The sequence below is a fragment of the Desulforhopalus singaporensis genome (genome assembly GCF_900104445.1).
GTDB classification, from domain to species: Bacteria; Desulfobacterota; Desulfobulbia; order Desulfobulbales; family Desulfocapsaceae; genus Desulforhopalus_A; species Desulforhopalus_A singaporensis.
The window spans coordinates 57,672-109,863 of sequence record NZ_FNJI01000015.1 but is presented as its reverse complement, the minus strand read 5'-3'; the positions used below and the strand labels follow the sequence as shown (position 1 = coordinate 109,863).

The following is a 52,192-nucleotide window of genomic DNA, read 5'->3' as shown; positions in this document are numbered from 1 at the left end:
ATTTCGCAATCCATTGATAGATAACGGTTCTCGTAAATCCAAGGGCCTTTATGACAGTTTCGGGGCTCTCTCCAGCTTCCACACGCTGTACAGCCCGTATGCGGATGGCTTCAAGGCCTTTGCGGTCAATTTTTCTTCCATCATCAGTTTCCATGCCCGGAGTATAACATATGTCTACTAATCAATGAATTGATTGATATTAGCTATTTTGACTGGTACAACCGATATCGACCGCATTCATGTCTTAACAGACAGACACCGGACGAGGCCTATTGCGAAAAGTTGCCAGCCATGGACTTGGCGGTGTAAATTTTGGCAGGTTTTCCACTTAAAAAAAATGAAAAAATTTTTCAAATGATCTGAACCACCTCTGGCATGGGTGACTCAGTCCAAAGAAAAGCAAAGGTGATTTATGCGTGATGTATTGCTGGATAATTTGAAATTTGTCTTGATATCGCTTGTGATAATCGGTCACGTTATAGAGCCTGTTATCGGACGATTTGACTGGGTGAAGTCCATCTATGTTTTTATATTTATCTTTCATATGCCTATGTTCGCTTATGCCTCTGGCGCAGTGTCTTCAAGAAATATTGACAATTCAGTTGTTAATAATATCGTAGCGAAATTATTAATTCCGTATCTGTCTTTGGAACTTATTTACTCATTTTTTGACTATTTCATGTTCTCTAGAGATAGCTTAACTATTTCGCCTCTGGTCCCATATTGGATACTGTGGTATTTGTTTAGTCTGGCGATATGGCGATTATTGTTGCCAATATTTAACCAATTGAAGTTTCCAGTTTTATTTGCAATCTTAGCAGGTCTTGCCTGTGGGATTAACAGGTTTGATTTCTATCTTGCTTTTTCAAGAACTTTTGTGTTTTTTCCATTTTTTATGATAGGGCACTATTATCATTTGTCAGTTATAAAAAAAATACATAATTCAGGTATTATTAAAATAATCGGCGTTGGTTTTATATTTGTATTTTTTGTCGTTATGCTAGTTATTCCTGAGAATCTTGATTTTAATCTTGGCTGGATTTATGGAAGCAGATCTTATTCTCGATTAGGTGTTGATTGGTTGAATGGTGTTTTTTATCGATTATTGGTGTATATTGCTGCAATTATGTTAGGTTTGTCTGTCTTGTCGATAATTAAAACAGTTCGTTGTGCTGGTACCCGGTACGGTGAAGATTCTTTGTATATATATGTGTTGCATGGTTTTTTCATGAAGAGTTTGATAGCTATGGGATTTTATAGGTACATTGATAAAGGATATAAAGTTGTTGTCTTGATGGTCGTATCATTGTTACTTTTACCATTATTGCGTTTACCAATTTTAAAAATTATCTGTGGTAATATTATGAATCCATTGGGATCATTATCCAATGGCGGACTTGCTCGACTAGTTTTGCATAACCAACCTGAGGGCAATTATTCCTCGGCTCGTTTAAAGAGCCGTTTGGGTATTGGGGAGTGATGGTGCAGTCTTCAGTAAGATTGTCAGTCATCGACCCAATATTGGACCGATTGTTGAAATGAAACCTGGAATAATGATAGGCAAGCAATATACCCGGTTTTCTGGTGTGTAACCCGCTGTTTTTTGTCAATTTACAGGAGGAGTGAAGATGTCGTACTATTTCAGTAAAGTAGTCGATATGACCTTTGATGATGCAATATCGAAGGTGACAGAGGAGCTTAAAAAAGAAGGATTCGGTGTTCTCACAGAGATCAATGTGACAGCAGCACTAAAAAAGAAAATCAATGTAGATTTCAGAAAATATCAGATTCTTGGTGCGTGTAATCCAGTTTTTGCTCATAAAGCGCTCCTGGCTGAAGACAAAATCGGTACGATGTTACCATGTAATGTTATTGTCCAGGAACGAGAAGATGGTAAAATTGAAGTCGCAGCCATTAATCCCGTTGCATCTATGCAGGCTGTTGAAAATGAAGGGCTTGGCGAAATCGCATTGACGGTGCAGTCGAAGTTGAAGCGGGTAATTGATAATTTATAAAGCCATAGCCCATACCGGCGCAAATGGATTTTCACTTGTGGCGGTCTGTGAACAGTAATGGTTGAGAGATGAGAAAATGGAAGAAGTGGTGATTATAGCGTTGGCTTCCTGGCTGGCTGGAATCGCCTCTTTTATAGGCGGTGTTGTTGCAATGTTTATTGGTACCGCCGAGACGGAGGGTCGGCAGGAAATCATACACGGAACTGTGGCTTTTGGTGGCGGCATCCTGGTAGCAGCAGTAGCCTTTGCCTTGGTGCCGGAAGGTCTTTCCAGTCTCTCGCCTGTCGTTCTTGGTATAACCTTCTGTGCTGGAGGCCTCACTTTTTGCGTGCTCGACATTATCATCAGCAGGAGTGGGGGGAGTAAGGCGCAGTTTATGGCGATGTTGCTTGACTTCGTTCCTGAAGCTATGGCCCTTGGAGCCTTGTTTGGCGATTCTCACAGGACGGGGATGCTGCTTGCGCTGTTCATCGGTGCACAGAATCTGCCCGAAGGATTTAATGCGTACCGTGAAAGCATCCTGGCGGGTGCCAAGGGGAAGGTTGCGCTGGTCACCCTGCTGGCGGTCAGTCTGCTGGGCCCGTTATCCGCGTGTTGCGGATATCTTTTTCTTCGTGACCAGCAGACCCTGACCGCCAGTATCATGAGTGCTGCAAGCGGCGGTATACTCTACTTGGTATTTCAGGATATCGCACCCCAGGCAAAGATGCGTTGCCACTGGACTCCGCCCCTTGGAGCCGTTTTAGGTTTCATGGTCGGCATGATCGGCAAGCAGGTGCTTGGCTAACAGCAAAAATCGGCGCCGACAGGCAGGATGGATTGGTCGCTTGTTTCTGGCCCTGTTGGTTCACCTGTAGCTAAACTTTTAGTTATCTCGTCAAAGAAAACTATAGTTTCGTCAGGTGACGGTGATTCCCCCAGGTGCCGCAGGCTTGAAACTGCCTTGCAAAGTGTACCTGGAGCCCGGGTGGTAGAAAGTGCTGTATGTTGCTATTGTTTCCTCAACCCAGGTTCTTCGATAGAGTACGAGGCACGGTTCAGAATCATTTATTTTTAAGAGGTCACACACCCATGGGTCGGGGAGCATGGCTTCAACAACATGTTCCACTGCTGTGAAAGGAGATTGCGCAATAAGATACTCGCTGATGGTAGATTTTGTAAAATCCTGGTCGAGTAAATTCGGTGCAATTTTCGGATTTATATACCTGTCGGCAAGCTGTATTGGAATGTCGTTCTCGTTATGCTGGATTATTGCATGAAACACGGTTGAGTAAGGAGCTAACTCCATTTTTGAAGCGAGGGCGGGTTTTGCTTTTTCCTTATTGAGTAAATGAATATTGCATGAATGGTTCCCACCTCGTGATTGTATTATTTGGTCAATAGGTTGTATTTCAAAAAGTGGTGCTTGGGGTTTTTTATGCAGGACAAAAGTTCCTTTTCCCTGGATCCGCTCCAATAGTCCCATCGCAGTAAGTTCTCTTATTGCTCTGTTGACGGTCATCCGTGAAACATTTAATGCAGCAACAAGCTCCGCCTCAGATTCCACCTTCATTCCTGCCTGTAGCGCTCCTGAGTGTATCCTGTCCAGGATGAAATCCTTGACGATTTGATATCTTGCTGTTTTTTTTCTGCTTTTTTCGGGTTGTTTCATCTGTTATCCTGCTTTCTCTATTGACCCGACAATCGTAACAAATAGATATTCGGCCTTTGGTGGTGACGGGTTTTGTATATACAATGAAAGATGGCACCTTATGATCATGGTGGCAGTGGCTTTATTCTTAACTCTTGAGAAATTCTCTTACCTTAAAGGGTAATCAATATTGCTCATGCGTGCAATTCTTTGTTTCTTAATGGCGAAATTGTGCTTGATGCAAAGGATGTTTTCTTCATTGGGCAACTTTTTATCTTCACTTTTCAATGAACGCAAGAACTATAGGTTTTCAGAAGAGATGGAATGCCTGTTAACATTGTTTGTGGATTGACATTTCGCCTAATATGGAACGTATATGTATATACAAATTCTTTGATTGCCGTGTCAGGGTTGTGGTCCGGGCAGGACTCGCTGTATCAGTGAACATTGGCATGACCGATCTTGCTAGAGTTTATTTTGTGACTAGTTGTTGGTGCAACATGTTGAAAATATATGTTTTTGTTTGTTGGTGGTCATGAGCTGGCAGTGGTGCAGGAACAACAGATGCAGTTTCTTCTGTTGCCGGAAAATGTTATGTGTTTCTGGGGTAAACAATTTGGAATTACAAACATTATGTGTTAGGGCTGGTGCTGTTTGAGCTTCATCTGGAAATTTGTCTTGGATGGTATCTGTATCGTAATACCTGAAGTGGGAATTTGCTGAAAATATCTCGATAATAACTGGTTGCAGAGTGTCGAGGTGTTGAAGAATTCACAAATCACCCTTCGTTGGATATTTGAATAAAAGGAAATAACCATGAATAAAGTTGTCGTTCCGGGAGTGTGTGGAGTGTGTGATGCGGGGTGTGGCGTTAATGTACATATTGTTGATGGCAGGATAACCCGGCAGACTATGCTGAAAGGACACCCTTCAAACACACTTTGTCATAGAGGAATCCACGCTTCCGAAATTATCTATTCCAGGGATCGTCTACTTTATCCGCAACGCAGGGTCGGTGAAAGGGGAGAAGGGCGGTTTGAGCAAATCGGTTGGGATCAGGCGTATGAGATCTGGGTTGACAAACTCGAGGAAATAAAAAAGGAATATGGGCCTGAAGCTGTATGTATGTATACCGGACGAGGTAATTTTGAGTTCGGCGTTCAGGAAACCTTTCCTCCGTCAGGGACCAGTGAGTCATCTGCAAGCTCAGTCTTGTTTCCATGGGGGTCTCCAAACACAACAGGTGTAGGGGCGCTCTGTTTTGTCGCGTATGGCATGATTGCGCCCCAGGCTTGTTATGGTGGCCATTATAGAAATGTAGAGGATGACCTGGATAATGCTGATCTGATCTTGGTCTGGGGGGCAAATCCTGCTACCGATTCCCCTCCCGGGAAGATGAAGTATATACACAAGGCAGCAAGAGACGGGGTCCGAATTGTATGTATTGATCATAGAAGAAGCGAAACCGCCAAGGCTGTTGATGGTGAGTGGGTCGGTATACGGCCAGGGACCGATGGAGCTCTGGCTCATGGCATTATGCATGTTCTTGTTAACCGGAATCTTTATGACAAAGAGTTTGTTGCCGAGTGGACCCACGGTTTTGACGAATTGGCAAGATATGTTCAGGATTTTACCCCCGAGAAGGTTGAACAGATAACAGGTGTGCCAGCTGGTTGTGTTGTTGATCTGGCGGAAAGTATTGGTAAATCGAAGGGATGCTCAATTTTAATGTATACTGGGCTGGAGTATTGCAATGGCGGAGTCCAGTCTATTCGAGCAGTCTTGTCCATTCAAGCTTTAGTAGGACACATTGATGTGGTGGGCGGTAAAGTCTTCAAGATGCCCAACAGAGTACAGCACAATCGGATTACCACTTCGCCCCCTGAAAATGCCAGGAAGCCGATAGGGTATGATGAGTATCCACTGTATTACCAGCTGCGAAATGAAGCGCATGGCGTTGAGTTGCCAAAGGCCGTGTTGCATAACGACCCTTACCCTGTTCGTGGTCTCATTGTCAGCGGTGCGTCCCTCATAACATCCTGGGCGGATTCAGAGCTTTGGAAAAAGACACTGGCAGCTCTCGATCTTGTTGTTGTGGTAAATCGGTTTCCAACGGCTGATGCTCAGTATGCTGACCTGATATTGCCTGCTGCCACACCTTATGAGAGCACCTCTTATCAGATGCACGACGGCTGGGTTCAGTTGCGACAGCAACTGATTGAACCTCTTGGCGAGGCGCGGTCTGATTTTTCAATTTTTACCGGGTTGGCCCAGCGATTGGGGTATGGGGAGAGGTGGCCCGGAAATGATGAACAAAAAATAAGGCATGGTCTGGAAGGAACAGGGGTAACTCTTGAAGAATTAAGAGAAAATCCCATAGGCGTGCGTCTGCATGTGCCGAAAATGAAGTATCAAAAATACAAAACCGGGGAATTGAGAGCAGATGGCATGCCAGGGTTTGAGACTCCAACCGGGAAGTTCGAGTTTACTTCTGAATGGTATCGTTCCCATGGCTATAATCCTTTGCCCGTATATACCGAGCCTGAAGAGGGGCCTGTCAGAGCCAGGGAAAAAGCGAAAAAATATCCGCTTGTGCTGAATTCAGGCGCCCGAACGCAGTCCGCTTTCAGGAGTCAGCATCTTAATATCCCCAGCCTTATTAAAATGCAGGAGAAACCGTTAGTCTGGATACATCCGCAAGATGCGACTGAACGTGGCATTGATGAAGGGGATAAGGTCTGGGTGGAGTCGCCTCGCGGCAAGGTCTGTTTCTGGGCCCGTGTAACCGAAGATATAGTGCAAGGTGTGGTTGAGGTAAATATGGGAGGCGGGGGACCGCTCGGTCCTCGGGAATGGCATAGAGCCAACGTGAATACCTTGACAGATGCTGAAAATAGAGACCCAATATCCGGGTTTCCGGTGTATAAAGCCCTCCTCTGTGATGTCTGTAAATGTGTCTTAACTCAATAAAGAAAATGTAGAGGGGAGTTGGTTGAGCAGCACTGCAGGGGTGTGGTTTCTGGCTCGGTGAAGGTGTCTTTGCGGGCCTGATCTGTTGATAAATATTGGTCTGTTTGTGGAAGTAGTTTTAAAAAATTATGGAGGAGTGAGATGGTAAGTCGTAAAGATGCGACGTTTGGGCAGGCGTTGTTTGTGTTTGTGTTTCTGGCGGTGTCCTTGCTGGTGACAATCAAGGTGTTTGGAGGGTCTCCCCATATACCGCTGTTGATGACAGCCGTTGTCGCAGGCAGTATTGGCCTGGTCAACAAAATGCCGTGGGATGACATCCAGGAAGGGATTACTGAAGCTTTCAAGAATGCTTCTCCTGCGATTGTAATTATGACAATAATTGGTGCGGTTATTGGGACCTGGATCGCTGGCGGTATAGTGCCGGCATTGATCTATTATGGTCTCAAAGTTATCTCTCCGGACTATTTCTTGGTTTCTTCTTGTCTGATATGTTCCGTAGTTTCTTTGTCAACCGGCAGCTCATGGTCTACTGTTGGCACAATTGGGCTGGCTTTGATGGGAGTTGGGGCCGGACTGGAGATGAATCCGGCGATGACCGCTGGAGCAGTTATCAGTGGAGCATATTTCGGTGATAAGCTCTCTCCCTTGTCGGATACGACAAATTTGGCGCCTGCCATGGCTGGCTCCAAACTTTTTGAGCATATAAAACACATGCTATATACAACGATTCCAAGTTACTTCGTCGCGTTGGCATTGTTTTTGTTTTTAGATATGTCCAAATCCGGCAGCGCCAGCGTGGAAAATGTAGCAGCACTTTCCACTGTCCTCAGTACCAATTTTAACATTTCCCCATTGCTGCTGCTTGTGCCTGTGTTGACAATGGCTATGATCGGTTTTCGAGTGCCCGCAATTCCTGGGTTGGTAGCTGTCGCCCTATTAGGTGCTGTCAGCGCCCTGTTGTTTCAGGGAGGTGATGTAAGCTCTGTTATTAAGGCCGCTCACTATGGATTCTCCATCGATACCGGATCTGGAATGGCGGATAAGCTGTTGAACAGAGGTGGTATTCATAGCATGATGTGGACTATTTCATTGATTATTATAGCGCTTTGTTTTGCAGGGATAGTGGAGAAAACAGGAATGATTCTTGTGGTTGCTAAAAAAATATTAAAAATGGCGACTACCTCCGGGTCGCTTGTCTGTGCAACCATTGTAACCACGATGTTCACTAACTTTGCCAGCGGGGTCCAGTATGTCGCGCTGATTGTGCCTGGGCGTTTGTTCAGAAGCGAATATAGTGAAAGGGGACTGCATCCTAAAAATCTATCCCGCGCTCTTGAAGACTCGGGAACACTGGTCGCGCCTCTTGTACCCTACGGAACAGATGGTGCTTTTCTGATGGGTGTTCTCGGGGTGTCTCCTTTTGCATATATCCCATTCTGTTTTTTCAATATGTGCAGTCCGATTATATCTATCTTGCTCGGATTTGCGGGCTGGACAATAGAGCCTCTTGAACAGGAAGCTGAAGAGAAGGCGATCGGCCCTTTTGCGCAGGAGTTTGCCAAGACCAAAGATGGGATGGCCAATTGACAGGCAAGTAAACTGAATAAGGATTTAAGGCCGACCACCTTGGGTGTTATTCAAGGTGAGCCGGCCCGTTCAGCGCACAGTCAAGCGTGATAGCCAGACGCGACCATTGGTGAGAGGAACTGTCTTCCGCTTCTGTTTTTAGCTGAGGCTAGGCAGCAGATTTTCTGTTGTGAATGTATTGAAATTGCCGGAAAGTATGAGCTCCATCGCTTTGTAGATGTCGGGTGCAAAGTATCTGTCCTTGTCGTAAAAAGGTACCCTTTGCCTGAGTAGTGCTTTGGCATTTTCCAGTGGTTCAGAGGTCTTGAGTGGTGCTCTGAAGTCGATTCCCTGGCAGGCCGCCAGCAGTTCTATGGCCAAAATTCCGGCCGTGTTTTCTTTCATGTCGGCTAATCGTCTGCCGGCAAAAGTGGCCATTGAGACATGGTCTTCCTGGTTTGCTGAAGTCGGCATGCTGTCAACGGAAGCGGGGTGTGCCAGCGACTTATTCTCACTTGCCAGGGCGGCGCAGGTTACTTGTGCTATCATGAAACCTGAGTTGAGGCCCCCTTTTTCAACTAAGAAAGGAGGGAGTTTGGACATATGCGTATCAATGAGAAGTGCCATGCGTCTTTCAGAAAGTGCGCCTGTCTCCGAAATGGCAAGCGCCAGATTGTCAGCAGCCATGGCAACCGGTTCGGCGTGAAAGTTGCCCCCGGAGATAATATCCTCTTGCTCGGAGAAGACCAGGGGGTTATCCGAAACACCATTTGCTTCTACTGCAAGTATCTCGGCAGCATTTCTGATCTGGGTCAGGCAGGCGCCCATTACCTGGGGCTGGCAGCGAAGGGAGTATGGGTCCTGCACCGACTCACAATATTTATGGGATGCTTCAATTTCGCTGTGGCCTAAAAGATGTCTGAAATTGGCAGCAGTGTCAATTTGGCTCTGGTGGCCCCTCACCTCATGTATCAGCCGTTCGAAGGGACGCCTGCTTCCGAGGGCGGCCTCCACGCTTAAGGCTCCGCTGACAAGCGCAGCAGCAAACAGGTCTTCCGCAGCAAACAATCCCTGCAGCGCGAATGCTGTGGATGCCTGTGTGCCGTTTAGCAAGGCAAGACCTTCCTTGGGGCCGAGCGTTATTGGGCTCAGGTTGGCAATTTCCAACCCTTTGATTCCTGGTAATTTTTGTCCCCGGTGGGTGATTTCGCCTTCGCCGAGCAGCACTGTACTCATGTGGGCTAAAGGCGCTAAATCCCCTGAGGCTCCAACTGATCCTTTCTGGGGAATACATGGGTAGACCTCACCATTCACCAGTTTTATGAGTGCATCAATGACCTCTTTTCTTATACCTGAATATCCTCTGGCCAGGCTGTTGATTTTCAGCGCCATCATGAGTCTGACTGTCGATTCATCCATGAGGGCGCCAATCCCTGCCGCGTGGGATAACACTATGGAGTGTTGCAGTTCTTCCAGTTCTTCATTGGGGATGACAGTGTTGGCCAGTAGGCCAAAACCGGTGTTTATCCCATAAATTACTCTTCCCTGTTTAACAACTTTTTCGACTGTGTCTACAGCTCTGTCAATAGTGTCGTAGGATGCAGGGTCCAGTTCAAGTGCGACTGGGCCGGAATGAATAATTCTTGCCTGTTGAAGGCTGAGCTGGCCAGGCTTGATGGTGATTTTTTTCATAATGTTGTCTCTCCCGGACACGACTCGATTACGGAGTGAGTTGTTATCATATATTGCAAAATTGAGTATAATGTATATACAATACAAGAAGGCAGCGCAAGAATAATTGTATCTTTGCGGGGTGGGTAATGATCTTTTAGCTTGGATGGTGATTGGATTTGCGTGAAAAATGTAAAATGTCTGCGGTGTCGGATTTTATTTGTCGTCCAGCTCGGATTAGTTCTTGTATATACTATTTGAAGATAGTATTTTGAGAGAAACCATGCCAGGGTGTGGGAAGGGGTTCTTGTAACATAACATGATCAAGGAGTATGTCGTGGCCAGGAAAAATCTAGATAATGGATCTATGAGAATTCGTTTGAGCGATAGCCTGCCAGCGCCGAAAAAGTTCAGGCCTGGTTTGAGAAGGGCGCCGGACAGGGGCTTTAGGCTGAGCAAAGCGCAAACTGTTGTAGCGCTTAAAAATGCACTGCGTTACATCCCTCGTCACAATCATCGCGCTGTTATCCCGGAATTTCTTGAAGAGTTACGGCTGTATGGGCGTATTTATGGGTATCGCTACAGGCCTGAAGGTCAATTGAAAGCAAAGTCTGTCGAGGAGTATAAGGGGAATTGCCTGGCTGGAAAAGCCTTTCAGTTGATGATTGATAATAATCTGGACTTTGACGTAGCTCTTTATCCGTATGAGCTTGTCACCTACGGAGAAACCGGAAGTGTTTGCCAGAACTGGATGCAGTATAATCTGATTAAGAGATATCTGGAGGAAATAACCGAAAACCAGACGCTTGTAATGCAATCCGGGCATCCTCTCGGGCTTTTTCAGTCGAGTCCGGATCAACCCAGGGTAATTGTAACCAATGGGTTGATGGTCGGGCTTTATGATAACCCGGACGATTGGGAAGTGGCTGCCCAGATGGGGGTCTCGTCATATGGTCAGATGACTGCGGGCGGATGGATGTACATCGGGCCTCAAGGTATTGTCCATGGAACGTATAACACCTTGCTCAACGCTGGCAGACAAGAGTGCGGGGTGCCTTCGGGGGGGGATCTGGCGGGCCTTCTTTTTGTCTCCTCCGGTCTCGGTGGCATGAGCGGAGCCCAGCCGAAAGCCGCGAAAATTGCGGGGGCCGTCTCGATTATCGCTGAGGTTGACTATTCGCGCGTCCTTACCCGGCATGAGCAGGGCTGGGTTGATACGGTGTCAAGCAGCCTTGAAGAAGTTTGTGATATTGCCACGAAAGCTGTTGCGGAAAAAGCCAACACCTCTGTGGCATACCATGGCAATGTGATCGAACTGCTGGAATATCTGGGAAAGCATCACGTAAAAGTGGATCTGCTCTCTGACCAAACTTCCTGTCATGTCGTGCATGATGGCGGCTATTGTCCCCAGGGGATAAGTTTTGCAGAACGTACCCGGCTGCTGGCTGAAGACCGGAACAGGTTCATTGAACTTGTCGATGAGAGCCTGAAGCGGCATTTAGGGGCAATTGACGTGCTGGTTGAGCAGGGGGCGTTTTTCTTTGACTATGGCAATGCATTCCTGAAGGCGGTTTTTGATGCAGGTGTGACCTCGGTGGCGCGCAATGGCGTGGATGGTAAAGACGGTTTTATATATCCTTCTTATTTTGAAGATATTATGGGGCCGATCTTTGATTACGGTTACGGCCCATTTCGCTGGGTTTGTCTGAGTTGTGACCCTGAAGATCTTGACAAGACCGATTTGGCCGCGATGTCATGTCTTGATCCTGGTCGCCGTCCGGAAGACAGGGACAACTATATCTGGATAAAGGAGGCCAAGAAAAACAGATTGGTTGTCGGAAGTCAGGCGCGTATACTTTATGCAGATGCCAAAGGGCGCAGGAGTATAGCGTTGAAATTTAACGAAATGGTCAGGAATAAAGAGGTTGGCCCGATAATGTTAGGCAGGGATCATCACGACCCGGGCGGGACCGACTCTCCATTTCGGGAAACTGCGAACATTAATGACGGCAGTAATGTGTGTGCTGATATGGCAACGCACTGTTTTGCCGGCAACGCAGCGAGAGGGATGACTCTCGTTGCGTTGCATAACGGTGGCGGAACGGGGATCGGTAAAGCGATAAACGGCGGTTTTGGAATGGTTCTGGACGGCAGCGCCAGGGTTGATGAAATTTTGCGTTCGGCAATGACCTGGGATGTCATGGGCGGGGTTGCGCGCAGAAACTGGAGCCGTAACCCTCACGCAATGGAAGTGTCCATAGAGTATAACCTCGAAAACGAAAACGGCGACCAGATCACTATTCCCTACCTCGCTGATGAGGCTGATGTGGAAGATGCTGTCAGGGGATTGTTTGCAGGACTTAAATAACTCGATGGATATGGCAATGAAATTACAACTCTTTAGAAACGCAAGGATTTTCACGCCAGAAGATCGTGGAAGACCGAGCTCCGGCAATAATCAGAGCAGAATCATCAGGTATGACCACGGTGCGATGGTTGTACGAGAGGGGATAATAACCAATATAGGGGCGGAAGCAGATGTTCTCAGGGCGATTGGTGGTGAGCGGTTTATCGATGAATATGATTGCCTGGGGAGGTCAATGATCCCGGGATTTGTCGATCCGCACACCCACTGCTGTTTTGCCTCATTGAGAGAAGAAGAGTTTGAATTACGGGCTGCCGGGACACCGTATCTTGAGATATTAAGACGGGGAGGAGGAATCCTGTCATCGGTTAACGCCGTTTCTAAGGCAACAGTTGCTGAGCTGTCTAACATGACAAGAGATCTTGTCCTGAGGGCTCTGAAACTCGGAACTACGACCATTGAAATAAAAAGCGGATATGGTCTCACCACTGAGGCTGAGCTGAAAATGCTCGAAGCCATTGGTAACACGGCACAAGAGGTTCCCCTGGATGTGGTCGCAACGTTCTTGGGGGCTCATGCTGTCCCCGCGGAGTTCAGGGATCGCTCCGACGATTTTATTTCTCTTCTCATTGAAGAGAGCCTGCCCGCGGTAAAAAAACAGGGAATAGCAAAATGTTGTGATATCTTTTGTGAAGAAGGTGTTTTTTCAATTGATCAGGGCAGACGCCTTCTTTTGGCGGCAAAGTCGCTGGGGTTCAGCGTGAAAATCCATGCCGATGAGGTGCATGATCTTGGGGGAGCCGGTCTTGCGGCGGAACTCGGGGCAATCTCAGCGGATCATCTGCTGGCGGCAAGTGATGACAATATCAGGGCGATGGCGAAAGCCGGGGTGGTGGCAAACCTGCTGCCGGGTACAGCGTATAGTTTGAGAAAACCGTATGCCCGCGCCCGGGACATGATAGAGATGGGGGTTCCCGTAGCTTTGGCTACCGATTGCAACCCCGGGTCAAGCTATACCGAGTCAATGCAGTTTATCTTTGGTCTTGCCGTGGTCAATATGGAGATGTCGCCGGCAGAAGCTCTGGTCGCAGCGACTCTTAACCCTGCGTATGCGCTTGGTATCGCGCAACAAGTCGGCAGTCTGGATATCGGCAAACAGGCGGATTTCTTGCTTCTGGACGGAGAAGGGCCCGCTGTTTTGGCATACCATGCCGGAGTTTCGTCGGTACAGGAGGTTTTCAAAAAGGGCGTAAGGGTAACCTGTTGAATGTATGACAACGCTATGCAAGGTGGAAAAATGAGAAAAATCGTTGAATGTGTGCCGAATTTTTCGGTGGGACGAGATCCTGACACAATAGATGCTATTGCAGGCGCTATCAAAGGGGTCGACGGGTGCCGTCTGCTTGATGTAGACCCGGGGTATTCGACCAACAGGACTGTTTACACCTTTGTCGGTGATCCTGAATCCGTGATAGAGGGGGCGCTGGCCGGAGCGCGTGTCGCCAGAAAAATGATCGATATGCGGGGCCACAAAGGTGAACATCCAAGATTTGGTGCAATGGATGTATGTCCGTTTATTCCGGTCGTCGGGGTAACTATGGATGAATGTGTCGAAATATCGAGGCGTTTTGCGCAGAAAGCGGCCGACGAGCTTGCGGTGCCGTTTTACCTCTATGAGCAGGCGGCCCCTGCTGTTTATCGCTGCAAACTGTCAGACATCAGGCAAGGCGAGTATGAGGGGTTGGCCGGGAAGCTTGAGGATCCTCGCTGGAAACCGGATTTCGGGCCGGATACCTTTGTTCCCGAATGGGGAGCGACGGCAACGGGGGCACGTATGTTTCTCATAGCCTATAATGTGAATCTTCTGGCAACTTCAAACCAGGCGCACCGGATAGCTCTGAATCTGAGGGAAACAGGAAGAGGTGAGGGGAGTCCTGGAAAACTGCAGAATGTGCAGGGGATGGGCTGGTTCGTTGATGAATACGATATGGCGCAAGTCACCGTGAACCTGACTGATTACAAAATCACTCCTCTTCATGTCGTTTATGAAGAGGTTAAAAAAGAAGCAGAACTGCTCGGGTTGCCGGTAGCCGGTTCTGAGATAGTCGGATTAGTTCCGCTGGAGTCACTTTTGTCGGCGGCCGATTATTATATCGAAAAAGAAGGTCTCTTTATCTACCGGGAGAACCAGAAACTCCGCCTCGCCATTGAGCGTCTTGGCCTGAACTCAATTGTGCCGTTCAGGCCGGAAGAGAGAATAATAGAGTATATAACCGCAGAAAAACCTGAGGAACCGCTTGCTTCAATGACCACCAGAGCATTTATCGAAGAGGTCGCGTCACGCAGCTCTGCCCCTGGTGGCGGCTCTGTTTCGGCTGTCTGCGCCGCCATGGGCGTCGGGCTTGGAGCCATGGTCGCCAAGCTTACCTATGGGGTGAGAAAATTTGAGAACGTGCAGGGGCATATACAGAAAGTATTACCGACTCTGGATTCTGTAACGCAACAATTAATAGCAATGATTGATGCTGATACATCCGCGTTTAATGAATTCATGGACGGCTTGCGTATGCCGCAGAATACTAAAGAGGAACGGCGGTTGAGAAAAGAGAAAATGCAAAACGGACTGAAAACGGCGATTGATGTTCCATTAACAACAATGCGTCTGGGAGATTTGGCCTGGGGTCCTTTTGAAGTAATCGCCCGCTATGGTAATCCAGCCTCCAGGTCCGATACCCAGGTCGGAGCAGCCAGTTTGAAATCGGGGATCTGGGGGGCTTACCAGAACGTGCTTATCAACATGGTTGATATCGAAGACGGGGAATACCGGCAAAAGACCCTGGAGGAGGCTGAAAAAATTAATCAGCGCGCCGCAGATAAGTGTGACAAGGTGTTGTCATTACTTGAAAATAGGGGGTAGCTACAGTCCCTGATCGCTGTTGTCTTTGTCAGTTTTTGCTCGAAATAGCTGTCCCGCCGGGCGGGGCAGCTATTTCTTATTAGTCCCTCTTTAGCTGCGGGGGCGTCCTGGCAGACTCTCTGCCGATTTTGCCCATAGTCGTTATCAAAGGGCGATATCCAGGCCGACCCCCAACTCCTTGGCCATTTTTATCGCAAGGTCTGCGGTAATCAGGTCCTGTACGGCGACCCCGACCGATTTGAAAACGGTTATCTCGTCACTGTTTTCGCGGGCGACAACCTTTCCGGTTACAATGTCTCCGAGCTGCCCGTGGATATGGTCCGCCGTGATCAACCCTTGTTCAATGGGCTGGAGAATGTCGCCCGCTTCGGAAAGGCACGCCTGTGTCTGGTCGACAACGACTTTGGCCCGGGCGATGGTTCTGGGATCGATCTCGGCCATATCCGGCTTGTACGACCCGACTCCGTTGATATGAGCCCCGCTTTTGACATTCTCGTCCATGAAAACGGGATTGTTTGATGACGTCGCGGTACAGATGACGTCAGCTTTTTTAAGAGTGTCAGGCGACGTGGCGGGGATCACTTCAATGTTGAGTTTCTCGGCCATTTTAGCGGCAAAAGCTTCTGCTCTTTGTTGTTGTATGTCAAAGACGTAGGCCCTGTTGATATCTCTTGCTGCACATACCGCTTCCAGCTGGGTTGCTCCCTGGGGGCCGGTGCCGATTATCGCCGCGCAAGTCGCATCGCTTCTGGCCAGCAGGGCAGTTGCCAGCCCCGACACGGCTCCGGTCCTCATTGCGGTTATCACTTCGCCGTCCATTACCGCAAGCGGCATACCGCTTGCGGCGTCAAAGACCGTTATCATCGCATGAATGAGGGGCAGCCCTTTGCCGGGGTTGTTGCGGGCAAGGGTGATCGATTTTACCCCGACCTTGCTTATCGCCGGCAGATAGACGGGCATGAACAGGGCTGTGGAATTTTCCGCTTCCATCTCCAGCCCGGTCCGCAGCGGCATTATTGCCTCTCCTGAACTCAGGGCGGCAAATGCACCTTTCATCGCCTCGATGCATTTGTCCATGGTCAGAATTTTTGATAAATCATCGCCGGAAAAAAAAAGTATATTGTTGGTGTTCATCTGGTCCTCTGGTTTTTTTATATGAACTGTTACTTGACAGTTCGTTTGTGTCTGGCGGGTACGCAGCGGCAGTATCGCCGGCGCCCCGGCCTCAGTCTATTATGACCAGGCACCCCTCAAGGGTGTCGATCTTGATATTCTGCCCGGTCCGCAGCTGCTCAAACTGATCTTTGTCCATGGCTACGATTGGAATTTCCCGGTGGTAAAAGTGTTTACTTACAATCGGACCGGTCGCCAGGATCGGCTCGGTCTTGATGTTGATTATGGCTTTCGGCTCCTTGCCGATCCTTACCAGTTCGAGCATGATAAGAGATCCGGTGCTGGAGCCTTTGCCAAACGGAAAAGCCAGGATTTTGCCAGAAATCGTCTGGCCAAACAGTTCATGGCGGGGATCGCAGATCGTTCCAGTTCCAGGGTCCACACCGCCCCAGAAACTTATTGACTGCGAAGTCTTGATTACCTGTCCCCGGCAACGGCCGGGGACTATGGTGCGTGCCTTCAGGACTGTTGCCATGACAAGCCTCTTCTGATGATTTTTCCATAAACAGCGGTTTCAACGCAGTCGGCCATGCTTCCGAAAGCTACTTCCAGCCCGGTCTGGGAAAAGCAGTAGTTGGCGAATTTCGCCGAATCTGACATGGCAACTGTAAAGTTCCAGTTTTTCTTCGGGTATTGCAGCGGACAGCCATCAACGAAAACAGTTACACCGGCTTGTTCAAGTTCTTGTAACACTCCGCTGTTTTCGATCCAGGAGTAGACGCTCCTGCTGGTATTGACCCAGAATGAGACGGAGTCGTGAACCTTCCGCCCGGCAAAACAGTCGCGCAGGCGGCTGAACTGGACCGCCGAGTAGTGCGGGCATCCAAGAGATATGAGATCTGCCTCCCGGCCGTTTGTTGTCCTGAGCCTGTCCTCGGCGTTTTGGATCATTTGCGATGTTATTTCCAGGGTCTTTTCAGGTGCTTCCCCCTGAAAGGCCATTTCCCTGGTCTGTGCCTCCGGGGTGACGCCAATAATATGAAACAGGCCCACCGCCCCCGAGGAAGCTGCCGCGGCGCTGAAGGCTTTCAGGTCATCAACCTCTACATCCTTCGGCATGCCCTCGAGCGCACCGATCCTGTCTCCGGCCAGCTCCCCGAACACGAACCCCAGCAGGGGAAACAGTGTTTTGTCCCTGAACCGGTCTGACCCGATATCAGCAAGTTTTACCAGAAGCTGGGCCTTGCGGTTCCTGGTGAGATGAAGACCGAAGCCGGGAGCTTTACCGATAATGGCAACACAGATATCCATGAGGTCTGCATACCGGTTGGTTCTTGCTCCCAGGATCGAGTTGGCAAAAGCTATGGCGTTTGATTCTCCCCAGGCGATCTGCTCGCCGAACATCGGGACCAGGCCCTGCTGGTACGGGGCGCAGGTCCAGGTCGGGATGGCCCCCATTTTCAGGTACGCCCGCTCAAGTCGTCTGCTTTTTTCCAGGATCTCGCCATCTGCTCTTAATTTTTCAGGCCGTTGCAGGTCTACAGCGCTGGGGTTGAGCTGCGTCGGTATGGAGAACCTAGCCCCCAGTTCGCATAATTTTTCCACAAATTCGACACCGGCATCCACCATGTAGATAGTCGTGTCTATATGGGCCTGGGAGACCGGTATCAGTTCTTCAGCGCCGAACAGTTCCCCTATATCGACTATTACCGCCATGGCCAGACGTGCCGCTTCTCCATGGTTGCCCTGCAGTGTGTCTTGTTCGTCGGATGTCAGTTTCATTGAGCTTTTCCCTTGATGCGGTGCGGAGGGTGATGGGAGATTTCCTGCGACCCGGCAGGAGATAAAAGGTTAAGAGTAAAAGATTCTCTGGCGAGCTTATTTCACGGATAAAAAAGAGATGGAATCATTTTCTCGGTCTGGTCCTGCCCAGGAAACAGTGATGATGCTGTGAGTGGATCAGAGAACTTTACTGAGTTCATTGGTGATGACGCTTAAGTGCTTTTTCATCCAGAATGATGCGTCCTCGCAGTTATGTTTTTTTACAGCATTGAACACTTCCGTTGCGGTGTCAACGGAGATCTTCTTGTAGTTTTGGCTCAACTGGTCCGTTTTGAATTTGGTATGATGTTCTGCCAGTTTGTCCAGGACAAGTTTTGTCATCTCACATATCACATCATTTTTGGTCGCCTCGGCAAGGGTGATGTGGAATTTGAAATCGTCTTCAAGAAACAGGTTGTAACTTTCTCTTTCGGCTGTGATTTGCGCAAACACCTTTTCAAGCTTTTTCAGGTCCTTTAAGTCCGCCCGCTCTGCCGCCAGGGCGGCGGATTTGCACTCCAGCAGTAATCTTGCCTCCATCAGGTTGAAGATGGAGCTCACCTCGACTGCAGTTGATAATCGCTCAAGTCTTTCGTCAGAGCCCGGCAGCACCGATTTTACAAAAGTACCTTTTCCCTGGATCGGTTCCAGGTACCCCTTTACCACCAGGACATTGATGGCTTCCCTGACTGAAGATCTTCCAACCCCGAGTTTCTGGGAGAGATCCCGCTGGGAAGGCAGCCTCGATCCGGGAGGAAGGGTGTTGTTCTTGATCTGCAGCAGGATCTGTTCCGCCACCTGATGCACCGCAGATTCCTTTCTTATTGTTTTGAATCTCATAACGCACACATAAATGTAGATAACCCGTAATCAAGGGTTACGGTTCCTGGGCGCATCACAACGGCTGTTAGCTATTGGAAGGTACCGGTGCCCGATACATACGCACTGTTGTTCTCGTAAACGGCGAACGTGATAAGACAGTAAGTGATTTTGCACGACTCCTGTGGAAGATGCAACAAGAAGATCTTCTGGATCTCCCTTGAACGCATAATTTTTACAAAATTGGTCTGAAGACCTGATGTTCAGTTGACAGACCATGTCGTGTAAGGTATAAAGGGACGGATAGACGCATGGATACGGATGTATCCCGGTCGGTCGTGTCGTTCCAACCGGAAGGGCCGTGGAGTAATCCCCTTTGTTTTCTGTTCGCCTGAGTAAAAGTTATGCAGAGGAAAGTTGAGAAATGGACAATATCCTGACGAAATCAACGGCCAGAAAGAGCTACCGGTGCTTGTATAACTGCTGCATGCTCTACCAACTATTGCTCTCACCCACTCTTTTCAAGGATGCACTCTAGGTTTAGAGGTGTGTCTCAGGTATTTGCCGGCAACAATGCCGAAAATAATTTGAAAAATAGATACGGAGAGAGCTCATGTTTGAACAAATAAAGATCAGTTCGGATGTTCCCGAGAGGATTGCAGCGGCAGAAGGAAATTTTTACCCATCCAGTGAAGTGCCTATCGGTCCGGGGATGAACCCCAGAATCCAGAGACTTCGCAAACTAAGTGTTGAAGCCGAGCCGACGATTTCCATCGAACGGGCTCTGCATGAGACCGAGTTTTACAAGGAAAACTACGGTCGGTATTCCATCCCGGTTCTCCGGGCTATGACTTTTCTCGATCATTGCCGAAGAAAAACCATCTATATCGGCGACGATGAGCTCATAGTCGGCGAGCGGGGACCAAAGCCCAAGGCGATTCCGACCTTTCCCGAGCTGACCTGTCACAGTGTTGAGGATCTTCATGTGCTGAACACCCGTGACATGCAGCGTTACCTGACCTCCCAGGAAGATATAGCTGCCTACCAACAGGAAGTTATCCCGTTCTGGCAGGGCAAGACCCAGCGGGAACGTATATTCTCTCATGTGCCGGATCAGTGGAAAGCCGCCTACGAGGCGGGGGTCTTTACCGAATTCATGGAACAGCGTGCTCCCGGGCATACGGTGCTGGACGGCAAAATCTACAGGCGGGGCATGCTCGATTTCAAGCGTGAAATCGAGGATAATATCAGAGGCCTCGATTATCTCAACGATCCCGACGCAACGGACAAGGCGGAGCAGTGGAAAGCCATGGCGATTTCCTGTGACGCCGTCATCGTTTTTGCCGAGCGCCATGCCGATCTGGCCGAAAAAATGGCCGCTACGGAAGGCGATCCTGGGCGGAAGGCGGAGCTTATCAGGATTGCCGAAATCTGTCGTCGGGTCCCGGCGGAAAAGCCGAGGACCTTCTGGGAAGCGATACAGATGTACTGGTTTGTTCATCTTGGAACAATCACCGAACTCAATGGCTGGGATGCAATGAACCCGGGCCATTTTGACCAGCACCTGGCGCCGTTTTTCGAGAAGGAACTGGCGGAGGGCTCCCTCACGAGGGAGCAGGCGAAAGAGCTGCTCTGCTGTTTCTGGATAAAGGTCAACAACCATCCGGCACCGCCTAAAGTCGGAGTTACCGCCAGGGAAAGCGGTACCTATAACGACTTTACCAATATCAATATCGGCGGAGTTAAAGCCGACGGTTCCGACGGTGTAAGCGAAGTGTCGTACATGATGCTCGAGGTGATCGAGGAGCTGCATATCCTTCAGCCGGGCTCGTCGGTTCATATCAGCTCCAGGACTCCGGATAAATTTCTCCATGCCGCGGCCCGCGTCATTCGCCAGGGGCACGGTTACCCGTCGGTCTTCAACCCTGATACCTATATCCTTGAACTGATCCGCCAGGGCAAATCCCTTAGTGACGCCCGGGAAGGCGGCGTCAGCGGCTGTATCGAGGTGGGTGCTTTTGGCAAGGAAGCGTTTTTGCTCACCGGCTACCTCAATGTGCCGAAAGTGCTGGAAGTGACCCTCAATGACGGCAGGGACCCGGTGAGCGGGGCGGTTGTCGGCATACAGACAGGGGATCCGCGTTTATTTTCGGATTTCGAGCAGCTGTACGATGCCCTGATGGAGCAGGTGAGGTTCATGGTGGACCAGAAAATGCGGGTCTCCAACTATATCGACCGGATGTTCGCCAAGTATGCTCCGGCGCCCTTCTTGTCCGTTGTCGTCGAGGACTGCATTGCCAAGGGGAAGGATTATTACGACGGGGGGCCGAGATACAATACCAATTACATCCAGTGTTGCGGCCTGGGAACGGTGACGGACAGTCTGGCCGCCATAAAAAAACATGTGTTTGAAGATGGTCGCTTCACCATGGAACAGCTGCTCGATGCGGTGGCGAAAAATTTTGCTGGCGAAGAGTTCATGCGCCAGACGATCATGAACAAGACCCCGTTCTTCGGCAATGACGACCGTTATGCCGACGATATCGCCGTCCGGGTCTATGACGACCTGGTGGATATCATTGACGGTAACCCCAACGTCAAGGGCGGAGAGTATCACCTGAATATGCTGTCAACCACCTGTCATATCTATTTCGGCAAGGTCCTCGGAGCAACGCCGAACGGCCGTCTGGCGGGTAAATCCATCTCTGACGGAACATCCCCTTCCCATGGTGCGGATGTCAACGGCCCGTCGGCGGTGATCAAGTCCCTTGGCAAGCTCGACCAGGTGAAGTCGGGGGGGACCCTGCTCAACCAGCGTTTCCTGCCAAGCCTGCTCAAAAAGGATGAGGATATCAGGAAACTGGGACAGCTTATCCGGTCTTACTTTACGCTCGGCGGACATCACATACAGTTCAACATCGTCGATACCGCCACCCTTCTTGCGGCAAGGGATTGTCCCGAGGATTACAAGGACCTGCTGGTGCGAATGGCAGGTTACAGCGATTATTTCAATGACATGAACGACGATTTGCAGCAGGAAGTCATCGAGCGTACCGAAAACGACACATTTTGACCCGCAGTGCAGGGACTGCAGCACAGGAAGGCCGGCAGCTTTCCTGTGCGCGATGGGGTCGCATCCCCCATCGCTTCGTTGGATAAAAATATTCTTTGTAATCAATATCTTCTGCAGCGTTGTATGATCTTCGACATCAAACGTTATTCTATAAATGATGGCCCGGGAATCAGGGTTACTGTGTTCTTTAAAGGGTGTCCCTTAAACTGTGCGTGGTGCCACAACCCGGAAAGTATTTCCACAAACGTGCAGAAAATGTACAATAGAGATAAGTGCATGGGGTGTGGAGGCTGTGTGCAGTTTTGTCCTGAACAGGTCTGTGAAAGGACGCCCGAAGGTATCGTTACCCGGCGTGACCGCTGTAGCGGTTGCGGTAGATGTGCTGATATTTGTCCGACAAGAGCCACGGAAATGTCCGGCAGGGCGGCAACGGTGGAAGAGATTGTTGAAGCTGTCGAAAAGGAAAGGATCTTCTTTGACCAATCGGGCGGCGGAGTAACTTTTTCCGGCGGCGAGCCGCTGCTGCAGCCGGAGTTTCTCATCTCTTTACTGCGCGAATTCGGTTCACGCTCAATTCATCGTGCGGTTGATACAACCGGGTTCGCCAGAACCGAGACTTTGCTTGAGGTGGCAAAACACACCGATCATTTTCTGTACGACATCAAACTGATGGACTCGACCAAACACAAAAAATGGACAGGTGTAGACAACAAAAAAATACTCAACAACCTTAAGGCCCTGGCCGAGACAGGCGCCAGCATCAATATTCGTGTGCCCCTGGTGAAGGGTGTTAACGATGACATCCCCAATATCAGCAGGACCGCCTCTTTTGTCGCCGCCTTGCCGGGAGAAAAAAAGAAGGTCAATGTACTGCCTTATCACAATATCATGATAGCCAAGCACAGGAAGCTGGGTTCTTCCTTTAGTGCGCAGGAAATGGCGGAACCCACCGCGGAAGAACTGGAAAATATAATAAATATATTTACAGAGCAAGGCCTTGCCGTGCAGACAGGCGGATGAGGCGCAGTTGCCGGGCGGATTCATCCCGGTGTTGTATAACGTGACGAGCAGATGGGCAGGCCCGGTTCGCCTGCAGCAGCAGGTGCCCGGAATCTAGATAAATTCTTGATAAGGAGAAGAGCGCAGCTAACACAACATTTTGGATCGTGGCAAGTATACTTAACTTAAAATTTGGAGGAGAGTCTAGAATGTATTCAAAAATCAAATCTATCGGTTGCACCGCTTTGGTACTCATGTTTGTAGCGCTTGGCTGCAATACAGTATTTGCAGCACCTGAACTGGTTCTCAGGTTTGCAGGCCAGAATGCCGCCGATCATCCGGCAACCAAGCAGATGCATGAAATTGCCAAGGAAATTGGTGAAAAAACCGACGGCCGCATCGAGGTCAAGGTCTATCCCGGCAACCAGCTTGGCGACTACACCCTGGTCTATGAGGAGCAGATCCGCGGAACCATCGACATGTCGTGTATTTCCGTTCCCAGCCAGTTCGATCCGAGGATGGAGTTGATTTACATCAACGGTTATGTTTCTGACTACGAAGATGCCAAGAAAGTTTTCGCCCAGGACGGATGGTTGTTCGGTAAGATGAACGAGTACAATGAGCGGCTCGGAGTGAAACTTCTGGGTTTTTTTATCGAGGGCATGATCGGTACCGGAACCACCAAGCCTGCCAAGGATCCTCTGAATCCTGCAGCTGAGCAGGATGTCCTTATCCGTGTTCCCAACATGGACGTGTACAAGCTGGCGGCGGAAGCCATGGGATATCGTACGGTCACCGTGCCGTATGCCGATGTCTACCAGGCAATCCAGACAGGTGTTGTAAACGGCGTTAACGGCTATCCGGTTGCCGCAGCTTACACCGCCCTGGGAGATGTCCTCAAATACTGGTATATGACCAACTACTCCCTCGAAGTTCTCAATTACATGATCAGCGGCAAAACCTGGGAAAAGATCAAGCCGGAAGATCAGGTTATCATCAAGGATGTTCTTGCCCGCGCGACTACCAAAAGCATCGAAAACGCCAAAAACGTCGACAATCACTATATGGACCTGATGAGGGAAAAAGGTATCGAGGTTGTGACCTATACCAAGGAAGAGCTTGCTCCTCTGATGAAGGCGTGCGCTACCACCTGGCCCAAACTTGAGAAAAATATGACCAAGGAGCTTATGGACGAGTTCAGAAAGGAGCTGGCGCCTAAGTGATTTTTTCTCTGTGTATATGCTATAACATTTATCAATGAGATCCGGGGGCCAGAGCTGTCCGGTCCCCGGATCTCATAGCGGTTGGGAGCATACCTGTGGCCGATAACAACAACGAGATAAAATGCAGCAGTTCGTCTGAGTGCATAGAATTATTCAGCACCCGGAAAAATATCTTCGACCGGATAACGATCAACGGTTTTTCCATCATCTGTTTTTCTACCTCTGTAATACTGACCCTTATCATCTGTGCGGCCACCTTTTTCCGCTATATCGTCAAGGGTGACCTGTACGGCTATGAGGAATGGGTGAAAATTTTCGCTTTCTGGCTTTATTTTGCAGGTGCTTCCATCGGCGCCTATAATCGTACCCACGTTTCCGCGGACCTTGTCAACGCCTACCTCAAAGAAGGAATAGTCAAAAATTTCCTGGTGTTTCTGAGAAATCTCATCACGGTATCCGTCTGTCTTCTCTTTACCTGGTACGGTTATGAGTTTTTCATGTTCGGATTCATGGGGCCGCTTGGTACCGGGATTGCCATTCCCAAGACCACTGTGTGGCGAATAAGCTTCTGGGTCGGTTATCTCTCTGTCTTTTCCGGGCTCGGGTTTATGTCCGTCTATTTCATCAGGGATCTTGTGATAAGCATCCGTGCACTATTTGGGAGGAAAGGCAAATGATTTTCGTTGCACTTGTAATTCTCATGTTCTGTCTGGTTATCGGCGTCCCGGTCCCGGTAAGTTTTATGGCATCTGCGGCATGGCTTATCTTCTTCGGCGGTACGGGCGGGGAGGGGTACCAGGCTTCCCAGCTGCTTCCCTACGGCTATGCCCAGATGAATTCGGTGTCGCTGATTGCAATCGCCCTTTTCATTGCCGCCGGCGGTATTATGGAGAGGGGAAAAATCGGTGAGAAACTGATCGATTTTGTTGACGTCTTTGTCGGACACCTGAAAGGAGGCCTGGGGATCGCGGGTACTATATCCTGTGCCATAGTCGGTTCTATCTGCGGCGCTGCATGTGCCACCCTGTCTTGTGTCGGCTCGATCATGTTTCCCAGGTTCAGGGAAGAGGGGTATCCAAGAGGGCTGACTGCCGCCCTGCTGGCAAACGCCTCTCTTCTCGGGCTTCTCATCCCGCCCAACGCGACGCTGATTATCTTTGCCTGGATCAGCGGCCAGTCGGTTCTCGCCTGTTTCCTGGCGACGGTGGTTCCCGGCTTTATCACTATCGTGCTGCTGTGCCTGGTGAACGGGTGGCTGCTTAGAAACCATGAGACCGTGCTCGCCTCCGACAAGAGAAACAGGACCATGTCGGACAAGGTACGGCTCTTCAAGTCCAGGGGCAAAAAGGCCATGCCCGCACTGTTGCTCCCGGTGATTGTCCTGGGCGGTATCTACGGCGGGATCATGACCACCACCGAAGCATCGGCCATGGCCGTTCTTTATGCGATTCCGGTGGGCATGTTTGTCTACAAGGGGCTCAACCTGAAAAATTCCTACGAGGTACTTGTCGAAACCGCGGTAACCACAGGCGTGATAATGGTCATGCTCTACTCGGTGGCGATGCTGAGCCGTCTCTATATCCTGGAAGATCTTCCCGGCGTGCTGCTCCAGCTTTTTTATGCGGTTTCCGATGATCCGCTCATCATCATGTTCATGATCAATATCTTTCTTGTTATCATGGGTATGCTGATGGATGATATCAGCGTGGTGGTCCTGTCGACCCCCGTCCTGATGCCGATCATAATGGAGCTTGGGTTCAACCCGATCCACTATGCGGCAATCGTCGGGGTGAACACGGGGCTTGGATGTATTACGCCGCCGGCTGCGCCGGTCCTTTATCTGTCGGGGCGACTGGGGGGAGCCCCCATAGACGAAATGATGAAGCCGTGTATGTGGTTCATTTTGTTATGCTGGATGCCGGTGCTTTTCCTGACGGTCTTTTTTCCGAAAATCTCCCTGTTCCTGCCCCACTTCATTCTGCAAACGCCATGGTAGGATAGAACCATGAACTTTTATAGAAACCTTTTTGCTGTCATTTGCTTTGCTTTTTTTCTTGCTGCCATTACCACCAAGTCGCCTTTCGCCTTCCTGGTTGCCATGGTGTGCGGAGCGTTGTCAAGGACCGCAGAAAAAAAAGGATGGTCCGATCCTTTTAAAAACGATCCGCCTTAATACTCCAGGCTCCTGCCTGGAGTATTAAGGCGCTGCTGTTTCTCGATGCTGTTCACGGTCGCCCCGGATGGTCGGAAACCGTGAACAGGCCTCTGTAAAAATGGTATAGCTGGTCGCTCACTCTTATGCTGGCGTCATTTGCCGGCAAGTTGCGATTCCAGTTTTTTCTCGATGCGTTTTGAGGTCGGGGCAAGAGACAGCCCTCCCAGCGCCGTACAGCGAAGTTCGTGCGGGATGGCTCGTCCGACACTGTCCATGGCCGCCACGACCTCGTCAAAAGGTACCACGTGGTCAAAACCCGCCAGGGCCAGGTTGGCGCAGGAGACTCCGTTGCTTGCCGCCAGGATGTTTTTTCCAAGGCAGGGCACTTCTACCCTGTTGGCGACAGGATCGCAGACCATGCCGAAGATATTCTGCAGGGCGATGGAGGCAGCTTTGAGCGATGTAACCGGGTCTCCGCCCATCATTGACACCATCGCCGCCGCAATCATTCCCGAAGAGACCCCGCATTCCGCCTGGCAGCCGCAGACTTCCGCGGAGAAAGTGGATCGCGTCGCCACCAGCACGCCGATGAGTCCGGCAGCCAGCAGCGCCCTGGCTTTTGCCTCTGTTCCCATCTGCATGGCGTCGGCTGCGGCGAGCACCGTACCCGGAAGCCCCCCGCAGGACCCTGCCGTGGGCGCTGCGACGATGACGCCCATCGAACTCTTGACCTCCATCAGGGCGGTGACATAGGGAATGACCCGGTCCAGTATGCCAAGATCAAGCATGGTGCCCTGCTTGTGTCTTTTTTTATACTTGCCGGACTGGAAGCCCAGTATCCGGTCCGCAAACTCTGTCCCCAGCAGACCTCGTTTTATAGAATTTTCCAGGACATCGACGAGATATAAGGCTTTTTTAAGTACCTCGTCCCGCTTGATTCCCCCCCGTGCCGCCTCATAGTCGAGCGCCAGGTCGGCCAGGTTGTCGATGTTTTTTTGTGCCGCGTAGTTCTCCATTTCGGTGCCGGTCGTAAACAGCACCGTCATCTGTTCTGCTGTAAGGATCGGCAGCACCGGCGTAAGTGTCCTGGCGCGGACCGATTCCTGCTGTTGGGTTATGGCGTTCAGCAGCTTGTCGTCAAAGGGGGTTGATCGAGTTGCAAAAACCAGTGGTTGTGTACCGGAATCGGAAACGGTAGTGGTGCAGCCGGCATCGCTGAGCAATTCGGTAACCGCGTGGTGCGGCCTGGCGGTCCAGACCGCCAGGCCGTAGCAGTCGCCAGAAAAAGAGACCGGTAAACCGTCTATCTCCGTCACCTCGATCATGCCCCCGCCGGTTGAGATGGCGACCAGCGAGTGGCGTTCGGTGCTGTTGGCAAGGGTCAGGTTGTAGGTGTTGGGGTGTGGGTCGCCCAGATGGCCGGTGGTGTAGTGTACGCTGAGATCACCCTTTTCGAGTTCGCTCCGATAGTTGGGAAGTCTTTCGTCATCGGCGTCAAAGCCGAGCAGGCCGCCGCACAGCCCCATGTCAGAACCCTGGGTGAGGTAGGTGGTGGGCAGTGACCCGGCAAGGTCGAGGCTAACCTCGACCCGGTCAAGGTCGCCTCCCATCAGCTCCCTGCCGATTCTGCCGATCCGCACCGCCGCGGCGCTGTGTGAACTTGACGGGCCGCGCATTACCGGCCCGATGACATCGTTTAAAATACTGGGATACGTCATATTGATACTGTTCTCCTTCGTCCGTCTGTTTGGGTGACGGTTGCTCCTTGAACCTTCTTCTGACAATAGCTGGTGGTATACCGCAAAACCACCAGTGGTTCCATATTTTTCCACAACGAAATGAGTAGAGGGGACGCTGGTGGAAACCTGTCCGGATGTTTGCCAGCTCTTGGCTTGCATCACCCTTGAAACGGATGATATAATTTAACACGCTGAAATCAATTACAGTATGCACCATTACAGCAAGATGAACGATCCCTTAATCAAGAGGTGAAAATGTCAGAGAGAATATTGTTGCCACTGGATGGCTCTGCGCTGGGCGAAGCGGCAATCGCCTATGTTGACGGACTGATCGCCAGGTTAGCCCCGGAAGAGCGGATTGAAATCACCCTGTTTCATGTCATTACCGCAGTCAGGCAGACGCTGCATTTACAGGGAGGAGGGATGATCTCGGTGCCGTACAACGAGGACGAACTGGCTAAGCTGAAGACCGATGCCACGACATATCTTGAGAAGGTGGGCGAGCGTCTTCAACATAAACAGATCACCCTTGGGGTCAAGGTTGCGGTAAGTGAAAATCCGGCGGAAGAGATCATCAGGGCCGAGGCCGAAGTCAACGCAGACCTGGTGGCCATGTCGACCCACGGCAGAAGCGGAGTTTCCCGTTTCGCGCTCGGCAGTGTCGCGGAAAAGGTGTTGCGGGGAGGCACGGTGCCGGTGCTGATGGTGAGAGCGGTTGCCCAGGAGTCAGCCGCCTGAGTGTAATCGTCCTGTTTTTCTCCTGGCCCGCTGCTGGTAAAACAGATAACCCCTGCCGGAGAGGCAGGGCTTATCCCATGCAGAGGTGGTTCCGTGCGGCACCGGATCGGCGGCGGTGGCCATCGCCGTGTCGGAAACTGTTCTGAAAATATGCTGCACCCTGGCTTTGTGCTCAGGGGTGTGACGGCTGTATTTGGCAGAAAACTTTCTTGTTTTCCGGATGCTAGACGCCATCCTTGGACGTGGCTTTCTTGATCTGGGCTTCGATGCTTTTCTGCAGGGTCTGCTCCCCGTCGTCAAGTAGGCCGATCACTTTTCCCTGGATCGATATAACCGTTTGCTTCTCATCGATTTCGTCTTTGAGCCTGCCTATCTCATCGCTGAGCGCCGCTTCTTTTTCCCTGGCGGCGGCAAGCTTTGTCCTGAGCGCCTTTATCGTTTTGCTGTCGGCGGTGATCTGCTCTTGCTGCCGGGGGTTGTCTATGTTCAGGGTTTTGAGGATGGGCGTGGAAGTACACGACGAGACCAGAATGGTCAGTATGAAAAAAGTTAATCCGGTAGCAATTGTACGCTTCATGTGGGCACCGCTTATTTACTCAGCGTGATTATTATTATTTTTTTATTGCATTAGCTTGAAAAACTGCAGGCGGCCGTAGAAAAGCTTTAACGGCCTGCGGCAACTTTGCTTGCTCTCCGGCATGGTTTAAGAATATACTGCTTGGCAGAGAGGGGGGCAGCCCGCGGGAAACGTTTCAGGTCGATTGCCGCAATCGCAGAATCTATATCATATTTTGGTCTCGTTGGTAAGTGGCAGATCACATGGGATGCTAAAAAAAATAGCAAGCGCAATAAACGGTTCCGATGCGAACGGACTCAAGTCCGTTCTCTACAGGAGAGGGACGAAAAGGTTCATACATCGACAGCTGCTGGTGCGGTTGATTGTCGCAGCCGCGATCATTTCCGTCTTTCTTGCGGCGATGGTGTTCCTGTTTGAATACAGGCGTCTTGGAAGTCTCGTCAACAATCGTGCCGCCGAGGTCGTTGCAAACTTCAACAGTCAGCTGCAGCAGCTGGATCACGGTATCGATGAAAACCGCGAAGAGATTCAGCAGGAACTGAAAATGTTGCTGATCGCGGGAAAGTCCAGGCCGTTGGCCGGTCAATTGATCTATTCGAGCATTTACGATCTTGACGGAAGGCTGATAGCCTCCGAGACTGATGGTGGGCACGTCGGTGTCGAATCCTTTACGGAACTGGTGAAATCGATCGAGCCCAAGATCCCGGTACGCCGGCAATCCTTCCGACGAATCAAGGGGACGCCCTACCTTCACTTAAGTTTTCCGCTGTATGACAAGACCGGTAAACAGGCCGCGTTTATAGAGGGAATCTTCGAGGTGTCGGCTAAGGCGCGGCAGGAGGTTACCGGCAGGATTGCAAAGTCCCTGTTCGGCGCAATCGGCATCGTTTTGCTGACCACCATGATACTTTACCCCGTTATCAGCAGGCTCATTTCTCAGCTGACGATCCTGGCCGGCAACCTGGTGGAATCAAATATCGAAACCCTCCGCGTCATAGGCAGTGCCATAGCCAAGCGGGATAGCGACACCGACAGCCACAACTACCGGGTCACGATCTATTCCGTTGAGCTTGCCGAACGCATTGGGTTGCACCCCGACATAATTCAAGGGCTGATCAAAGGAGCCTTTTTGCACGATGTCGGAAAAATCGGCATAAGCGACCGCATTCTGTTGAAACCGGCCAGGCTGTCAAGCGAAGAGTTTGCGGCGATGAAGCTTCATGTCCAGCATGGAGTCGACATCGTAAAACAGTCGGGATGGCTCAAGGATGCCGTGAATGTGGTCGGCTATCACCACGAAAAATTCGCTGGAGACGGCTACCCGACCGGACTAAAAGGTCATGAAATACCTGTGAATGCACGAATATTTGCCATTGCCGATGTCTTCGACGCGCTGACTTCCACCCGGCCTTACAAAGAACGGCTGTCCTTTAAACAGTCGATGGAGATTTTAAACCGGGATAGCGGAACACATTTTGACCCGCTGTTTCTCGATCGTTTTAACGAGATTGCCAAGGTCCTTTACGAGAAATACGCCCACGGCTCCGACCAGGTCCTGTATGAGAAAATGGAAGCTATTATTTTTAAATATTTTTCCAAGGAGTACAGGTACGGCGGCCAGTAGCCCAGGGGCTCTTCAAGAGCGCCGGTTGCCGGGATCGATTGAGAATTCAACCTTTACATAACTCCATGGGCACTGTTTCCAGAGATACCGACTCCGCAAGATGTGGCAGTTTTCATTACGGCTGGGTTGTCCTTGCTGCCGGAATAGCCGTCATGTTCGCCTGTCTTGGCATCGGGAGGTTTGCCATCGGCATGCTGCTTCCGTCCATGGGTCAGGCTCTCGGGTTGAGCTACGCCCAGATGGGGTTGATAAGCACCGCCAATTTTGCCGGTTACATGGCATCCGTTCTTTTTGCCGGAACGGTTGCAGGACGTCTGGGGCCGCGTCTTGTCATAAGTCTTGGCCTATTGGCTGTGGGGGTGTCCATGGCTCTAGCGGGTAGTGCCGGAGGAGTCTTAACTGTCCTGGTTCCTTATGTCATCACCGGAATCGGCAGTGGACTTGCCAATGTTCCCATGATGGGACTTGTAACGGCCTGGTTTGCAAGACAGTGGCGGGGGCGTGCGGCGGGGTTTATGCTTGTCGGCAACGGATTGGGTATCGTCTGTTCAGGTCTTCTCATTCCTCAGCTTAATCTGCAGCTGGGAGCCGGAGGGTGGCGGGCGGCCTGGCTGGTACTTGGCATTGTCGCCGTTGTCATCAGTATCGGAGCCGGCCTGCTGTTAAAAAACGATCCGCAAAGTCTTGGCTGCAGGCCGATGGGGGCGGTGAAAGAGCGTGCAGGTGGCGGGGAAAAATCTTTTCCCGCCACCACAAAAAAGGAGGTGAGGTCGCGGGAGTTGATCCGGCTGGGGATTGTCTATTTTCTTTTCGGTTCCTCTTATGCAGTCTACGTAACCTTTATCGTGACGGCGCTTGTCAATGAACGTGGATTTGCCGAGCAGACCGCGGGACATTTCTGGTCGGTGGTCGGGGTCTTGAGCCTTTTTTCCGGTCCTCTCGCCGGATGGATCTCCGACAAGTTCGGCAGGCGGCTCGCCCTGATAATCGTGTTCGCGCAGTTTACCGCATCATACCTGCTGGCCCTGGCTTTTCTGCCCCTTGGTTGTCTCTATCTGTCCATCGCCCTGTTCGGTCTCTCGTTGTGGGGAATCCCCACGATAATGACCGCAGCCGTGGGGGATCTGGCAGGACCCGCACGGGCGGCGTCACTGTTTGGTTTTATAACCGTCTTTTTCGGCGGCGGCCAGATCGTTGGACCGGCTGTGGCCGGATGGCTTGCCGAATCTACGGGAAGATTTTCAGCTGCCTTCCTGATGTGCGCGTCACTAGCTGCCGTTGCACTCATCGTTGCCGCCTTCCTGAGGATTCCTCCGGCTGTCTCAACGCGCGATCAACCCCGCTGTTGATCGGCTCGGGGTTGATCCTTGCTCCACCGGGGACGGTGTTTCCCGCTTGTTGCTGATCACCTCTGGTGAAAAGGTGGTTCTAGCCGACGGAGACGAGATTTTTGCCCTCGTTCTTGCTCTGGTAGAGCAGTTTGTCACTGCGGCTGAAGAGGCTTTTCGGGGTGTCGTCGTCAAGCGCGATGGTTGCGCCGATAGAGACGGTAACGAAAAGCCGCTTCTGGTTGTGGATGATATAGGACTGAGATATTAACGTGCGGATTCTCTCGGCCATGGCCTTCATTTCGTCAAGGGTCTCGTTGTTGACGATACCGATAAATTCCTCGCCTCCCCATCGGCCGTAAAAATCAAAGGATCTTGAGCTGTTGATCAGGGTTCCGGCGACACTTTTGAGTATCTCGTCGCCGATCATGTGACCATAGGTATCGTTTATCGACTTGAAATTATCGATATCCATGAGCAGTATACCAAAAGATTTATTGAGACGTTTCTTTTGCGCAAACTGTTCGATGAGTTTTTCTTCGATATAATGTCGATTGCCAAGTTGGGTGAGGTTGTCGAGGAACGCAAGCTGCTTGAGTTCGGAGATTCGCTGTTCGTTTGCCTTGAAATTGCTTATATCCGTGAACAGTTCGACGCCCCCGATCACTTCGTCGTTTTCATCAACCATGGGGCTCGTTCTCACCGATACCGGAATCCGGAACCCCTGTTTATGGCGCAGGTACACCATTTGAGAGTGGCAGTTGCGCGTCTGGATTGTTTCCGACATGGGGCACGATGAGGTGCAGAGATTTTTCCCGTTTTTGTCAATATGGGCCAGAAGATTGTCGGCACATGTCCTGCCGACAACTTCATCGGCGGTAAAACCGGTTATATTCTCGGCCGCTTTATTCCAGTATATGATTTTTTTATCACAGTTGACGAGATAAAACCCGTCATTGAGATTTTCAATAATATTAATGAGCGAGTGGTATGGGAGATTGATCATTGATTTTCCCTGTTTGGTGTCTGCTGTTTCAATGTGTAATCGCGCGTAGTACGATCAATTTGCCGATAACTCAAGAACACGTCTCGGGACGGCAAAATTTCGATGAAGAAAAACATGACAGCACCTGTCAGCCGGCAGGTCACAGCAGGCCAAGGGAGACTGCCGGCGCTGGTCCCGACTTCTCGCGAGGTTTGGAAAAAGACCTCGGATATTGTAAAAAAAATATCGTGTTTCCAGGAGGATAATTTTGGCAGTGAGTTGGCCTGCGAGAACAGAGTGTACTCAAGTTAAAGACGAATTTCAAGTAGCTGGCAAACGGCAAATTAAAGTTGATTTCAGGGATTGTACCACTGTCTCAGCTGGTGGCGTGCATGTCGTTGTGCAAGGAAAAAACTGGCGTTGGCCCCGGAGAAGTTACACCATGTGGTGTGACACGATCAGGCAGAAAGAAATAAAGGGTGATGCAAGAGTCCGGACCACAAGGCAAACAGTATCGATCAGCCTTTGTCAGGTCGCCGAAACCCAGGTGGCCGGGCTCTGTCGCTTTTACCTGCCATATCCTTGTTATCAGGACATGACAGGTATCTCTGGGGCGGGATATCAGCGCTAAAACTCAACACCTTTCTGGGCCAGGACGCCGTTTTCAAAAGGATGTTTCACCGGGTTCATCTCCGTTACCAGATCGGCGAGTTCCCTGATCTCCCTGGAAGCCATGCGGCCCGTCAGGACCAGGTGCAGATTTACGGGTCTGTTCTTGAGAACCGACACCACTTCCTCCCGGCTCACCATGCCAAAGAGCATGAGGTAGGTGAACTCGTCGAGGATGATCATCTGGTATCTGTTGGAGAAAATGGCCGATTTTGCTTTCTCCCAACCATCGTTTGCAAGTTTGATGTCGTGATCCGGATCGCCGGACTCCCAGGTAAACCCACCGCCGAGGACGTGAAACTCGATTGTGTCGCCGAATTTTTTCAAGGATTCCATTTCCCCGTATTGCCAGCTTCCCTTTATGAACTGGAGAAAAAGAACTTTCATTCCATGACCTGCGGCACGTACCGCCATGCCTATTGCCGAGGTGGTTTTTCCTTTGCCGTTTCCTGTGAAGACCATCAGCAGGCCGCGGGATTGATCTGACTTGATCTGCATTTTCGCTCTCCTTGTGTGACGTAAGGTCAGAAATATCCGGGTGGGCGCGTTCCCTAGTGGTTTCGCCGAGCCGGTTTCCTGATAGCTAAAAATGTGGTCAGGGAATAAAAAAAACCCGGACCACTGTTCGTTGATCCGGGAATGCCCTGATGTTCCGCGATCTGACCAGACAGAATCCCCAGGTCCTCGAGGAACTCCGTCGCATTTTTTTCAGGCAGGTATTCTGACTTCCGGTTCTCCCTACTTTCCGCGTCTTCCCGATAAAAGATCCATCAGTGACTTGGTGCGGAGTTCGTCCCCGGTTACAGCGGCGGGCCCGTCCCGGATTTACACCGGGTTCCCTGTTAAGCTTATTGAAAAAGCACCTGAATTCTGACAAAAAGTAAACAATAAACAGCCGCTCAAGTCAATAATTTCTTTTTTAAATTAGTATGATACGTCGTGGTATGGCGACTTCGCGAAACAGAGGGTTCGGCCGGCTGTTGAGATATGCGGGTTGTACTTTGGTGTACTATTGAACGACATTGGGAACGGACAGCCGTTGCCAGGGGTGCAGACTTTTTGTTCCGGTCATGAGCAGAAGCGTCCGGGCAAACTTGTTTGGTTGTTCCAGCAGGTCGGCGAGGAGATAGATCATGTTGTCGCTGGAGGAAATATCGTTGAATGCGGCTGCTGCGGCGACCAGCACTGCTTTGTATTCAAGAGCGAACCCGGGATGGAGTTCACAGAGATGGCGGGCCACCTCCCTTGCCCATTCGGTATAGAACTCTTCGCCGGTAAAGTCTCTTCCTGCCAGATGGGCGTCCAGGGCCGCCATCAATTCCGACCAGGGTTTATATGCAACTGCGCAATTCATTTTGTTCTCCACTGATATTTGTGGTTGTCGGGAAACGGTTTTGCGCCTTCTCCCGGAATCTTGTGCTTTAACCGATAGCACAGGTTTCGCATGGTACTGCAACAGGACGAAACTGGGCTTTTAGGCAACAGGGTCCCGTGAAAAACCGGGGTCAGTTCCGCCTGGCAATCCTGTACATCGCTTTTATGACCAGGTCGATCTCCTTTTCGGTGTTGAATCGGCCGAGGCTGAAACGAATGGTTCCCTGGCCGCCCGTACCCAGGATCTCATGAACCAGGGGGGCGCAGTGCAGCCCTGAGCGAACGGCGATATTGAAATCGGCGTCGAGGATGGCGCCGAGGTCGTCGGGGTGCATTGGCGGGATATTGGCCGAAAAAAGAGCGACATGGTGGAGAGTTATCGGTCCGCCGTACAGCTCGATCCCGGAAATTTCGTCAAGACCGTCATAGAGCTTTGCGGCCAAGTTGATTTCCTTATCATGGAGGCGCTCAAGGCCAAGTTGCAGAAGATTGTCGATGGCTAGGGACAGCCCGATAATCCCCATGAGATTATGGGTGCCCGCCTCAAGGCGATGGGGAAATGTCTGGGTGTGGACCAGGCTTTTCGACTCCAGCCCGGTGCCGCCAAAACGTGTGGAGTTAATGGTAAAATCGGGGCCGAGAAGCAGCCCGCCGATCCCGGTCGGCCCGTAAAGCGATTTGTGGCCGGTGAACACCAGCGCGGACGCCTGCATTTTTGCCATGTTCACAGGTATCTGCCCACCACTCTGGGACGCGTCCACCAGCAGGGGGATTCCGTGAGCCGCGCAGATCTCTCCGATTTCAGCTACCGGCTGCACACTGCCCAGCACGTTTGAAGCGTGGTTGACTGCAACAAGAGAGGTTCTGGGTGTGATAGTCTTTTTAATATCCTCAGGATCGATAATTCCCTGGCCGTCAAAAGGGACCACGGAAGTGCTGATCTCCCTGGTCTTTTGCAGATGGTACAGGGGCCGCAGAACTGAGTTGTGCTCGGTTGCCGTGGTTACCACATGGTCGCCCGGTGCAAGTGTTCCGAGCAGGGCCAGGTTCAGCCCGTCGGTGGCGTTGGCCGTGAAGATAACCCGTTCCGGATCGGGACCACCGAAGAATCCTGCCACTTTTTCTCTTGCCTGGCGGATATATTCTTGCGCGGAAACGGCCTGGTCGTAGCTGCCTCTGCCAGGAGATACGCCGATCTGCATAAACAGATCGACCATCTTGTCGAACTGTTCCCGGGGCTTGGGCCAGCTTGTGGCGCCGTTGTCCAGATAGATCTGTCTGTCCATTGAAATTTCTGGTCGTTTTGGTTACAGGCAGGCCTTGGGGTTGGGCAGGCCCGCAAGCCGCCTTGCACCTAGTCGAATACCTTTGGGAAACAACTGTTCCAGCTCCAGAAGACTCATTCCCGTGCCCGACTTGAGGTCCTTGTTCATCGGGGCGCGGCCATGGTAAAAATAGTGCTTTCGCATGAACCGGATGACTTTCCAGCAGCTTTCGTTCAACTCCGCCATCCCCATCTCTTCTGCCAGCGCCAGTGCCACCTCTTCATCCCAGTCGTCCGGATCCCACAGAAACTCTTCCCAGTCAAAATAGATGTCGCGACCGGCAATGGTGCGAAGATGCCGGTCGCGCGAAGGGGTACCGCTGTTGTCAAGCTTGTTGGCTGTCATCTGTTCTGCAGTGCCGCAACCACCTTGTCCGGGGTGGCGGGAAGCTCTGTAACCAATGCGCCGCAAGCTTTTTTGATAGCGTTAATTACCGCCGGAGCAGTCGATACCATAGACATCTCACCGACACCTGTAGCTCCCTGCGTCCCTCTTATCCTCGGGGTTTCCCGGACCACTACCTCCATGTCGAACGCGGTTTTCATGGTGGGAAACTTAAACGTCCGCCAGTCGGTTGTTTCACCGGCTACGTATTTCTCCCTGAGGGCGTAGCCGACGCCCATGTCCATTCCGCCTTCAAGCTGGCCTTCGAAGTTGTTGGGGTTGATCACCGGTCCGGCATCAACAGCGGTGGTTATCTTGAGCACATTTACCTCGCCGGTCTCGGTGTTGACCTCCACTTCAGCCATCTGGATGGAGTGAACGTCGGAATCCGCCGACGGGCCCTGGCCTGTTTCATGATCAAGAGGAGCTGTTTCCACGGCCGATTTGTTGCCGATATAGCGTGTCGGACAGTCAACTTGCCTGAACGCCCGGTGGTTTTTTGCTCCCACTTCGTCCATGGCCTGTTTCAGTTTTTTCAGCGCATCCTCGGCGGCACCGCCGATCATGTAGGTTACCCTGCTGCCGGAGGCCGGACCTCCGGCGGCGGTCCTGTCGGTGGTGCGCGTCACCGCCCTTACCCTGTTGAGGGGCAGATCAAGCACCTTGGCACCAAGCTGGGTCAGCATGGAGTCGTTCCCCTCTCCCGGGTCGGCAGCAGCCGCGTAAATCGTCACCATATCGTCTTCTTCCAGTTCTACGGCGGCAATCGACTTGTCACCCGGAAAACCGATTCCGAAAGCGGCTGCGCCAAGGCCGACTCCCCTTTTGACCACCGCCCCGTCGCCGCCGTTTGCGCTGTTTACCCTGCTCATCTCTTCAAGTGCCCGGTCGTAATGGGGCTTGAGGGCATCGCAGAGTCCCTCGAAGGCCCACTGTTCGGCGGGATGACCGGTGGCTTTTGTCTGCCCCGGTTGCAGTGAATTGCGCTTTCTGAGATCGAGCGGATCGAGGTTGAGTTTTTCCGCCAGCATGTCCATTGCGCATTCCAGGGCGTAGTGAGCCTGTGGCGGACCCGCTCCACGCGCGGCGCTGCCCCACGGATTGTTGGTGTAGCAAAGTCTTGACGCTACTCTTATGTTGGGAATGTAGTAGGAGCTCGAGAGCATGTGCAGCGCTCTGCCTATAATCACGTTGCCGATGGAGTTGTATGCTCCGTTGTCCACAGTGATATCCATATCGAGGGCGGTGAGTTTCCCATCGTTGTCGGCGGCCAGTTTGATCTTCATATCGAACGGGTGCCGCTTGGACGTGATCAGCATGGACTCGGCAAGACTCGGCAGATAGCGTACCGGGCGCCTGAACTTCAGGGCCGCTGCTGCTGCTATTCCTTCGGTGAATATCTCCAGCTTTATGCCGAACTGACCTCCGGAAAACGACTCCTCGTACCTGATGTTTTCATGGCCGAGCGCCGCCTGGAGGACCGACATATGCAGATGGATGTTGATACTGCGGCCCATTACCACCAGCAGGTCTTCGTCGTCGCCGTCACCCTCTTCGATATAAGCGACGCTGTTCTCCGGCTCCATCGGGGCCTGGTGGTTTATCTGCGTGACGAATCGGTCCTCGACAACTGCAGCACTGCTGCCCAGTGCTTTTTCCGCATCACCTTTTATGAGCGGCTGCCTGAAACAGAGATTGTCGCTGTCGGGGTGAATCCGGATGGCGTCCGGAGCCATGGCTTCCTCCGGACTTGAGATCACCGGCAGCGGATTGTAATCGACGACCACCGCTTCGGCCGCTGCAAGTGCCTGTTCCCTGGTCTGCGCCACAACTACGGCAACGGCATCGCCGAGCGTGCGGACCCGGTCCTCACAGAGCAGCGGACGATCTTCCACAATATACTTCAGACGGTTGGTCCCCTTTATATCCTTGGCCGTAAGGGTTCCGATCACTCCCGGCATGGCCTTGGCAGCAGTGCAGTCGATTCCTTTGATCTCGGCATGCATGTGGGGGCTTCTCACTACGGCGATCTCGGCGGCGTCTGGAAAAGTTACGTCTGCGGTAAAATGAGCTGTACCACAGGCCTTGATCATAGCGCTGGGACGTGGGTGGGAAACCCCGAAGGCGGGATCGTCAATCTTGGGCTTGATCTCGTCGGGACTGATTTCCTTTCTTACAAAACGTCCCGCCAGCTGTACGGCCTCGATGATTTTAGTATACCCCGTGCAGCGGCAGAGATTGCGGCGCAGACCGTGTTTTATCTCCTCGGCCGTTGGGTCGGGGTTCGTATCCAGCAGTGCTTTGGCTGCCATGATCATGCCCGGCGTGCAGAAGCCGCACTGTATCGCGCCAGCCAGCACGAACGCTTCCTGGATGAAATGCGGGTTGTCCGGCGTGCCCAGCCCTTCAACGGAGATCACTTCCGCTCCTTCGAGCCTGTCTACCCTGGTGAGACAGGAGAGGACGGCTTTCCCGTCGACTATTACCGTACAGGCACCGCATTGTCCCTTTCTGTCGCAGGACTGTTTGGCTCCGGTGAGATGGAAGTGTTCCCGGAGTAGATCCAGAAGAACCATCTTCTCATCGACCACCACTTGCTTTGCGCATCCATTGATTGATAGATTGATTTTCTTCAAAATAGATCCTTTTTCTGCAAAAATGTTGTGTAGTTGTAAATCTTCCTGAAAACCGAAAAATGATGAACCGTATGGCTTGCGGACATATCCTGCCTGACAGCTGCAGGGAATCGCCCCGCATAGCGTGAAAAAGATCATGCATCTTTAACAAAGCGTTATGACAGCGTATTGCTGTGCAGGTTCATCTATAGTTTCCGCGAAAATATCGGCAACAAAAAACGATTTTGCTTTCCAAGAAGACTAAAGAGTAACCAGGAATCAGAGGCTGCGGCCCGGTTTGGACCGACCTTTCTTTGGTGCAAGGGGCATCTTGCCTGTTGCAGGAGAGAGCTCAGACAGGGAAGAACAGGTTGTTGGTCAGTGTGGCGATTGCCCACATCGCAATCGCGTAGGGGAGGTTGCTCTTGATTATAGCTCCTGGTGAAATGGCAAAGCGGCTGACCAGTACCAGGCCGACTCCGGACAGGGGGCTGCTGCAGGTCGAGACGGCCCAGCTGCTAAGAAAGAGAAAGCCCAGCTGCGAATGATCTGGGTTGAGGGGGAGCAGCAGCGGACTTGCGATCGCTATTGTGACAACCGGATGAATTCCTATTATTCCGGCAAGGATCATGATTCCGAGGAACGTCGCAAACAGTTCCGGACTGAGTGTCGCGCTGGTGAGGCTGAAAAGGGAGGGAAACACCAGCATAAGAGATTTTATGCCGCAGGAAAACACGCCGGCTGCAAGAAAGAGGGCAAAGGGACCGGTGACCGACGAGATACTGTTGTCGATAAAATTCCGCACCGCAGGTATTCGCGGGCTGTTCTTCATGAACAGCAGAGTTCCGGCGGGGGCCAGCAGGCAGATGAGTGGCAGGACCGGTGCTTTGCTCCAGGCCAGGTGGATGAATATCACCATGGCGGCAAGGAACAGGGGAACAGCCAGGCTCTCTTTTTTAAGGGGATAGCCGGAAAATTTTTTCTTGCTGAATAGACAGACTTCACCAATGGAAAAACAGAGTCCGATACCACTCATTATTACCCCGGGCAGCAGGGTCTCTTTCCATTGCATCCCGGGGGCGTAGGTAAATGCAACGCCGGTCGCGATGAAGAACGGCGACCACCATGCCGCTGCGGTAAAGGACCGCGACAGGATGACCATCTGTTCCCTGCTCAGCGCTTCTTTTTTCCTGAGCCGGTCGCCAAAGATAAACAGCGCTGACAGATTAATTATTGCTCCGAGCAGATGGAGGCCGACACCGGTTAAAACGGCGGCGCTGTTGCCCTTTGGCAGGTCGTCCTCTTTATCGACCGGGTTGGTCAGACAGAGAAAGGAGACGGCAACGAACATGGCCAGAAGAGGGACGTTTATTGAAAAAATCCGGCCCCAGCCAAGAAAAACCCCGTGGGAGGCGGAAAACAATATTGCCCCGGCTCCGGCCAGCAACAGCACGAGCGCCTGGGCGAGCGCATTTCCGGTTAGATTTTCCCGGGTCAGGAAGGGACACAGCCAGGCAAGAACCGTCGCCACCGGCAGAAAAAAAGGCATGGCGACGCTTAACAGGTAAAAGAACAGGGTGCCGAATACTATCCAACCGATATATTTTTTCATGTCAGTTACCGATGATGCCTGAAAACGATCGAACCTCACCAGGAGCTCACCCCGCTGTTTCAAGTGGTTTTGTCCGGTATGCCGCCGCTTCCGCTTGTCGCCCCAACTTTGCGGCAAGTATGGTGTCGCAGACGGATTGGGTCAGGTGATAAGCGATGCAGGGAATGAGGGCCGTGGGAAACGAATCGGCGAGATAACCAGCCCAGACCAGGTAGGAAACCGTCAGTGTTTTCTGCGAAGTATGAATGGTAAACGCGGAGACCGATGGGGGGTCGAGTTTTATGAATTTTGCCAGTCGGTAGTTGAAGAAGAGAAAACCGGCATGAATAACGGCCATGAACAGGAACACCTCGACGATGGAGCTTGCGCTGTCAATCAGCCTGGCTGTTGACCCGGCAACAGCGTTGAAAATTATGAGCAGGACAATGCATTGGTTGAACACCGAGATATTTTTTGCGTGCGCCTGGGTGAAGCGCCTGACTTTTGGCTGCAGCGCCTGTCCCGCCGTCGTCGGGATGAGTATTGTGACGATCAGGCCGGTTATCATTTCCCGCACCGGCAGGTCGATGGAGACGGTGGTTCCTATCAGCACATTCAGCAGGGGCGGAATGGAGAAGATTGCTGCAATGTTTGACAGCACGCATATGAAAAGACTCAGGGATATATTGCCTTTAGCCACACCGGTCATCACCGTTCCCGAGGCGATGGTTACCGGAGCTGCGGCGATTATCAGGGCGCCGACGATAAAGTCCGAGTGGGTGGCGAAAAAAACGTGGGCGGCGAAATAGACCGCGACCGGAAACAGCAGCAGTGACGAGATAAGCGCTGCAAGCAGTACCTTTACCCTGCCGAACTGCCTGGCCACATCGGAAGTGTCCAGGGTCATTCCGGTAATGAAAAAGGCAACAAAAATTCCTGCCTCAAGGATGTGGTGTTGTCTTACGAACAGGCCGAGGGAGGGGGCCGAGAAGGCTAGGATCACCATCGCGCCAATGCCAATAAAAAACCAGTAATTCTTTATAAAACCAATCATCTCTTTATCATATATCGTTTTTATCCTGGGCCGGCATGGAAATCAGGACATGACCGACCACCTTGTCCCAGGACCATAACAAGCACGATTAGAGTAAATCGATATTTTTTGCAAGGAACACCTTATGTCCGGTGAAAAAGTAAATCCACAATACCACCAGCCAGGGACACCAGTCCTGCGATATCCCCGGTGGTGTTATTTGGGGTCATTATCGGTGATATTTTGTTTCGTCAGGCAAAAAAATTGTCGGATAAAGTCTTTGAGACTAAAGTGCTTGCCCTGGTTGTTATGGGAAAGAAGAGGTTTGTAACTATAGATCCGGTTGAACATTTGACACCCCCTGCTAAGGTCCGGGCGATCTTGCCAAGATATCGCGCAGGTATTGCAAAATGGTGCTGAATCGGCAAGCGTAGAGGTTTATTAAGGAGAGAATGATGAAAAAAGTGTTGTGGGCGGGCGCCTGTCTCGCTCTGGCTGCTGGGAGCCAGAGTGTTGTCCTGGCTGAAACTGCGAACCAGGAAGAAGGTGCCTACCGGATAGGTGAGATCGTCGTCGCGGCCGCCAGTGAGAGTGTGGTCGAACAGGCGGGAACGGTTTACCGGGTAACGGCGGAGCAGATCAGGAAACAGAATGCAAAAAACCTTGACCAGGCGCTTGAGCTGGTGCCGGGTCTTGTGGTGCGTGAAGGCGCGGAAGGTACGCCCCGGATTGACATCAGGGGGTTCAGGACCAGGCACGTGCAGCTGTTCATCAACGGTATCCCGGTTAAAAGCAGCTATGACGGCCAGTTTGACCCCACCCGCATCCCCGCGGAGATTATTTCGGAAATCAAGGTGACGTCGGGCGGCGGTTCCGTGCTCTACGGAGCCGGCGGCAACGGCGGTGCGATCGATATCATTACCAAGCTCGGAACCGCCGAAGGGCTCCACGGTTTAGTCGGCGGAGAGGTCGGCGAGGGCGGCAGCTACACCGGCAAGGGAGGAGTCTGGGGTTCTGGTGGCAAGCTTGACTTCTACGCACACGCCAGTGTCCAGAACCGCGATGAGTTTCTTCTTTCCGACGATTTCGTCCCCGTTAACGTTGACGCCGAGGACGGAGGGGACCGTGAAAACAGCGACCGCGAGCAGAAGAACCTGTTTGGCAACCTGAGTTATAATCTCAATGATGACAATACGCTGGGGTTTACTCTGAGCCGCTTTGACGGGGAGAACGGCAAACCGCCGGCAACCAACTACGACCCGTCCGATCCTTTTGCCAAGAAAACCAGTTACGAGCGCATCGACGACAGCAGCAACACGCTTTTGCAGGCCGCTTTTTCCCACGATTCAAGCAGTCCCCTCGATATCAGGGGGTGGGCATACTACAGCCTGACCAGTGAAGAGGAAAACGGCTATGACGACGACAGCTACTCTTCACAGAGAAAGAACGGCTCCTTCTTTCAGGACTCTGATACGGAAACTTTTGGCGTCAGCACCCAGGTACGTTACGCTGTAAACGATTTCTCAGGTGCCACCCTGGCGGCCAGTGCTGAAAATGAATCCTGGGAAGCCGAGGGATTTGAGATCGACAAAGACGGGAATCCTGGCGACCTGGCAAGCGACCATGATCTGCAGACCTATTCGGTCGCCCTCGAATATGAAAACCAGCTCGCCGACGGTCTTGGCATCGTTGCCGGTTACGGTCACCATTTCAATGAGCGCGACGAGGGAAGCGACAACGATTTTTCCTATGTGGTGGGCGCGACCTACGACGTGAGTGAGGCGACCCAACTGCGCGTCAATCACGCCAGGAAGATACGATTCCCCTCCGTCAAGCAGCTCTACGGAAAAGACGGGAATGAGGACCTTGAAACCGAGGTCACCTACCATTATGAAGCTGGTATCTCGCAGAAAATGTGGACAGCCGGAACCCTGGATGTCACCGGTTTTATCATTGATGCAGAAGACTTCATCGAGAAAATCGATACCGGCGGAAAGGATCAGAATGTCAATTTCCAGGAGTTGAGCCTGGCCGGCGTCGAAGCCAACCTGACCCTGACCCCGCTGGAGAAGCTGATGATTCGTCTTGGTATCTCCTACCTTGATACCGAGGACCAGTCGGAAGGATCGGCCAGAGAGGAACTGCAGTACCGGCCCGAATGGAAGCTTTCCGTGGACGGAAGTTATACTCTGGATTGCGGGTTCTCCGTTTACGGTTCGGTGCTCCATGCCAGGGATCAGTACTATTATGACAGCAAGCAGGAGCAAAAAGGCGAGCTTGACGATTTTACCCTGGTTAACCTGAAGCTGAGCCAAGACTTTCAGACAACCGGAATCGAGGTGTATGTAGCGGTCGATAATCTTTTCGATGAAGACTACGAGGAAAGTTACGGTTTGCCTCAACCGGGACGGATGGTCTATGGCGGGCTTGAATACAGGTTCTGATAATGCAGCGCCGGTTCTCACCGTCGACCGGCTCTGTTACGCATATCCTGGAGCAGCAAGCTGTACGCTCCAGGATATCTCCTTTTCTGTTGGGCCCGGCGAGTGTCACCTGGTTGAAGGGGTGACGGGGGCTGGCAAGACCACATTACTGCTCGCTATCCGCGGGTTGCTGCCCTCCGGCTCGCTGTCGGGGAATATTCACTTTCATCGCAAAAACCGCAAAACCCTTGGCGGTCCCGGGCTGGTGCTGCAAAATCCGAAAACCCAGCTGCTGCGCGAAAGTCTCGGCGCGGAAATAGCATTCGGGCTTGAAAATCACTGTGTGAGTCCCGACGACATGGTCCGGTTGGTCAGGACCAATCTTGGCCATGCCGGTCTCTACCGTCCTCTCGATTATCCGGTCGATGCCCTCTCGATGGGCCAGCAGTACCGGATCTGCCTGGCGGGGCAGCTGGCAATGGAGCCGGAACTGATAATGTTCGACGAACCGGTGGCGCAGCTCGATCCGCGCGGGGTCCGGTTCATCCTCGACACAATCACGCGTCTTAAAAAATCAGGCAGGTCGGTGCTGATCTGCGAACATCGCTCCGATATCATTGCACCGGTTGCCGACCGGATGTGGCGTCTGGGGTGTGACGGGATTTTGGCACCGGCGGAAGTCGGAAGGCCGGTCTGGTCAGGCGGTTGTTTTTCAGGTCGCCGGGAGGGGGGAGACGGGCCTGCGGCCGGCTTGAAAGACGACCGCGTCATCAGGGTTGAAAGTGTAAAGCTTGGCGGGGAATATGGCACCCTTGAGCTGGACGGGGTGCGCATCGATGCGGCAAGGGGGGAGCGTATCGCCTTGTGCGGGCCGAACGGCAGCGGCAAGACGACCCTGATCAGGATCGTTGCCGGGCTTATCCGTCCGGTTTCCGGCAGGGTCGAGGTGCTGGGCAAAAAATCGTCGGTGCATGATCTCCGCGGAAAAGTCGGCGTGCTGTTTCAGGACCCGGCCAGGCAGCTCTTTGAGACAACGGTCTTCAAGGAGGTGGCTTTTGCCGCCACAAGGATTGGCATGGATGATGACAAGACCAGTGAGTGGGTGCTGTTCCTGCTGGAAAGCCTGGGGCTTGGCAATCTGTTGGATGCTTCTCCCCACGGTCTGAGCTACGGGCAGAAACATCTTGTCGGGCTGGCATCTGTTCTGGCCATGCGTCCGGAAGTGGTCCTGCTCGATGACCCGTTTGCAGGCCTCGACCATGCGAGCAGAACAAGAGTCGCCCTTTTGCTTGCCGATCTTTCTTCGACCGGTGGCATGACAGTCCTTTACACCACCCATGACCCGGCGATTCCCGGTAACCTGGGTGACCGGGTGGTCGATGTTGCCGGCGGCGGATCGGAACCTGACGCAAGCGGCGTGTCGCCATCGGAAAAATGGCGTGAAAAACCCGTATCGCAAAGGCGGCTGCACCTGCCGGCGGGGTTGATGTTTGGTATATGCATGGTGCTCTCCATCGGCGCTTTTGGTGCGAAAACCCCGGTTCTGCTTACCTCTCTGACCATTGCCAACCTGGCCCTTGTGCTGCTGCTGGCCAATCGGCCCGTGAAGCTGTTGCTAAAAAGCGGTGCTGTTTTCCTTTACCAGTCAGCGCTCATCGTCCTGCTCTATATGATCCGGTTCGGACCCGCGCAAGGATTTGGTGCCGGGGGGCTGGTTTCCTGGCAGCTGTTTCTTGCGTTCTGGCCCGGAGTGATCTTCATGGCGGCCAATACGCAACAGCGGATAGTCAGGGTGCTGGACAGGATCATGCCGCAGAAAATCGCCTTTGTCAGCGCAACCTGTCTGCGCTTTCTGCCCATGCTGCTGGCTGAAATGCAGCAGATAAGGGAGATGCAGATTCTGCGCGGCGCAAGAATCATGGCCGTCGACCTGAAAAAACCTCGTTATTGGCCGGACTGGCTTTTTTGCCTGCTCATACCGACATTGATAAAGACCCTGTCCCTGGCAGAAGAGATCGCCACGGCGGCAACGGCCAGAGATTTCGGTATTTATCGCAACCGTACCGTCTGGCCCGGAGAGTAATCCCATGAAACTGACACTTAAGGAGACCCTTTTTCTCGGGTTCTGTTCGGTATTTATTATCAGCGCCAAGGCGGCACTGCGGCTGCACTTGAAAATTCCGGGGCACGCGATGTTTTTCACCCTGTTTTTCCTGATGATCGCCCGTGGCTCGGTGCCAAACCGGCTAGCGGCAACTTTTACCGGCCTGTTTGCGGGCATCATTGCCGTAATTCTCGGCATGGGCAAGGGTGGGCCGCTTATGGTGATAAAGTTTGTCCTGCCGGGGCTTGTCGTCGACCTGATGGCGCTGGTGCTGCCCGGTCTTTTCGAGTCGGTGATCCTGTGTGTGCTTGCCGGTGGCCTGGCGGGGGCGACCAGATTTTTCAGTATCTGGCTGGTCGATTTTGCGATGGGGATGGATCCGGATATAGTAATGCAGCATGCCCTTATCAAGTCGACCGGCAATATCCTGTTTGGTATGGCCGGAGGGGTCGCGGTACCGGTGGTCATCCGTAAACTCAGGGCCTACGGTGCCATCCCCGCAGCTGTTGAAAAAAAATCCATAATAACGAAGAAGGAGTAGATAATGAGAGTATATGTCGGTTTTGATGACACTGATGTTGCCGGCGCCTCCCGGGGTACAGGCAAGTTTGCCCGCTGGTTTGCGGAAAAACTGCCGGCCGGGGTCAGGCTGCATGGTGTCGTTCGCCAGCAGCTGCCTGTTATGGAGGGAATTCCATATACTTCCCAGAACAGCTCCGCGTGCCTGATACTCGATGAAGTCGAGCCTTCCCAGGTCCAGGAGCTTATCGACAGGGGCGCACAGCATATTTGCGAACACTATATCGAGGGGAGCGATCCCGGCCTCTGCGTGGTAGCCCCCGATGCCGGTTCGACGGACGACCTGCTGAATTTCGGCAGGGATGCTTCTTCGAGGATTGTCAGTCAGAAAGAGGCGATCAAGGCGGTGAACGGTTTTCATCTTTCCGGCCATGGCGGCACCAATGACGGCGTCATTGGTGCCGCAGCCGGCGTCGGATTGACCATCTCCGGCTGGAGCGGTCGTTTCATAGAATTCAACAGCCTGCGGGACTTTGCTTCGACCGTTACGGTGGGGGAACTGGAAGCAAGAGGAATCAGGGTCCTGTCAGTTGACCGCAACGCCCTGTACACCTCGCCGGGCGACACCGTCGACACCAGGAACTGGTTGCGGCCGAGACTGTGGGGAGGGGGGGCGGTGCTTCCCGTTGCCTCGTGCGGACAGGGGCAGTGGCGCTCTATCAGCGGCAAAAACAAGGCCAAATAGAGTTGATAATTTCTACACACCGCAATGCGGAATTATTGGTTGCCTGGGGGGTGTTTACATGATGCTGGATCTGCTGTCCAGAGGCGGTGTCCTCGTCTATCCTCTTGTCTGCTGCTCTGTCCTGGCGCTGGCGGTTTTTCTTGAGCGGCTGTACAGGATGTCGGCGGGGTGCAGATTCGAGGAGGAGCTGGCAAAACGTCTCGGGGCCGCCATCAGGGCCGGAGACGGCAAGGCGGTGGCAATGATAGCCGCTGATTGCGGCGGCCCTGAAGGACGACTCCTGCAAGAGGGCGCAGCAGTAATGGGGCGAAACCGGCAAACCGCAGACAGCATCCTTAACCACTGCCTGGAGATGGAAGTACGGAACCAGGCACGTCATCTTGACCTTCTTGCCACCATCGGCAACCTGGCTCCCCTGCTGGGGCTTCTGGGGACCGTAATCGGTATGATCAAGGCGTTCATGGTTATCCAGGACGCGGGGGGGGCGGTAAACGCGTCGGTTCTGGCCGGAGGAATATGGGAGGCGATGCTGACAACGGCCCTCGGTCTGGCAGTGGCTCTGCCGACGATTGTCGCCCATGGTTTCCTGGTTGGCCGGATTGAGAGGTTCGAATCATCCATGAAAAATATCACCGTGTTATTTTTACGCGATAATTGACAAACATATATGCCAGGGAACCGCTTTCAGGATAAGTATCTTAGGGTCGGCGTGAAAATACCGATGACACCATTGATCGATATTGTGTTCCTGCTGCTCATCTATTTTCTGCTGACTTCAAACTATCTCACTGCTGAGGCCATTCCTGTTGAATTGCCCAGAGCGGGAAGCTCCGCTTTGTCGTCTGCCGGACTGTCTGTTGTTACCATCGATGACAGAGGAGAGGTCCTGTTCGGGGGACAATCGGTCAGCGACCAAGAGCTGTTTTTCCAGCTTGAACGGAAAATGAAAAACGGTCAGGAGAGATCTTTGCTAGTGCGTGCCGACCGGGACGTTCCCCTGGCCAGGGTGGTGGCGGTTCTCGATGTCGCCAGAAGAAGCGGTGCAAAACAGCTCTCTCTTGCCACCGAACGTGGCAGACGACCGTTGCCGCCATGATAGGTTCGGTTCTGAACCGCCGGATCGACTGGTTGCTGGTTTTGATGTTGTCGATTTCGGCAGTTGCCCACGGTTGCCTGCTGCTGTTTTCGTGGAGTGAGCAAGGAGAAACTGACGACCCGGCCACGGTTGCCATAGAGCTCGGCTCGTTTGTTGTTTCCCCTGAACAGACGTTGCCGGTGACGACCGGGACCGTAGCGGTTTCTGGCAAGGTCCCGGCCCCATTTCCGGAGGTGCAGCTGCCTGTTGTGCGTTCATCAACCCGGCCGACGGTTACCGCAGCGGAACACTCCCCTGAACATATTTCCCGCCAAGTAGTACCGCAAAAAATCGTCACGCTCAGTTCCGCCGGCCAGAAACGACCGGTGCAGCCGGGACAGCAAGAGACGCAAAAGGTTTCTGCGGTATCTGATGTCAAAAAAGTGGTTGCCGCTCCGGCGGCCGAGTCTATGGTTGCTGCTGTGCGCCCCGGTGATATCACCCAGGCTGGAGCCGGTGAAAATTCCAGGGCTCTGCTGGTTGAAGGCCGATTGCGGCACGACGAATATATGCGTAATCTTTTACGGAAGATAGTGAGCCGTAAGCGGTATCCCTACCGGGCACGAACTCGGCACCTCGAGGGGAAAACCGTCGTTGCCTTCACCCTTTTGGGGGACGGCAGCATCGAACAGGCCAGTCTGGTCAAGAGTGCCGGCAGTACTATTCTTGACAGGTCGGCACTGCGGGCAGTGAGGGCTGCCTCGCCCTTTGCGAGGCCGCCGCAAAATATTATTTTCACACCGGTCCGTCTGGAGGTGGTACTCTCTTTTGAACTGCTTTAACCGGAAAACAGCCAGACCGAAAAAGCCGTCTTCCCCGTCCTGAATATTGCGCGCCCTACCGGAAAAACGGCTTCTATGCTGAAACATCAACCCTGGTGCTCTTTCGGCAGGATATGGTATAATTGCCTGATTTTATTTGCCGCGTTACATGTTTTGCGATATTTATAAAGAAGAAGTGCGCTTATTAGCCAAGTAAAGAGGTGTCTTCCATGACCAATGCGGAACCTCCTGCAAAAGCATTCGTTACCCCCGACGAACAGGTGCAGATTTTCTGTCCTGAATGTAGTTTCAGTAAACAGCTCAGCGTCTCGAGCTTTCGTGACTGCCGTCACCTGTTAAGGGTTAAATGCAGATGCGGCGCCCGGTTTGCTGTTCAGCTGGAGTTCAGAAAACAAAAAAGGAAAAAGACCGAACTCGGCGGAACCAGCGATTTTTCCGGTGCCGGCCTGGGCCGGTCGAAGATCACTGTTGCCAACATCTCCCTGGATGGGGTCGCCTTCAAGACACCTTTTGCCGGAAAATTAAAGGTCGGCAACCGGGGTGAGATCAGCTTCACCCTCGATGACAGAAAGAAAACGGTTGTCGTCAAAAATGTTGTTGTACGATCGATCAGCAACGACGTTGTCGGATGCCAGTTCGTTGACGACAAAGCCTACAACACGGCACTCGGTTTTTACGTGCGATCGTAACCCGACACTTTATACGACAATATCGATAAGGAGGAAAGTCTATGAGCAACCCCGTGCCACTCTGGAGTCCTTCAGAAGATCGAATCAGTAAATCGTTGCTGTCCCGGTTCATATCCCATGTCAATCTGGTCTGTGATGCGTCCGTCACGGATTACACCACTCTCTATCAGTGGTCGCTGAATGAAAAGGAGCAGTTCTGGTCGGCGGTATGGCAGTTTTGCGGCGTCAAGGGGGATGCCGGGCAACGGCTCCTGGTCAACGGCGCTGATATTGAAAAGGCGGTGTGGTTTCCCGATGCAAAACTCAATTTTGCGGAGAACCTCTTGAGCCGAACCGATGATGAAGTTGCAATATACTTCAGGGCCGAAGACAGGGTGAGTTCCACCCTCTCCTGGAAAGAACTCGGTGTTCAAGTGGCCTCGCTGGCGAAATGGATGAAGGCGAGGGGGGTGAAGAAAAAAGACGTGGTCGCGGGGTACCTGCCCAATATCCCGGAAAGTGTGGTGGCGATGCTGGCGGCAACCAGTATCGGCGCGATCTGGACTTCCACCTCTCCCGATTTTGGTGTTGAAAGCGTTGTCGAGCGGTTCAGCCAGACCAGCCCCAAAATCCTGATATGCGCAGACGGCTACTTCTATAGCGGCAAAACCATTGATGTCCGGGAGAAGATCGTCGCCATAAAAGATAAGCTGCCTTCCCTGGAACAGACCGTTGTGGTCGACCTGGTCGGTTTTGAGAGGAATGTCCCGGGGCAGAGGTGGGAAGAAATTCTTTTGCACAACCGCGCAAGTGAGATCGAATTTGTCCGGGTGGGATTCAATGATCCGGTCTATATTCTCTATTCTTCGGGGACCACCGGTAAACCGAAATGCATAGCTCACAAGGTCGGCGGAGTGGTGCTTCAGCATTTCAAGGAACTGATGCTGCACAGCGATGTGAAGCCCGGCGACAAGGTGTTCTATTTTACCACATGCGGCTGGATGATGTGGAACTGGCTGGTGAGCGCTTTAGGGTGCAGGGCGTCAATCGTTTTGTACGACGGCTCCCCCTTTTACCCCGATGCCGATGTCCTGTGGGATTATGCTCAGGAGGCAGGGGTAACGCTTTTCGGGACTTCGGCAAAGTATATCGATGCACTGAAAAAAAACGGCTTGTCGCCGGGGAAAAATCACAACCTGCAAACTCTGAAGACGTTGTGCTCAACCGGTTCGGTACTGGTGCCGGAAAGTTTCGGTTACGTCTATGAAGAGATCAAAAAAGATCTCTGCCTTGCCTCGATCTCGGGAGGGACCGATATCGTCTCCTGCTTTGTCCTGGGATGCCCCATTCTACCGGTTTACGCCGGCGAGTCCCAGTGCCGGGGGCTGGGGATGGCTGTGGAGGTGTTCGATGAAGACGGCAATGCGCTGGTGGGGGAAAAAGGCGAGTTGGTATGCCGGACGACGTTTCCTTCCCAACCCGCATGTTTCTGGGGAG

Annotated in this window: 44 protein-coding genes and 1 riboswitch (1 of these 45 running past the window's edge); of the genes, 26 read left to right on the top strand and 18 right to left on the bottom strand. The window is 52.1% G+C overall.

All coding sequences use genetic code 11. The features are described 5' to 3' along the window. On the bottom strand, nucleotides 1-154 hold a 154-nt coding region (locus BLQ17_RS23520), incomplete at its 3' end, for a helix-turn-helix domain-containing protein (protein WP_342674184.1). 258 nt (nucleotides 155-412) lie between these two features. Here BLQ17_RS23520 and BLQ17_RS11880 point away from each other — a divergent pair. The 3 genes from BLQ17_RS11880 to BLQ17_RS11870 all read left to right on the top strand — a co-directional run bounded on the left by BLQ17_RS11880 (nucleotide 413) and on the right by BLQ17_RS11870 (nucleotide 2,802). Continuing rightward, nucleotides 413-1,480: an acyltransferase family protein gene (locus BLQ17_RS11880; protein WP_092223090.1), complete on the top strand. Its 1,068-nt coding sequence runs from the start codon at nucleotides 413-415 to the stop codon at nucleotides 1,478-1,480. A 148-nt stretch (nucleotides 1,481-1,628) separates the two neighbouring features. After that, nucleotides 1,629-2,015: a DUF302 domain-containing protein gene (locus BLQ17_RS11875; RefSeq protein WP_092223088.1), complete on the top strand. Its 387-nt coding sequence runs from the start codon at nucleotides 1,629-1,631 to the stop codon at nucleotides 2,013-2,015. 76 nt (nucleotides 2,016-2,091) lie between these two features. Next, on the top strand, nucleotides 2,092-2,802 hold the full coding sequence (locus tag BLQ17_RS11870) for a ZIP family metal transporter (protein ID WP_092223086.1): 711 nt from the start codon (nucleotides 2,092-2,094) through the stop codon (nucleotides 2,800-2,802). Between the two features lie 111 nt (nucleotides 2,803-2,913). Here the strand turns inward: BLQ17_RS11870 and hutC are convergent, their stop codons facing one another. Further along, on the bottom strand, nucleotides 2,914-3,666 hold the full coding sequence (hutC, locus tag BLQ17_RS11865) for a histidine utilization repressor (protein ID WP_092223084.1): 753 nt from the start codon (nucleotides 3,664-3,666) through the stop codon (nucleotides 2,914-2,916). Nucleotides 3,667-4,461: 795 nt separating this feature from the next. Between hutC and BLQ17_RS11860 the strand changes: the two genes are divergently transcribed. Beyond that, nucleotides 4,462-6,615 carry a molybdopterin-containing oxidoreductase family protein gene (locus BLQ17_RS11860; RefSeq protein WP_092223082.1) on the top strand — a complete coding sequence of 718 codons (2,154 nt, stop codon included), beginning with the start codon at nucleotides 4,462-4,464 and terminating at the stop codon, nucleotides 6,613-6,615. A 141-nt stretch (nucleotides 6,616-6,756) separates the two neighbouring features. After that, nucleotides 6,757-8,202 carry a Na+/H+ antiporter NhaC gene (gene nhaC / locus BLQ17_RS11855; protein ID WP_092223080.1) on the top strand — a complete coding sequence of 482 codons (1,446 nt, stop codon included), beginning with the start codon at nucleotides 6,757-6,759 and terminating at the stop codon, nucleotides 8,200-8,202. A gap of 138 nt (nucleotides 8,203-8,340) precedes the next feature. Here the strand turns inward: nhaC and hutH are convergent, their stop codons facing one another. Continuing rightward, entirely contained in the window at nucleotides 8,341-9,873 is a 1,533-nt protein-coding gene (hutH, locus tag BLQ17_RS11850; protein ID WP_092223078.1) for a histidine ammonia-lyase, read from the bottom strand. 298 nt (nucleotides 9,874-10,171) lie between these two features. On the opposite strand from hutH, the gene BLQ17_RS11845 reads away from it, so the two are divergent. The 3 genes from BLQ17_RS11845 to ftcD are packed head-to-tail and all read left to right on the top strand — an operon-like array spanning nucleotide 10,172 to nucleotide 15,134. Then, on the top strand, nucleotides 10,172-12,220 hold the full coding sequence (locus BLQ17_RS11845) for a urocanate hydratase (protein ID WP_092223076.1): 2,049 nt from the start codon (nucleotides 10,172-10,174) through the stop codon (nucleotides 12,218-12,220). 16 nt (nucleotides 12,221-12,236) lie between these two features. Further along, nucleotides 12,237-13,484, top strand: coding sequence for an imidazolonepropionase (gene hutI, locus BLQ17_RS11840; RefSeq protein WP_092223107.1), 1,248 nt, complete (start codon nucleotides 12,237-12,239; stop codon nucleotides 13,482-13,484). 30 nt (nucleotides 13,485-13,514) lie between these two features. After that, a complete protein-coding gene (gene ftcD, locus BLQ17_RS11835; protein WP_092223105.1) occupies nucleotides 13,515-15,134 on the top strand; it encodes a glutamate formimidoyltransferase in 1,620 nt (539 codons plus the stop codon). 144 nt (nucleotides 15,135-15,278) lie between these two features. On the opposite strand, the gene BLQ17_RS11830 is transcribed toward ftcD, so the two are convergent. The 4 genes from BLQ17_RS11830 to BLQ17_RS11815 all read right to left on the bottom strand — a co-directional run bounded on the left by BLQ17_RS11830 (nucleotide 15,279) and on the right by BLQ17_RS11815 (nucleotide 18,908). Then, a complete protein-coding gene (locus BLQ17_RS11830) occupies nucleotides 15,279-16,268 on the bottom strand; it encodes an ornithine cyclodeaminase family protein (RefSeq protein ID WP_092223075.1) in 990 nt (329 codons plus the stop codon). A 91-nt stretch (nucleotides 16,269-16,359) separates the two neighbouring features. Then, nucleotides 16,360-16,782, bottom strand: coding sequence for an aconitase X swivel domain-containing protein (locus tag BLQ17_RS11825; RefSeq protein WP_092223074.1), 423 nt, complete (start codon nucleotides 16,780-16,782; stop codon nucleotides 16,360-16,362). Then, complete coding sequence (locus tag BLQ17_RS11820) at nucleotides 16,767-18,029, bottom strand: aconitase X (protein WP_092223070.1); 1,263 nt, start codon at nucleotides 18,027-18,029, stop codon at nucleotides 16,767-16,769. The genes BLQ17_RS11825 and BLQ17_RS11820 overlap by 16 nt, the downstream gene beginning before the upstream one ends. Before the next feature lie 177 nt (nucleotides 18,030-18,206). Further along, complete coding sequence (locus tag BLQ17_RS11815; RefSeq protein WP_143005495.1) at nucleotides 18,207-18,908, bottom strand: FadR/GntR family transcriptional regulator; 702 nt, start codon at nucleotides 18,906-18,908, stop codon at nucleotides 18,207-18,209. Between the two features lie 691 nt (nucleotides 18,909-19,599). On the opposite strand from BLQ17_RS11815, the gene hypD reads away from it, so the two are divergent. The 6 genes from hypD (at nucleotide 19,600) to BLQ17_RS22615 (ending at nucleotide 26,355) form a co-directional block, all read left to right on the top strand. Beyond that, nucleotides 19,600-21,960: a trans-4-hydroxy-L-proline dehydratase gene (gene hypD, locus BLQ17_RS11810; protein WP_092223103.1), complete on the top strand. Its 2,361-nt coding sequence runs from the start codon at nucleotides 19,600-19,602 to the stop codon at nucleotides 21,958-21,960. A gap of 123 nt (nucleotides 21,961-22,083) precedes the next feature. Beyond that, nucleotides 22,084-22,980 (top strand): glycyl-radical enzyme activating protein, encoded by an 897-nt coding sequence (locus BLQ17_RS11805; RefSeq protein ID WP_092223066.1) that lies wholly within the window; start codon nucleotides 22,084-22,086, stop codon nucleotides 22,978-22,980. 188 nt (nucleotides 22,981-23,168) lie between these two features. Beyond that, nucleotides 23,169-24,182, top strand: a complete 1,014-nt coding sequence (dctP, locus tag BLQ17_RS11800; RefSeq protein WP_092223064.1) for a TRAP transporter substrate-binding protein DctP — start codon at nucleotides 23,169-23,171, stop codon at nucleotides 24,180-24,182. A gap of 95 nt (nucleotides 24,183-24,277) precedes the next feature. After that, a complete protein-coding gene (locus BLQ17_RS11795) occupies nucleotides 24,278-24,859 on the top strand; it encodes a TRAP transporter small permease (RefSeq protein ID WP_218121771.1) in 582 nt (193 codons plus the stop codon). Further along, complete coding sequence (locus BLQ17_RS11790; RefSeq protein ID WP_092223062.1) at nucleotides 24,856-26,178, top strand: TRAP transporter large permease; 1,323 nt, start codon at nucleotides 24,856-24,858, stop codon at nucleotides 26,176-26,178. Before BLQ17_RS11795 ends, BLQ17_RS11790 begins: the two co-directional genes overlap by 4 nt. 9 nt (nucleotides 26,179-26,187) lie before the next feature. After that, complete coding sequence (locus BLQ17_RS22615) at nucleotides 26,188-26,355, top strand: hypothetical protein (RefSeq protein WP_176761194.1); 168 nt, start codon at nucleotides 26,188-26,190, stop codon at nucleotides 26,353-26,355. A gap of 134 nt (nucleotides 26,356-26,489) precedes the next feature. Here BLQ17_RS22615 and BLQ17_RS11785 read toward each other — a convergent pair whose 3' ends face one another. Next, nucleotides 26,490-28,055 carry an L-serine ammonia-lyase, iron-sulfur-dependent, subunit alpha gene (locus BLQ17_RS11785; RefSeq protein ID WP_092223060.1) on the bottom strand — a complete coding sequence of 522 codons (1,566 nt, stop codon included), beginning with the start codon at nucleotides 28,053-28,055 and terminating at the stop codon, nucleotides 26,490-26,492. A gap of 276 nt (nucleotides 28,056-28,331) precedes the next feature. Between BLQ17_RS11785 and BLQ17_RS11780 the strand changes: the two genes are divergently transcribed. Then, nucleotides 28,332-28,814, top strand: a complete 483-nt coding sequence (locus tag BLQ17_RS11780; protein ID WP_092223058.1) for a universal stress protein — start codon at nucleotides 28,332-28,334, stop codon at nucleotides 28,812-28,814. Here BLQ17_RS11780 and BLQ17_RS11775 read toward each other — a convergent pair. Together BLQ17_RS11775 and BLQ17_RS11770 are read right to left on the bottom strand one after the other, a co-directional pair. Then, entirely contained in the window at nucleotides 28,803-29,048 is a 246-nt protein-coding gene (locus tag BLQ17_RS11775; RefSeq protein ID WP_092223056.1) for a hypothetical protein, read from the bottom strand. The genes BLQ17_RS11780 and BLQ17_RS11775 overlap by 12 nt on opposite strands. Then, on the bottom strand, nucleotides 29,038-29,391 hold the full coding sequence (locus tag BLQ17_RS11770) for a hypothetical protein (protein ID WP_092223054.1): 354 nt from the start codon (nucleotides 29,389-29,391) through the stop codon (nucleotides 29,038-29,040). Before BLQ17_RS11770 ends, BLQ17_RS11775 begins: the two co-directional genes overlap by 11 nt. Nucleotides 29,392-29,638: 247 nt before the next feature. Between BLQ17_RS11770 and BLQ17_RS11765 the strand changes: the two genes are divergently transcribed. Both BLQ17_RS11765 and BLQ17_RS11760 read left to right on the top strand, forming a co-directional pair. Beyond that, nucleotides 29,639-31,015 (top strand): HD-GYP domain-containing protein, encoded by a 1,377-nt coding sequence (locus BLQ17_RS11765; RefSeq protein WP_218121770.1) that lies wholly within the window; start codon nucleotides 29,639-29,641, stop codon nucleotides 31,013-31,015. Nucleotides 31,016-31,080: 65 nt separating this feature from the next. Then, the gene (locus BLQ17_RS11760) at nucleotides 31,081-32,364 is read left to right on the top strand and encodes an MFS transporter (protein ID WP_092223052.1); all 1,284 of its coding nucleotides are present in this window, start codon (nucleotides 31,081-31,083) and stop codon (nucleotides 32,362-32,364) included. Nucleotides 32,365-32,443: 79 nt separating this feature from the next. Here the strand turns inward: BLQ17_RS11760 and BLQ17_RS11755 are convergent, their stop codons facing one another. From BLQ17_RS11755 to BLQ17_RS11710, 8 genes are all read right to left on the bottom strand, one after another. Then, nucleotides 32,444-33,349, bottom strand: a complete 906-nt coding sequence (locus BLQ17_RS11755) for a sensor domain-containing diguanylate cyclase (RefSeq protein ID WP_092223050.1) — start codon at nucleotides 33,347-33,349, stop codon at nucleotides 32,444-32,446. Between the two features lie 606 nt (nucleotides 33,350-33,955). Further along, nucleotides 33,956-34,495 (bottom strand): cob(I)yrinic acid a,c-diamide adenosyltransferase, encoded by a 540-nt coding sequence (gene cobO, locus BLQ17_RS11740; protein ID WP_092223044.1) that lies wholly within the window; start codon nucleotides 34,493-34,495, stop codon nucleotides 33,956-33,958. A 196-nt stretch (nucleotides 34,496-34,691) separates the two neighbouring features. After that, nucleotides 34,692-34,879: riboswitch (cobalamin riboswitch) on the bottom strand. Nucleotides 34,880-35,006: 127 nt separating this feature from the next. After that, nucleotides 35,007-35,351, bottom strand: a complete 345-nt coding sequence (locus tag BLQ17_RS11735) for a hypothetical protein (protein WP_092223042.1) — start codon at nucleotides 35,349-35,351, stop codon at nucleotides 35,007-35,009. Nucleotides 35,352-35,502: 151 nt separating this feature from the next. Continuing rightward, nucleotides 35,503-36,657 carry a cysteine desulfurase gene (locus tag BLQ17_RS11730; RefSeq protein ID WP_092223040.1) on the bottom strand — a complete coding sequence of 385 codons (1,155 nt, stop codon included), beginning with the start codon at nucleotides 36,655-36,657 and terminating at the stop codon, nucleotides 35,503-35,505. A 21-nt stretch (nucleotides 36,658-36,678) separates the two neighbouring features. Beyond that, complete coding sequence (locus tag BLQ17_RS11725; RefSeq protein WP_092223038.1) at nucleotides 36,679-37,041, bottom strand: TusE/DsrC/DsvC family sulfur relay protein; 363 nt, start codon at nucleotides 37,039-37,041, stop codon at nucleotides 36,679-36,681. Further along, the gene (locus BLQ17_RS11720; RefSeq protein ID WP_092223098.1) at nucleotides 37,038-39,716 is read right to left on the bottom strand and encodes a molybdopterin-dependent oxidoreductase; all 2,679 of its coding nucleotides are present in this window, start codon (nucleotides 39,714-39,716) and stop codon (nucleotides 37,038-37,040) included. The genes BLQ17_RS11725 and BLQ17_RS11720 overlap by 4 nt, the downstream gene beginning before the upstream one ends. A 331-nt stretch (nucleotides 39,717-40,047) precedes the next feature. Further along, complete coding sequence (locus BLQ17_RS11715; RefSeq protein ID WP_092223096.1) at nucleotides 40,048-41,307, bottom strand: hypothetical protein; 1,260 nt, start codon at nucleotides 41,305-41,307, stop codon at nucleotides 40,048-40,050. Between the two features lie 46 nt (nucleotides 41,308-41,353). Continuing rightward, nucleotides 41,354-42,340, bottom strand: a complete 987-nt coding sequence (locus BLQ17_RS11710; RefSeq protein WP_092223036.1) for a bile acid:sodium symporter — start codon at nucleotides 42,338-42,340, stop codon at nucleotides 41,354-41,356. 431 nt (nucleotides 42,341-42,771) lie between these two features. Here BLQ17_RS11710 and BLQ17_RS11705 point away from each other — a divergent pair, with 431 nt between their 5' ends. The 9 genes from BLQ17_RS11705 to BLQ17_RS11665 form a co-directional block, all read left to right on the top strand. Next, nucleotides 42,772-44,763, top strand: coding sequence for a TonB-dependent receptor plug domain-containing protein (locus BLQ17_RS11705; protein WP_092223034.1), 1,992 nt, complete (start codon nucleotides 42,772-42,774; stop codon nucleotides 44,761-44,763). Further along, on the top strand, nucleotides 44,738-46,825 hold the full coding sequence (locus BLQ17_RS11700) for an ATP-binding cassette domain-containing protein (RefSeq protein ID WP_176761193.1): 2,088 nt from the start codon (nucleotides 44,738-44,740) through the stop codon (nucleotides 46,823-46,825). The genes BLQ17_RS11705 and BLQ17_RS11700 overlap by 26 nt, the downstream gene beginning before the upstream one ends. 4 nt (nucleotides 46,826-46,829) lie before the next feature. Continuing rightward, nucleotides 46,830-47,387 carry a hypothetical protein gene (locus tag BLQ17_RS11695; RefSeq protein ID WP_092223030.1) on the top strand — a complete coding sequence of 186 codons (558 nt, stop codon included), beginning with the start codon at nucleotides 46,830-46,832 and terminating at the stop codon, nucleotides 47,385-47,387. 3 nt (nucleotides 47,388-47,390) lie between these two features. Further along, complete coding sequence (locus BLQ17_RS11690; RefSeq protein WP_092223028.1) at nucleotides 47,391-48,110, top strand: hypothetical protein; 720 nt, start codon at nucleotides 47,391-47,393, stop codon at nucleotides 48,108-48,110. Between the two features lie 58 nt (nucleotides 48,111-48,168). Beyond that, on the top strand, nucleotides 48,169-48,768 hold the full coding sequence (locus BLQ17_RS11685) for a MotA/TolQ/ExbB proton channel family protein (protein ID WP_245695112.1): 600 nt from the start codon (nucleotides 48,169-48,171) through the stop codon (nucleotides 48,766-48,768). Between the two features lie 63 nt (nucleotides 48,769-48,831). Further along, nucleotides 48,832-49,206, top strand: coding sequence for an ExbD/TolR family protein (locus BLQ17_RS11680; protein WP_176761192.1), 375 nt, complete (start codon nucleotides 48,832-48,834; stop codon nucleotides 49,204-49,206). Then, on the top strand, nucleotides 49,203-50,027 hold the full coding sequence (locus BLQ17_RS11675; protein WP_092223024.1) for an energy transducer TonB: 825 nt from the start codon (nucleotides 49,203-49,205) through the stop codon (nucleotides 50,025-50,027). Before BLQ17_RS11680 ends, BLQ17_RS11675 begins: the two co-directional genes overlap by 4 nt. 209 nt (nucleotides 50,028-50,236) lie before the next feature. Then, nucleotides 50,237-50,716 carry a PilZ domain-containing protein gene (locus BLQ17_RS11670; protein WP_092223022.1) on the top strand — a complete coding sequence of 160 codons (480 nt, stop codon included), beginning with the start codon at nucleotides 50,237-50,239 and terminating at the stop codon, nucleotides 50,714-50,716. A 41-nt stretch (nucleotides 50,717-50,757) separates the two neighbouring features. After that, nucleotides 50,758-52,192 carry the 5' portion of an acetoacetate--CoA ligase gene (locus BLQ17_RS11665; protein WP_092223020.1) on the top strand. 509 nt of this gene lie beyond the right edge of the window, so only the first 1,435 of its 1,944 coding nucleotides appear in the window; the start codon lies at nucleotides 50,758-50,760; its stop codon lies off the right edge, out of view.

Excerpts from the sequence above, each read along its gene's own strand:
- BLQ17_RS11880 (WP_092223090.1), top strand. The coding sequence starts at position 413 with ATGCGTGATGTATTGCTGGATAATTTGAAATTTGTCTTGATATCGCTT.
- BLQ17_RS11875 (WP_092223088.1), top strand. The coding sequence starts at position 1,629 with ATGTCGTACTATTTCAGTAAAGTAGTCGATATGACCTTTGATGATGCA.
- BLQ17_RS11870 (WP_092223086.1), top strand. The coding sequence starts at position 2,092 with ATGGAAGAAGTGGTGATTATAGCGTTGGCTTCCTGGCTGGCTGGAATC.
- hutC (WP_092223084.1), bottom strand. The coding sequence starts at position 3,666 with ATGAAACAACCCGAAAAAAGCAGAAAAAAAACAGCAAGATATCAAATC.
- BLQ17_RS11860 (WP_092223082.1), top strand. The coding sequence starts at position 4,462 with ATGAATAAAGTTGTCGTTCCGGGAGTGTGTGGAGTGTGTGATGCGGGG.
- nhaC (WP_092223080.1), top strand. The coding sequence starts at position 6,757 with ATGGTAAGTCGTAAAGATGCGACGTTTGGGCAGGCGTTGTTTGTGTTT.
- hutH (WP_092223078.1), bottom strand. The coding sequence starts at position 9,873 with ATGAAAAAAATCACCATCAAGCCTGGCCAGCTCAGCCTTCAACAGGCA.
- BLQ17_RS11845 (WP_092223076.1), top strand. The coding sequence starts at position 10,172 with ATGATCAAGGAGTATGTCGTGGCCAGGAAAAATCTAGATAATGGATCT.
- hutI (WP_092223107.1), top strand. The coding sequence starts at position 12,237 with ATGAAATTACAACTCTTTAGAAACGCAAGGATTTTCACGCCAGAAGAT.
- ftcD (WP_092223105.1), top strand. The coding sequence starts at position 13,515 with ATGAGAAAAATCGTTGAATGTGTGCCGAATTTTTCGGTGGGACGAGAT.
- BLQ17_RS11830 (WP_092223075.1), bottom strand. The coding sequence starts at position 16,268 with ATGAACACCAACAATATACTTTTTTTTTCCGGCGATGATTTATCAAAA.
- BLQ17_RS11825 (WP_092223074.1), bottom strand. The coding sequence starts at position 16,782 with ATGGCAACAGTCCTGAAGGCACGCACCATAGTCCCCGGCCGTTGCCGG.
- BLQ17_RS11820 (WP_092223070.1), bottom strand. The coding sequence starts at position 18,029 with ATGAAACTGACATCCGACGAACAAGACACACTGCAGGGCAACCATGGA.
- BLQ17_RS11815 (WP_143005495.1), bottom strand. The coding sequence starts at position 18,908 with ATGAGATTCAAAACAATAAGAAAGGAATCTGCGGTGCATCAGGTGGCG.
- hypD (WP_092223103.1), top strand. The coding sequence starts at position 19,600 with ATGAACCCCAGAATCCAGAGACTTCGCAAACTAAGTGTTGAAGCCGAG.
- BLQ17_RS11805 (WP_092223066.1), top strand. The coding sequence starts at position 22,084 with ATGATCTTCGACATCAAACGTTATTCTATAAATGATGGCCCGGGAATC.
- dctP (WP_092223064.1), top strand. The coding sequence starts at position 23,169 with ATGTATTCAAAAATCAAATCTATCGGTTGCACCGCTTTGGTACTCATG.
- BLQ17_RS11790 (WP_092223062.1), top strand. The coding sequence starts at position 24,856 with ATGATTTTCGTTGCACTTGTAATTCTCATGTTCTGTCTGGTTATCGGC.
- BLQ17_RS22615 (WP_176761194.1), top strand. The coding sequence starts at position 26,188 with ATGAACTTTTATAGAAACCTTTTTGCTGTCATTTGCTTTGCTTTTTTT.
- BLQ17_RS11785 (WP_092223060.1), bottom strand. The coding sequence starts at position 28,055 with ATGACGTATCCCAGTATTTTAAACGATGTCATCGGGCCGGTAATGCGC.
- BLQ17_RS11780 (WP_092223058.1), top strand. The coding sequence starts at position 28,332 with ATGTCAGAGAGAATATTGTTGCCACTGGATGGCTCTGCGCTGGGCGAA.
- BLQ17_RS11775 (WP_092223056.1), bottom strand. The coding sequence starts at position 29,048 with ATGGCGTCTAGCATCCGGAAAACAAGAAAGTTTTCTGCCAAATACAGC.
- BLQ17_RS11770 (WP_092223054.1), bottom strand. The coding sequence starts at position 29,391 with ATGAAGCGTACAATTGCTACCGGATTAACTTTTTTCATACTGACCATT.
- BLQ17_RS11765 (WP_218121770.1), top strand. The coding sequence starts at position 29,639 with ATGCTAAAAAAAATAGCAAGCGCAATAAACGGTTCCGATGCGAACGGA.
- BLQ17_RS11760 (WP_092223052.1), top strand. The coding sequence starts at position 31,081 with ATGGGCACTGTTTCCAGAGATACCGACTCCGCAAGATGTGGCAGTTTT.
- BLQ17_RS11755 (WP_092223050.1), bottom strand. The coding sequence starts at position 33,349 with ATGATCAATCTCCCATACCACTCGCTCATTAATATTATTGAAAATCTC.
- cobO (WP_092223044.1), bottom strand. The coding sequence starts at position 34,495 with ATGCAGATCAAGTCAGATCAATCCCGCGGCCTGCTGATGGTCTTCACA.
- BLQ17_RS11735 (WP_092223042.1), bottom strand. The coding sequence starts at position 35,351 with ATGAATTGCGCAGTTGCATATAAACCCTGGTCGGAATTGATGGCGGCC.
- BLQ17_RS11730 (WP_092223040.1), bottom strand. The coding sequence starts at position 36,657 with ATGGACAGACAGATCTATCTGGACAACGGCGCCACAAGCTGGCCCAAG.
- BLQ17_RS11725 (WP_092223038.1), bottom strand. The coding sequence starts at position 37,041 with ATGACAGCCAACAAGCTTGACAACAGCGGTACCCCTTCGCGCGACCGG.
- BLQ17_RS11715 (WP_092223096.1), bottom strand. The coding sequence starts at position 41,307 with ATGAAAAAATATATCGGTTGGATAGTATTCGGCACCCTGTTCTTTTAC.
- BLQ17_RS11710 (WP_092223036.1), bottom strand. The coding sequence starts at position 42,340 with ATGATTGGTTTTATAAAGAATTACTGGTTTTTTATTGGCATTGGCGCG.
- BLQ17_RS11705 (WP_092223034.1), top strand. The coding sequence starts at position 42,772 with ATGATGAAAAAAGTGTTGTGGGCGGGCGCCTGTCTCGCTCTGGCTGCT.
- BLQ17_RS11700 (WP_176761193.1), top strand. The coding sequence starts at position 44,738 with ATGGCGGGCTTGAATACAGGTTCTGATAATGCAGCGCCGGTTCTCACC.
- BLQ17_RS11695 (WP_092223030.1), top strand. The coding sequence starts at position 46,830 with ATGAAACTGACACTTAAGGAGACCCTTTTTCTCGGGTTCTGTTCGGTA.
- BLQ17_RS11690 (WP_092223028.1), top strand. The coding sequence starts at position 47,391 with ATGAGAGTATATGTCGGTTTTGATGACACTGATGTTGCCGGCGCCTCC.
- BLQ17_RS11685 (WP_245695112.1), top strand. The coding sequence starts at position 48,169 with ATGATGCTGGATCTGCTGTCCAGAGGCGGTGTCCTCGTCTATCCTCTT.
- BLQ17_RS11680 (WP_176761192.1), top strand. The coding sequence starts at position 48,832 with ATGACACCATTGATCGATATTGTGTTCCTGCTGCTCATCTATTTTCTG.
- BLQ17_RS11675 (WP_092223024.1), top strand. The coding sequence starts at position 49,203 with ATGATAGGTTCGGTTCTGAACCGCCGGATCGACTGGTTGCTGGTTTTG.
- BLQ17_RS11670 (WP_092223022.1), top strand. The coding sequence starts at position 50,237 with ATGACCAATGCGGAACCTCCTGCAAAAGCATTCGTTACCCCCGACGAA.